At 71.2% G+C, this 57,671-nt stretch carries 46 protein-coding genes and 1 tRNA gene (1 of these 47 running past the window's edge); 19 read left to right on the forward strand and 28 right to left on the reverse strand.

Going from position 1 to position 57,671, the window contains the following annotated elements; genetic code table 11:
* Positions 1-738: 738 nt before the first annotated feature.
* The 3 genes from AB0P17_RS08550 to AB0P17_RS08560 are packed head-to-tail and all read right to left on the reverse strand — an operon-like array spanning position 739 to position 3,585.
* Positions 739-1,518: a hypothetical protein gene (locus AB0P17_RS08550; RefSeq protein ID WP_365809118.1), complete on the reverse strand. Its 780-nt coding sequence runs from the start codon at positions 1,516-1,518 to the stop codon at positions 739-741.
* On the reverse strand, positions 1,515-2,138 hold the full coding sequence (locus AB0P17_RS08555) for a hypothetical protein (RefSeq protein ID WP_365808837.1): 624 nt from the start codon (positions 2,136-2,138) through the stop codon (positions 1,515-1,517). The genes AB0P17_RS08550 and AB0P17_RS08555 overlap by 4 nt, the downstream gene beginning before the upstream one ends.
* 31 nt (positions 2,139-2,169) lie before the next feature.
* A complete protein-coding gene (locus AB0P17_RS08560) occupies positions 2,170-3,585 on the reverse strand; it encodes a helix-turn-helix transcriptional regulator (RefSeq protein ID WP_365808839.1) in 1,416 nt (471 codons plus the stop codon).
* 202 nt (positions 3,586-3,787) lie between these two features.
* On the opposite strand from AB0P17_RS08560, the gene AB0P17_RS08565 reads away from it, so the two are divergent.
* The 6 genes from AB0P17_RS08565 to AB0P17_RS08590 all read left to right on the forward strand — a co-directional run bounded on the left by AB0P17_RS08565 (position 3,788) and on the right by AB0P17_RS08590 (position 9,216).
* The gene (locus tag AB0P17_RS08565) at positions 3,788-4,957 is read left to right on the forward strand and encodes a glycosyltransferase (protein ID WP_365808841.1); all 1,170 of its coding nucleotides are present in this window, start codon (positions 3,788-3,790) and stop codon (positions 4,955-4,957) included.
* Positions 4,954-5,661, forward strand: a complete 708-nt coding sequence (locus AB0P17_RS08570) for a hypothetical protein (RefSeq protein ID WP_365808843.1) — start codon at positions 4,954-4,956, stop codon at positions 5,659-5,661. The genes AB0P17_RS08565 and AB0P17_RS08570 overlap by 4 nt, the downstream gene beginning before the upstream one ends.
* Positions 5,658-6,935: a hypothetical protein gene (locus AB0P17_RS08575; RefSeq protein ID WP_365808844.1), complete on the forward strand. Its 1,278-nt coding sequence runs from the start codon at positions 5,658-5,660 to the stop codon at positions 6,933-6,935. The genes AB0P17_RS08570 and AB0P17_RS08575 overlap by 4 nt, the downstream gene beginning before the upstream one ends.
* Positions 6,929-7,807, forward strand: a complete 879-nt coding sequence (locus AB0P17_RS08580) for a hypothetical protein (protein ID WP_365808846.1) — start codon at positions 6,929-6,931, stop codon at positions 7,805-7,807. The genes AB0P17_RS08575 and AB0P17_RS08580 overlap by 7 nt, the downstream gene beginning before the upstream one ends.
* Positions 7,808-7,848: 41 nt before the next feature.
* Positions 7,849-8,397: an ATP-binding protein gene (locus AB0P17_RS08585; RefSeq protein ID WP_365808848.1), complete on the forward strand. Its 549-nt coding sequence runs from the start codon at positions 7,849-7,851 to the stop codon at positions 8,395-8,397.
* A 309-nt stretch (positions 8,398-8,706) separates the two neighbouring features.
* On the forward strand, positions 8,707-9,216 hold the full coding sequence (locus AB0P17_RS08590; protein WP_365808850.1) for a hypothetical protein: 510 nt from the start codon (positions 8,707-8,709) through the stop codon (positions 9,214-9,216).
* A 198-nt stretch (positions 9,217-9,414) separates the two neighbouring features.
* Here the strand turns inward: AB0P17_RS08590 and AB0P17_RS08595 are convergent, their stop codons facing one another.
* The gene (locus AB0P17_RS08595) at positions 9,415-9,735 is read right to left on the reverse strand and encodes a transcriptional regulator (protein WP_365808851.1); all 321 of its coding nucleotides are present in this window, start codon (positions 9,733-9,735) and stop codon (positions 9,415-9,417) included.
* A gap of 116 nt (positions 9,736-9,851) precedes the next feature.
* Here AB0P17_RS08595 and AB0P17_RS08600 point away from each other — a divergent pair, with 116 nt between their 5' ends.
* On the forward strand, positions 9,852-10,823 hold the full coding sequence (locus tag AB0P17_RS08600; protein WP_365808853.1) for a hypothetical protein: 972 nt from the start codon (positions 9,852-9,854) through the stop codon (positions 10,821-10,823).
* Positions 10,820-12,562 (forward strand): hypothetical protein, encoded by a 1,743-nt coding sequence (locus AB0P17_RS08605; RefSeq protein WP_365808855.1) that lies wholly within the window; start codon positions 10,820-10,822, stop codon positions 12,560-12,562. Before AB0P17_RS08600 ends, AB0P17_RS08605 begins: the two co-directional genes overlap by 4 nt.
* Before the next feature lie 263 nt (positions 12,563-12,825).
* On the opposite strand, the gene AB0P17_RS08610 is transcribed toward AB0P17_RS08605, so the two are convergent.
* From AB0P17_RS08610 to sucC, 4 genes are all read right to left on the reverse strand, one after another.
* Positions 12,826-12,913, reverse strand: a tRNA-Leu gene (locus tag AB0P17_RS08610).
* 183 nt (positions 12,914-13,096) lie between these two features.
* Positions 13,097-14,641 (reverse strand): aldehyde dehydrogenase family protein, encoded by a 1,545-nt coding sequence (locus AB0P17_RS08615; protein ID WP_365808857.1) that lies wholly within the window; start codon positions 14,639-14,641, stop codon positions 13,097-13,099.
* A gap of 111 nt (positions 14,642-14,752) precedes the next feature.
* Positions 14,753-15,655 carry a succinate--CoA ligase subunit alpha gene (gene sucD / locus AB0P17_RS08620; protein WP_365808858.1) on the reverse strand — a complete coding sequence of 301 codons (903 nt, stop codon included), beginning with the start codon at positions 15,653-15,655 and terminating at the stop codon, positions 14,753-14,755.
* A gap of 13 nt (positions 15,656-15,668) precedes the next feature.
* Entirely contained in the window at positions 15,669-16,802 is a 1,134-nt protein-coding gene (gene sucC / locus AB0P17_RS08625; RefSeq protein WP_365808860.1) for an ADP-forming succinate--CoA ligase subunit beta, read from the reverse strand.
* Positions 16,803-16,973: 171 nt separating this feature from the next.
* Between sucC and AB0P17_RS08630 the strand changes: the two genes are divergently transcribed.
* From AB0P17_RS08630 to AB0P17_RS08650, 5 genes are all read left to right on the forward strand, one after another.
* The gene (locus AB0P17_RS08630; RefSeq protein WP_365808862.1) at positions 16,974-18,656 is read left to right on the forward strand and encodes a thiamine pyrophosphate-binding protein; all 1,683 of its coding nucleotides are present in this window, start codon (positions 16,974-16,976) and stop codon (positions 18,654-18,656) included.
* 12 nt (positions 18,657-18,668) lie between these two features.
* Complete coding sequence (gene frc / locus AB0P17_RS08635; protein WP_365808864.1) at positions 18,669-19,934, forward strand: formyl-CoA transferase; 1,266 nt, start codon at positions 18,669-18,671, stop codon at positions 19,932-19,934.
* A 2-nt stretch (positions 19,935-19,936) separates the two neighbouring features.
* Complete coding sequence (locus AB0P17_RS08640) at positions 19,937-22,075, forward strand: acetate--CoA ligase family protein (protein ID WP_365808866.1); 2,139 nt, start codon at positions 19,937-19,939, stop codon at positions 22,073-22,075.
* Between the two features lie 190 nt (positions 22,076-22,265).
* Complete coding sequence (locus AB0P17_RS08645; protein WP_365808868.1) at positions 22,266-23,660, forward strand: OFA family MFS transporter; 1,395 nt, start codon at positions 22,266-22,268, stop codon at positions 23,658-23,660.
* A gap of 1 nt (position 23,661) precedes the next feature.
* Positions 23,662-25,071, forward strand: coding sequence for an OFA family MFS transporter (locus AB0P17_RS08650; RefSeq protein ID WP_365808870.1), 1,410 nt, complete (start codon positions 23,662-23,664; stop codon positions 25,069-25,071).
* Between the two features lie 155 nt (positions 25,072-25,226).
* On the opposite strand, the gene AB0P17_RS08655 is transcribed toward AB0P17_RS08650, so the two are convergent.
* The 19 genes from AB0P17_RS08655 to AB0P17_RS08745 all read right to left on the reverse strand — a co-directional run bounded on the left by AB0P17_RS08655 (position 25,227) and on the right by AB0P17_RS08745 (position 49,335).
* On the reverse strand, positions 25,227-26,285 hold the full coding sequence (locus AB0P17_RS08655) for a sugar phosphate isomerase/epimerase (RefSeq protein ID WP_365808872.1): 1,059 nt from the start codon (positions 26,283-26,285) through the stop codon (positions 25,227-25,229).
* Positions 26,286-26,300: 15 nt separating this feature from the next.
* Positions 26,301-27,755 (reverse strand): nucleotide pyrophosphatase/phosphodiesterase family protein, encoded by a 1,455-nt coding sequence (locus AB0P17_RS08660; protein WP_365808874.1) that lies wholly within the window; start codon positions 27,753-27,755, stop codon positions 26,301-26,303.
* Positions 27,752-28,921 carry a metabolite traffic protein EboE gene (gene eboE, locus AB0P17_RS08665; RefSeq protein ID WP_365808876.1) on the reverse strand — a complete coding sequence of 390 codons (1,170 nt, stop codon included), beginning with the start codon at positions 28,919-28,921 and terminating at the stop codon, positions 27,752-27,754. The genes AB0P17_RS08660 and eboE overlap by 4 nt, the downstream gene beginning before the upstream one ends.
* 4 nt (positions 28,922-28,925) lie before the next feature.
* Positions 28,926-29,774, reverse strand: coding sequence for a TatD family hydrolase (locus AB0P17_RS08670; protein WP_365808878.1), 849 nt, complete (start codon positions 29,772-29,774; stop codon positions 28,926-28,928).
* A complete protein-coding gene (locus tag AB0P17_RS08675; protein WP_365808880.1) occupies positions 29,774-30,376 on the reverse strand; it encodes an EboA domain-containing protein in 603 nt (200 codons plus the stop codon). Before AB0P17_RS08675 ends, AB0P17_RS08670 begins: the two co-directional genes overlap by 1 nt.
* Entirely contained in the window at positions 30,373-31,218 is an 846-nt protein-coding gene (locus AB0P17_RS08680; protein WP_365808882.1) for a sugar phosphate isomerase/epimerase family protein, read from the reverse strand. The genes AB0P17_RS08675 and AB0P17_RS08680 overlap by 4 nt, the downstream gene beginning before the upstream one ends.
* The gene (locus AB0P17_RS08685; protein ID WP_365808883.1) at positions 31,215-32,240 is read right to left on the reverse strand and encodes an SCO3242 family prenyltransferase; all 1,026 of its coding nucleotides are present in this window, start codon (positions 32,238-32,240) and stop codon (positions 31,215-31,217) included. The genes AB0P17_RS08680 and AB0P17_RS08685 overlap by 4 nt, the downstream gene beginning before the upstream one ends.
* The gene (locus tag AB0P17_RS08690) at positions 32,237-33,400 is read right to left on the reverse strand and encodes an inositol-3-phosphate synthase (RefSeq protein ID WP_365808885.1); all 1,164 of its coding nucleotides are present in this window, start codon (positions 33,398-33,400) and stop codon (positions 32,237-32,239) included. Before AB0P17_RS08690 ends, AB0P17_RS08685 begins: the two co-directional genes overlap by 4 nt.
* A gap of 288 nt (positions 33,401-33,688) precedes the next feature.
* Positions 33,689-37,399, reverse strand: coding sequence for a ThuA domain-containing protein (locus AB0P17_RS08695; protein WP_365808886.1), 3,711 nt, complete (start codon positions 37,397-37,399; stop codon positions 33,689-33,691).
* 411 nt (positions 37,400-37,810) lie between these two features.
* Positions 37,811-38,815, reverse strand: a complete 1,005-nt coding sequence (locus AB0P17_RS08700; RefSeq protein ID WP_365808888.1) for a sugar phosphate isomerase/epimerase family protein — start codon at positions 38,813-38,815, stop codon at positions 37,811-37,813.
* Between the two features lie 31 nt (positions 38,816-38,846).
* A complete protein-coding gene (locus AB0P17_RS08705) occupies positions 38,847-40,112 on the reverse strand; it encodes a Gfo/Idh/MocA family oxidoreductase (RefSeq protein ID WP_365808890.1) in 1,266 nt (421 codons plus the stop codon).
* A 194-nt stretch (positions 40,113-40,306) separates the two neighbouring features.
* The gene (locus tag AB0P17_RS08710; RefSeq protein ID WP_365808892.1) at positions 40,307-41,347 is read right to left on the reverse strand and encodes a substrate-binding domain-containing protein; all 1,041 of its coding nucleotides are present in this window, start codon (positions 41,345-41,347) and stop codon (positions 40,307-40,309) included.
* A 60-nt stretch (positions 41,348-41,407) separates the two neighbouring features.
* Positions 41,408-42,349, reverse strand: a complete 942-nt coding sequence (locus tag AB0P17_RS08715; RefSeq protein WP_365809120.1) for an ABC transporter permease — start codon at positions 42,347-42,349, stop codon at positions 41,408-41,410.
* Positions 42,350-42,525: 176 nt separating this feature from the next.
* Positions 42,526-44,070 (reverse strand): sugar ABC transporter ATP-binding protein, encoded by a 1,545-nt coding sequence (locus AB0P17_RS08720; RefSeq protein ID WP_365808894.1) that lies wholly within the window; start codon positions 44,068-44,070, stop codon positions 42,526-42,528.
* A 409-nt stretch (positions 44,071-44,479) separates the two neighbouring features.
* Positions 44,480-45,664 carry an ROK family transcriptional regulator gene (locus tag AB0P17_RS08725; protein WP_365809122.1) on the reverse strand — a complete coding sequence of 395 codons (1,185 nt, stop codon included), beginning with the start codon at positions 45,662-45,664 and terminating at the stop codon, positions 44,480-44,482.
* Positions 45,665-45,975: 311 nt separating this feature from the next.
* On the reverse strand, positions 45,976-46,656 hold the full coding sequence (locus AB0P17_RS08730) for a GntR family transcriptional regulator (RefSeq protein WP_365808896.1): 681 nt from the start codon (positions 46,654-46,656) through the stop codon (positions 45,976-45,978).
* Positions 46,657-46,790: 134 nt separating this feature from the next.
* Positions 46,791-47,738, reverse strand: a complete 948-nt coding sequence (locus tag AB0P17_RS08735; RefSeq protein ID WP_365808898.1) for a beta-ketoacyl-ACP synthase III — start codon at positions 47,736-47,738, stop codon at positions 46,791-46,793.
* 114 nt (positions 47,739-47,852) lie between these two features.
* On the reverse strand, positions 47,853-47,999 hold the full coding sequence (locus tag AB0P17_RS08740) for a hypothetical protein (RefSeq protein WP_365808899.1): 147 nt from the start codon (positions 47,997-47,999) through the stop codon (positions 47,853-47,855).
* The gene (locus AB0P17_RS08745; protein ID WP_365808901.1) at positions 47,962-49,335 is read right to left on the reverse strand and encodes an OFA family MFS transporter; all 1,374 of its coding nucleotides are present in this window, start codon (positions 49,333-49,335) and stop codon (positions 47,962-47,964) included. The genes AB0P17_RS08740 and AB0P17_RS08745 overlap by 38 nt, the downstream gene beginning before the upstream one ends.
* Positions 49,336-49,519: 184 nt before the next feature.
* Between AB0P17_RS08745 and AB0P17_RS08750 the strand changes: the two genes are divergently transcribed.
* From AB0P17_RS08750 to fdhD, 5 genes are all read left to right on the forward strand, one after another.
* Positions 49,520-50,491 (forward strand): 2-dehydropantoate 2-reductase, encoded by a 972-nt coding sequence (locus tag AB0P17_RS08750; RefSeq protein ID WP_365808902.1) that lies wholly within the window; start codon positions 49,520-49,522, stop codon positions 50,489-50,491.
* 119 nt (positions 50,492-50,610) lie between these two features.
* The gene (locus AB0P17_RS08755) at positions 50,611-52,542 is read left to right on the forward strand and encodes a molybdopterin-dependent oxidoreductase (RefSeq protein WP_365808904.1); all 1,932 of its coding nucleotides are present in this window, start codon (positions 50,611-50,613) and stop codon (positions 52,540-52,542) included.
* 4 nt (positions 52,543-52,546) lie between these two features.
* Positions 52,547-54,526 carry an NADH-ubiquinone oxidoreductase-F iron-sulfur binding region domain-containing protein gene (locus AB0P17_RS08760; RefSeq protein WP_365808905.1) on the forward strand — a complete coding sequence of 660 codons (1,980 nt, stop codon included), beginning with the start codon at positions 52,547-52,549 and terminating at the stop codon, positions 54,524-54,526.
* Entirely contained in the window at positions 54,523-55,380 is an 858-nt protein-coding gene (locus AB0P17_RS08765; protein WP_365808907.1) for a 2Fe-2S iron-sulfur cluster-binding protein, read from the forward strand. The genes AB0P17_RS08760 and AB0P17_RS08765 overlap by 4 nt, the downstream gene beginning before the upstream one ends.
* A 42-nt stretch (positions 55,381-55,422) precedes the next feature.
* Positions 55,423-56,262, forward strand: coding sequence for a formate dehydrogenase accessory sulfurtransferase FdhD (fdhD, locus tag AB0P17_RS08770; RefSeq protein WP_365808909.1), 840 nt, complete (start codon positions 55,423-55,425; stop codon positions 56,260-56,262).
* Positions 56,263-56,478: 216 nt separating this feature from the next.
* Here fdhD and AB0P17_RS08775 read toward each other — a convergent pair whose 3' ends face one another.
* Positions 56,479-57,528, reverse strand: a complete 1,050-nt coding sequence (locus AB0P17_RS08775) for a bile acid:sodium symporter family protein (RefSeq protein WP_365808911.1) — start codon at positions 57,526-57,528, stop codon at positions 56,479-56,481.
* Positions 57,529-57,664: 136 nt separating this feature from the next.
* Between AB0P17_RS08775 and AB0P17_RS08780 the strand changes: the two genes are divergently transcribed.
* On the forward strand, positions 57,665-57,671 hold the 5' portion of the coding sequence (locus AB0P17_RS08780; protein ID WP_365808912.1) for a LysR substrate-binding domain-containing protein. The gene runs 890 nt beyond the window's last position; only the first 7 of its 897 coding nucleotides appear in the window; it begins with the start codon at positions 57,665-57,667; its stop codon lies beyond the right edge, outside the window.

Below are 57,671 nucleotides of genomic sequence, written 5' to 3' on the forward strand. Positions count from 1 at the left end.
TTCAGGAGTCCACACAACCCCCGATGATCACGCGGTGGCCGTACCCGTTCCCAGCCGGGCCCGACTCAAGATCGCGAAGTCAGACTGGAGTACTAAGACTTACTGCCTGGACAGCCCAGTGCACCACGCGGCACTGACACCTCGCCACGGCCTTCCTCGGAAGGGTGGCATCGCCCATGGGAGGGGCGAGGTTCGTCGGCGCGGCTACCAGGCAACGTCTGAAGTCCGAAGCTCTCGGTGAGCTCCAGGTCGATGCCCTCCGGTCAGGAGCCTCCGGCTCCGGTCCGCGCTGCTCAGGCACACTGGAGGTATTCCACAACTCACGCGGCGCGTCCTGGAGCTGGGACACCTCGGGTGGGTCCGTCGATACGCCATCAGCTCGAAGACGCTGTCGGGCACAGGACACACCGCAACCAGATCCTCGGCCCTTTCCCCCCCCGGACCCCGCCCCCCTGCCTGAGGTATGGCTCCACTGGGACCACAGAACCGTTCAGCAGTGCGGCCCGGAGGCATTGCTGCGCTCCAGCATGGGCTTTCTCACTCGTGCGCCCGGCAACTGCTTCTGCACCCGCCTTTCGCGGGAACGCCAGCTCCTTCGCTCGGCGTACGGCGGTTCGAGCAAGCTCCGATACACGAGAAGATCACCGGTCGGGGACCCACCACCCCTGCCTGCCTGACAGCAGTCGGTCAACGTACGTCGGACGACGGAGACCTCCGCGAGCTCCTGCTTCGGCAGTGTCAACTGCTGTTCACCCTGAAGCGGCGAAACAGATCCGGCAGGAACTGCTGCAGCAGGGTCCGGGCGTCATCGACCAGTTTGAGTTCATCGTGGCCGAAGCGGAACACCTCGTACTCCCGCAGCTTGAGATCCCTGTCGGCGCCGACCATTGCCGCGTACTTGGCGGTATCAGGGGTACGGCCGCAGTCGCGGGTGAAGTGCTGTGATCCGTCGACCTCCAGCACGACCCGCTGTCCGTGGGGCAGCAGCAGGAGGAAGTCCATGCGGGAGCGCAGCAGCGCTTCCGGGCCGCGCTGGTGAACCGTTTTGTGGTCCCAGTGAAGCCATACCTCGGGCAGCAGGGCCGGCACGTCGACCGAGGGAGCGAAGATCTCGTGGTAGGTGAGGAAGAGGTTCCTCTGGCCGGCCGAGTTCTCCGGCAGGCTCCTCAGGAGCCGCTGATACAGATCCTTCCTGGCCTCGACCTCGCTGTCGAACATGCGGGTGTCCTGCCACCAGGCGTGCAGATCGCGCCAGCGCAGGCCGCCGGTAGGGATCTCCCGGTCGTAGACGAGGATGTCGTCCCGATTGCCTGCGACGATCTCGATGTCGTTGTCGACCGAGGACCGGAAGCGGATGTCCGGCTTGGTGCGGGTGGCGAAGATGATGTTCTTCGGCCGCCGGCCGGCGGGCAGCCGTGTCGGTACCACGGTGAACACGGAGTAGCCGCCGTCATCGCCGGTCTGCCGCAACTCGAGGCCGCCAGGCCGGAGATGGCTGTTGATCGTGCCAGCCGTCAGGCGCTGGAGGTGCTCGTCGAGGAGGACGTCCCCGAGACGATGCCTTCCAGGAAGCGGGCGAACCGGGCGTCCGGGGCCTCGAAAGCCCCGAGCTGGTCGAAGAGTTCCTCCGCCGACCAGTCTCCCGGGTTGCGGAAGACGTGCCGCTCGACGAGGTCACCAAGTGTCACCTGGCGCATCCCGTTCAGCAGATCACCAAGCGACGGCTCCGGTCCCCCGGTGATCCACAAGCGGTCGAGGAGCCGCATGAAGCGGTCACCGTGCTGAGTCAGCTCCGGCAGGTCAAGGGCACGCGCCAGCTCACGGCGGGCTTTCCTGGGGATCTCCGGCGGTGCGTCCCGAGCCCACAGCAGATCCTCGATCCGATGCCGTACCGACGCGCTCACACACAGGTCTCCGCGCTCCAGGACGCGCCGGGTGAGCTGCGGCAGTTCAGCATCGGGCACCTGACCGAAACTCAGCTCGATCCGCTGCCGCTTGCTCCCCGCCTCCTCGGGAACCGGCGGCATGCCCAACTCCTCGAAGGCCGGGCCCAGCTCGCGGTGCGTCAGGCCGCCAAGCCCCGCGACGACCTCGCCGACCAGTGTGCGCAGCGCCGAACCACCCCTGCTGTCCACCATGGGCAGATGGTCGCAGAAACCGGGAAATCCGTCAGGTGAGTGCCCCGACCCGGTGGGCGAAGGACCGCACCCCGGGCAGAGTCCGGTCGTGACGCATCAGCCCGGCCGTCATCGTCTTGACCGCGCCGCGGCGCACTTCCTGCGGCGCGGCTTCCTCAGCGGCAAGAAGGGCCCGGTAGCAGTTTCCGGGCTTGTTCCACTGGTCGAAGGACCGGGCGACGTCGATCCAGTAACGGGCCCTACGCTCCGCCGTCGGCAACCGCGCGGTGTTCACCTGGCGGGCGTGGTCGATCGCCGTTCCGGCGTCACCGAGAAGGTGGCTGATGCTGATCTGGTGCAGCAGGACCTGGCTGGGGCCGAAGAACGCCGTCCCGGCCGGTGACTGGTCCGCACCCAGCCGCTTCGCGGTGGCCTCCGCTTCGCTGATCAGGGCGCGCGCGGTGTGCCGGTCGCCCTGCTTGGCGGCGGTGTAGGCGGCGGTCGCATACAGGTTCCCCTGCACCGACAGGCGCTGCGGTTCGGGGGTGGTGCGGTCGGCGGCCAGGTGCTGGGCGGCGCTCACCGCGACATCGGTCGCGCGGGCGTAGTGGCCCTGGCGGCGCCAGGAACTGGAGACCATGCGGTGGGCCTCGGCGACGGTCAGTGCTCCGGCCTCTGCGAGGGCGGCGGTCAGGGCCCGGTCGGCGGTGACGGCGGCCAGTCCGTCCTCGCCGAGTTTGATGCACAGCCGGGTCGCGATGCTGTAGAGCTCGGCGACCGCCGTGGCGGATTCCCCCTGCCCGTCAGGGTGTTCACGCCCGAGCGCCTGGGCGAGGGCGATGCGGGAGGGCAGCGCGCGGGCCAGGGCGTCGTAGCGGCAGGTCCCGAAGTCCCGCCGGGAAGCGTCCACCGCCGCGGTGACCGTAGTGCGGGTGGGCTGGGTGCCGGTGAGGTCGCCGCCGCGGTGCAGGAGGAGGTCTTCCAGACCGGTCAGGGCCGGGCGGGAGGCCGCCGAGGAGGCGTCGGCGCCGCCGAGGACGGTGCCGGCGGTTGTGGCGGCCAGGCCGGCCAGAAGATTACGGCGTCGCACCGGGTCCTCACCCTCTCCCTCGTCACCGAAGACGTCTCGTCCGTCCCGTGCGGCAACCCTAGTCCCACCGGGGTGCGGGCGGGGGACCGTCCCGGTCCCTGGTGACATCGCGTGTCGGGCTGCGAGCCCGAGGAGTTGGGGCGGGATGTTCAGGACGTCGGCGATCCGCGTCAGAAGGCGCATGTCGCGCATGGGCTGCTTGCCGCGTTCCATCCGGGAGACGGAGGCGGCGGTGTAACCGGTCGCCTGGCCGAGCTGGGTCTGGGTGAGTTCGGCGGCGCGGCGGGCCAGGCGCACGACGGCTCCCGGGTTGCTGGACGCTATGGCGTCGCGCATCTCGGGGGTGGTCCAGATGGGGTGGGTGTCGTGAAGGGCCACGGCCCGCTGCCTTCCGCCGGTGCTGCGGCAAACTGTCCCGCCAACACCGTCCACAATACGGGTATTTGCACGCCGCTTACACCCCGCGCAAACCGTGTACGCGCTCCGTGGCCGCCCCTGACCTCGACCGGGGTGATGCCGGTTGTCTGTCTCACCAGGCGCCCCGAGACCCGGGCCGCCGTACATGGGAGGCAGGGACATCATGCGTGTGCTGTATCTGCTCAACATCTCCAACCCCGACCGGCTGTCCGCCGACTCCGGCCTTATCTTCGCCGACCTGCTGGCCCCGGCTCTTGCCGACGCCGGCGTGGAGGTGACGGTCGCCGCCCCGGCACCGGCCGGGGACACCCGGACCGGATTCCACCGGACGGAGGTGCCAGGCACGAAGTACCGGGCCCGGTTCTCCAACGATGTGGGTGAACTGGTGTCGATGATCCGCGCCTCGGAGCCGGATGTGGTGGTGGCCAACCAGATCGAGGAAGCCCCCGCAGTGCGCGCGGCCCTGCTGGAAGCCGGATCACCCGCGCTGCTGGCCGGGTACTGCCACTACCTGCCCTTCACCCCCACTGACAACGACGGCGGCCGGGTGCTGGTGGACCCGGCGCTGGACGACGCGGGGCTCGGGCGCAGTGTGCTGCTGGCGTTCGCCGCCGGGCTCTCCGCCTGCGACCGGGTGCTGGTTCACTCCACCGTCGCCGCCACCATGGTGACCACGGCCGCCGCACAGGCGGGGGTTGACCTGACGGGCCAATTGCGGGTGGTGCCCCCGCCGCGCGACGGGCGCCTGGTCCGCGACCCCGCCACCGTGCCCGCAGACGGTGATTCGGGTGGTGGGGCGCTCGGGGTGTACAACCACCGGCTGTACGCGCACTACGGCACCGCCCGCTTCGTGGACCTGGCCCGGGAGCTCACCGCCGCCGGGGTGGTGCGGGTACGGGTGATGGACCTCTTCGGTACACGGCGGGCCGAGCGCACCGGCCTGGACGACAGCCCGGAGCGGATGCGCGACCAGCTGGCAGCCCTGCCTCATGTGCAGGTGGTGTCCGACCGGGGAGACCGGGTGCGCTACCGGCAGCTGCTGGCCGGTGCCCGCTTCGGCATCGCACCGTTCCGCCCGGGCTGCCCGTGGTCCATGTCGGTGGTCGACTGCCAGGGCATGGGCCTGCCGGTCATCGCCCCGCGCACGGGCTGGTTCGCCGAACACATCGACCCCGGCCTGTGCTTCACCACCACCGACGAGGCCGTCGCCCTGGCCGAACGCCTGGCCACCGACGCCGCCTTCCACACCCTCCACGCCGGGCGCGCGTTCGCCTCCACCGCCTGCCTCACGGCCAAGACCGTGGCGGCTTCCTATTTGGAGGCGATCGCGTGAGCGGCTTCGACGCGGTGTTCCTCTCCTACGACGAACCCTTCGCCCACCGCCTCCACACCCGCTTCGAGCGCGCGCTCGGCGCACCGGTCAAGCGCCTGCACGGCGTGCACGGCATGCGCCGCGCCTACCGCCTGTGCGCCGAGGTCGTCGACACGGAGCAGTTCTTCCTCGCCGACGGCGACTTCGACGTCCACTCCGCCTTCAACCCGAACGCCGTTGAGCCGCTGGGTGAGGGGGTGTCGATGCGGGTGTGGCGGGCCGTCAATCCGGTCACCGGCCAGGCGTACGGGTACGGCGGTCTGAAGCTGCTGCGGCGTACCGCGCTGCGGCAGATGGGGAATGCGGTGGATGTGCTGGCCGCGCTGCCGGGGCGGACGGAGTTCGCGCGGGAGACGGCCGGGGTCACGCGGTTCAACCAGAGCCCGTTCCATGCCTGGAAGGCTGCTTTCCGTGAGTGCGCGATGCTCACGCGCGGCAGTGAGTACGGCATGAGCGCCGGGCGGAGCACGGAGCGGATCCGGGCCTGGACCGGTGGCCGGGAGGGCGAGTACGCGCCGTACGTGGCCTCGGGCGCGTGGCAGGGTGTCGCCTTCGCCCGCCAGGCTGCCGCCGACCGGAAGGCGTTCGAGAACCTCAACGACCCGGCCTGGCTTCGCGCTCGGTTCACCGCCGTGCACGGGACACCCGAAGGGATGAGGGCATGAACAGCACCCCGGACTCCCAAGGTGCCACCGGGTCCTTGGTGTTGATCGAGCCGTACGCCTACCGGCTCGGCGGGCACCATCAGCACGCGCTCCTCGCGCTGGCCCGGGCCCGACAGGGCACCGTGGTGATCGCCCCGAACGGCATCGCCCGGCAGACGGCCGCCGCCCTGCGGGAGGCCGGCGCGCAGCTGGTCACCGGCGGGGTGGGGGTGCGCGCATGGGTGATGCTGCGGGCCGCCGGTCTCCTGGCCCGCCTCTCCTTCACCGGCCGGCGCGCGCTTCGCTCCCACCGCTGGCCGGTCGCGGTGCGGCGGAGCCCGCACCAGATCAGCCTTCTCGCGCGCTGCCTGGTGGAGGCCGCCGCGCTGCGGACCGCGAGGCGCAGGTGTCCGGAGGCGGCCGAGGTGGTGATCCTGAGTGCGAGCGAGGCTCTGCACGGTGCCGCCGCGCTGCTGGGCGGTCTCGGGCATGTGCGGTTCGTCCACGAACTGGTCACGGCCGAGGACGGGCCGGTACGTCTGCTCGGACGTCTCGCCCGGAGGGGTGAGCGGCGGGTGACCGTCCTGTGCCCGACCGCCGCTGTCCGCGATGAGCTCATCGCCCGCTTTCCGCAACTCACCTGCGGGGTACGGGTGTTCGCCGTTAATGACGGGCTGCGCCTCACCGACGGGGAACGGGACGGAGGCCGGGAGGCGTTCTCGATTCCGGCGGCGGAGACGGTGGTGTGTCTGGTCGGCGGCTGGTGGCCGCACAAGGACATCACCGTCATCGACCGGGCACTCGCGCGGCTCACGGAGCCGCTGAATGTGATCGTCACCGGCCACCCGCTGGACCATGAGGTTCTTGCCCGCTGGAAGAACCTTCCGAACGTCCGGCTCCACACCGAGCCGGGCCCGTTGAGCGAGCCCGTCCTGCGGCTGGTCTACGCCGCCGCGGACGCGGCCCTGGTCGCCCGCCACGAGGGGGCGGGGAAGGAGTCCGGGCTGGTGATGGACACCGCCCGCTACGGCGTCCCGCTGATCGTCTCCGACCACGACCCGCACCTCACCGCGCAGCTGAAAGACCAGCCGTGGGCCCGGATCTTCCCCGCCGGCGACCCGGCCGCCCTCGCCCGGGTCCTTACGGATCTGGTGCACCGCCCGTTCGACCTGCCGGGGCCCGGGGCGCCGAAGGCGCTGGACATGTGGGACGCGGCCGAGCATGCCGCTTTCCTCACCCGCACCGCCAGAGCCCTCGACCTCAACACGTCCGGGATGGGGGGCCCGGGATGCTGACGCCGACGCTGATCGCTGTCATCGGGCCGGTGGAGCCGGCGTTGTTCGGCGCGTGGATCGGGCACTACCGGCGGCTGGGGGTGGAACGCTTCCTCCTCGCCTTCCACTTTCCCGAGCACGTCCCGAACGTGCTGCGGCACGAGCTGCAGGCGGTGTGCCGCCGGTCGGGCATCACCCCGTCCGGGACCAGCGGCGGACCGTGGCACGAGCACACCAATACCCGCATCCGCGACGCCCTGCGCCAGCAGGCCGGCCGGGGGTGGCATCTGTTCGCAGACGCGGACGAGTTCCAGCAGTACCCGGCGCCGCTGCTCGACGTGGTGGTCCAGGCCGAACGCACGCGCCGGCAGGTGGTCGGCGGGCTCCTCCTCGACCGTGTGGCGGCGAACGGCCACCTCACCGCCTTCGGCCAGGGCTCCGGCCTGGATCTGGATGCCACCTATCCGCTGGGCGGGCATCTCACCCACCGGCTCCTGCACGGCGACCCTCGCAAGATCGTCCTCGCCCGCGCCGAGATCCCCCTCGGCTCCGGCAACCACCGCGCCCCCGGCCACCAGCCGGATCCGGACCGGCTGTGCGCGGTGCACCACTTCAAGTGGCGGGCCGGGGTACTGGAGGATCTGCGGCGCCGGGTCCATCACTTCTCTGCCGGGCTGTGGCGGGAGCAGAGCCCGGCCGTGCGGGGGGAAGCGGGACGGTTCCTCACCCATGTGGACCGCCATCAGGGCCGGGTGGACGTGTCGGACCCGCGCCTCGCGTTCCGGCGGGTGAGTCTGGACCGGATGACCTACAGCTGGCCCGCCGAGGCACGCGCCGTCCACACCACCTGGCAGCCGCCCGCCCCCACCAGCCGGTGGCTGGGGGGACAATGAGCGGGTTCACCGACCGACCCTGGGCGAAGGACTGAACAACCGTGCCGCTGCCACCCCTTGCGGTTCTCCTCGCCGGCCTCACCGGATCCGGGAAGACCACCCTCGCCCGCGCCCTCTCCGGGCGCGGGTTCACCCGGCTGTCCGTGGACGAGGAAGTCCACCGCCTGCACGGCCGCTACGGCGTCGACTACCCCGAGGACACCTACTTCGCCCGCGAAGCCCCCGCCCTGACCGTCATCCGTGACCGGTTCACCGCGGAGCTGGGCGCCGGGCACGACGTGGTCCTCGACCACGGCCTGTGGCGGCGTACGGACCGCGACACCTGGAAGGAGGCCGCCCGCCGAGCGGGCGGCCTCCCTGTCCTCATCCACCTCCCCGCCACCCGGACCGAGTTGCTGCGCCGCCTCACCGAACGGAACCTTCGGGCCGACGCGAACGCCCTCGCCGTCACGCCCGAGGCGCTCGGCGACTTCCTCGCCCGCTTCGAACCACCGGGCGCTGACGAGAAGCCCGTCGAGTATCCCGGCGACATCAAGGCACTGCTCGTACTGCTGGAACAGGCCCGGAGCGCGGACCACCCGCAGACATAGACGCCACCGTGCCCCCGATGCCCGAGCCTCCGGTACGTGCGGGTGTCCCGGGTTCTCGTTCCTCTCCGGCGCCGTAGAATGCGGCACAGGCCGAATCGCCGTCCGGTTGCTGACAAGTGTCCCTTTGACATGACAGCGGACTGAGTGCGTCAGGTTACTCCGGGCGGGTGATCATCGCCCCGCGCATGCGGTGAATGCGGGCACGGGCCCCTAGGGTCTGCATTTGTGGCTCCAAATTCCCTGACTGATGCCCTGCAGTACTATTCCCCCGAAGAACTCCTCGCCCTCATGCAGGAGAAGAAGCGTGAGGTGAATGAGACCGGGCGGGCGCTCGACCACATGATCACCACGCTGGAAGGCGTCGTCGCCGGCAACGCGCTGTGGGAGAAAGTGACCCTCCCCGGCCCCCGCCCCTCCGCGGACCACCCGAGTGGCGAACACGCCGGACCCGCACCGGGTGGCCCTGCCCGCGACGAAGAGGCCGAGGATCTGGCTTCCCGGGCCGAGGACCGCCTCGGCGACCAGCCCCGGGGCGGCTCCCCGAACGCCCCCGGGGGCCGCGGCCAAGGCCGTTGGAGCGGCCCGACACGACGGGTACAGATCCTCACTCTCCTGTCGGGAGCCCCCTCCCGCTGGTGGCCGGCCCAGGAACTGAGCGAGGCCATCGGCGTCGCCAATCACCGTCAACTCCGCGGTGTCCTGTCCGAAATGGTCCGCGGAGGCGAGCTCGAGCGGCGCAAGGAATCCGCCGGAGTCCCCGCCTCCTACCGGTCGGCACCCACATCCGCGCCGCAGGAGGAGACGGTCATGAGCGGGTAACCCCTTGAGCAGGCACCTCCGGGATTGCCGCCCGGAGGTGCCGCAACAACCACGACATCTCACCAGAACCAATTTCGGATCGCGTCGCGTTGCTGGGGAGCCTAACAGCCCACTAGACACGCAATTCCAGCATGCCGTGATCCGTCACCCGATCGTGTACTCCATTCTGGAGTGTGGGGCGGTTGAAGGCAGTTGCTGTCATTCCCCGATGTGTTTTTTGCCGTGCTCGCGGCGCGGCCACAGATCCACCCCGAGTTCGGTTTCCAGGCGTGCCACCGAGCCGAAGTCGGGCAGCACCTGGCCTTTCAGGGTGCGTTCGACGGTGCGGCGGCTGACCCCGGTGATCCGTTCGACCGCGAACGGGTTCAGGCCCATCTCGCCGATCACCGCACGCAGGCGGCGGGCGAACGCCTGCGCGTACACCGCGCTGACCGGCGCGCCCTCACGCAACCGACCATCGGGCCATACTCCTTCGGCCAGGTAGCTGGCGGGGGCGTCGTCTCCATGGCTGCGCGGCACGCCCCCACCGTAGCGGGACGCCCCCGACACCCCCCTTTCTCGAATGTCTGTGCGAATCCTTACTTCACCTGGAAGAGTGGTCTTGTAAGACCACTGCTGTTCGGGGGGAGTCTGCTGTGCCGCGTGAGCTGGTCATGGGTGGTGCCGTCGTGACCGACGTGCCGACCGCCATCGCCCTCTACGCCCCGAAGAGGGTTGCGCCCGCCACCTGGACGCTGATCGCGCCGTTCGTCCGCGCCTGTGTCGCCGGCTCCGAGCCCGATTCCGTCTGGGCGGCGGTGGCGCGCATGTCCACGGTCGCCCGGTTCTGCGACTGGGCCCTGGAGGAGTACCTGCCCCTGGACCGCGAAGTCCTGTTCACCCCTGACACTGTCGAGCGGTACGCCCTGACCGGCATGGACGCCCTGCAGCCCTCCTCACGGCGCACCCATCGCTCCGGCCTCTCCACGATCGGCCGGGCGATCACCCGCCGGGCCCCCTGGCCGCCTCAGAAGACCTCCATGTCACGCAACCGCCTCGCCACCCCTTACACCACCGAACAGGTCGCCGGATACCTGGAAGCAGCCGGGCAGCAGTCGACCCTGCTGCGCACGAGGGTCGCGTTCGGGCTTCTCGCCGGGGGCCTGGGCGCCGGACTGATGCCCGGCGAACACCTCACCATCACCGGCCGCCAAGTCACCCGTACCGACGACGGCGTGACCGTTCTGAACGTCACCGGCGCGAGAGCACGCACGATTCCCGTCCTGGCCGCGTACACGCCTCTCGTGAGCACCCTCGCCGACCGGTACCCCGGTGAGCCCTTGATCGGCCCGTCCAACGACGCCAGCAAGAACCGCCTCAACCAACTCCTCGCGCGCGTCGAAGTCCCCGCCCGGCTTCCGCAACTGACCGCCGCCTCCCTGCGGACCACCTGGCTGCTCACCCTCCTCGCCGCCCGCGTGCCCCTGCCGGAACTCCTCGCCGCCGCCGGTCTGGCCAGCACCGGCACCCTCATCGGCCTCCTCCCGCACCTGCCCCGCCTGCCCGAACCCGACGCGCACCACACCCTCGCCCAGGCCCTCACCACCCCGCCCCGGGCGGACGGGTGAGCGACACAGCGGGCCGCACCCTCGTCCCGCTGCACCTCACCGGGCTCGCCCGGCGCATCACCCCGGCCCAGACCCTGCGCCGCGCCCAGCTGCTGGTCGACCGCAGCGGCCTTCTCCCCGCCGTCGAGGCCGCCCTCCACCACCAGGTCGGCGCACCCAGGGAGTTCACCGCCCGTGCGCTGCTCACCGGGCTCGCCGTGCACGCGCTGCGGCTGGAGGAGATGCACCTCACCCGGGTCCTCGACACCATCGCCGGCCTCCCACCCGCCGCCCTCCGCGATCTCGGCCTCACCGGCGAGGCCACCTACCGGATGCTCTGGCACGCCTACACCTTCCTCATCCGCGCCCTCGAAACCGGCACCCTCGCCACGCCCCACAACCACCCCCAACAGCCGCCACGGGCCGGGGAACCTTCCGCGCCCTGCCCAGGCAGCTGCCCCCACATGCCGGTCAGCATCGGCGAGTTCGCCGGGCGACTCCTGGACGCGTCCCTTCCCGAGAGCTTTCCGCTCACCGGGGTGATGGCGATCGACTCCACCGACTACGAGACCTGGGCCCGACGCCGCGCCTGGACCCCCAAACCCGACGTCGACCCCGACCAGGTACCGGTCAAGGACACACCGCCGCCGCGTCGCAAGCGCCCGCCCAACGAGCCCGGCTGGCCCCGCACCGGCGCCGACGGCCGCCTGATGCACACCGTCGACCCGCAGGCCCGCGAGGGCTACCGCTCCGGGACCAACGCCGCACCCGGCAACGTGTTCTGCGGCCACGACCTCCACCTCGGCGTCAACGCCCGCGCCCTGGGCGCACCCGAGGTACCGTTCGTCATCACCGCGATGCACCTCGCGCCCGCCGGCTCCCACAAGGGCGAGGCCGGTATCGCCCTGATCGACCAGCACCTCGCCCGCCGCCCGCACACCAGCGAGGTCATCGCCGACCGCGGCTACACCTACTGCACTCCCACCCGCTGGGCCTACCCCGTCCGCACGCGCGGCCTGGAGCCGGTCATCGACCTCCACCCCCAGCAGCGCGGAACCCACCCCGGCCCCCTCGCCGGGACCGTCATCATCGACGGCACCCTGTTCACCGACGCCCTCCCGCACCCGCTGCGCGACCTGCCCGGCTTCCCCATCGGCATGCGCACCGACGAGAAGACCAAACTCCGCGCCCGCTACGACCACCGCGCCGCCTACGCCTTCACCCCGCACAGCCGCCCCGACACCGACGGCTACCAGCGCTTCAAAGGCCCCGCCCTCGCCGGACACCTGCGCTGCCCCAACCACCCCCGCTCCCTGCGCCTTCCCCACACCCGCCCCACCACCGGCTGCCGCCCCGGCACCGACTGCGCATGCGGCAAGACCGTCACCCTGGGCCCGGACATCATGGCCTGGACGCGCCAGCGCACCGTCTGGGGCACCACCGCCTGGGCCACCGACTACGGACGCCGCGCCGCCGTCGAATCAGGCAACGCCGAGATCAAGACCCACCGCCTCCACATGGACCGTGGCTTCACCCGCGTCTTCGGCACCACCAAGAACAGCGTCCTCATTGCCTTCGCCCTCGCCGGCCTCAACCACATCCTCCTGCGCGCCTGGCACACCAAACGCGACCAGCCCGACCCGTGGGCAGGCCCGGCCGGTGAAGAGACGACCGAACGAGCCCTGCCCGGGCCACGTAAGCGCGCCCGCCGCAGAGAAACCAGCCTCGACGCCCTCCTCAGCGGCGCACCACCCGGCTGACTTTCCCCAAACCCTCATCACCAACACCCCCGATCCCATGCTGGATCCCCCCTGCCTCCGCACACCCAGAACCGAGTGCCAGCGGCTTGGGCAATCCGACGATCCCGCGAACGTCAGTAGGACGAACCGATAGAAAGCGGCCGTCGAGGCTCGTCAGCCCACCTCCACTGAACAAGATCCCGAACACAAAAAGAACTCCCAGCCCGGACAAGTCCGGGCTGGGAGTTCCGTGAAGCCAACCAAGGTATTCTGTGAAATACCCCTGGTGTCCGAGGGGGGACTTGAACCCCCACGCCCGATAAAGGGCACTAGCACCTCAAGCTAGCGCGTCTGCCATTCCGCCACCCGGACGAGTGGTCGAACCGCGGCGATCCGGTGATCTGGGCGATCTCCCCGCGGCGACAAGAACAACGATACCAGGGGTTCACAGTGCCTCTCACCCGTATATCCGGTGGTCAGCGGTGCGCGATCGGCCCGGTCGGGGGCCGATCGCGCACCGGCGTCACCACGTGTGCGCACGCGGTGACGCCGGGGTTACGGCATGAGGTGGTAGTCGGGGAAGTTGCCCGGCAGGCGTTCGCCCGGCGGGCCGTCCGTGACCGCGTGGACCAGCAGCTCGCCGCCGACGAAGGCGCCGCGCCAGGAGTGGCCGAAGCCGCCGAACAGCTCGTCGCGGTCGCCCCGGGAGCGGGGCTTTCCGTGGCCGGTCTTGAAGGCCCGGATCTGGGGTGCCAGCCGGGCGTACGTCGCTGGGTCGTCGGTGGACAGGGTCGCGACGAGGGCGCCGTTCGAGGCGTTCATCGCGGCCAGCAGCTCCGCCTCCGTGTCGACCAGGACGATCGTGTCGACCGGGCCGAAGGGTTCCGCGTGGTGGAGCGGGGAGGACGGGGGCGGATTGAGCAGGGTGACCGGGGCCAGATACGCGCTGGTGTCCTGGTCGGGGAGGAAGCGGGCGTCCGCGAGAGCGCCCCGGTGGAGCGGTACGGCGCCGCGGCCGATCGCCTCGGTGACCTGGTCGGCCAGTTCCTTCGCCTTGGCCGCGTTGATGAGCGGCCCGAAGTCCAGCTCCGGCGGCCGGTCGTCCGGGGACTCGACGGCGAGGGGGTGGCCCAGGCGGATCGAGCGTACGGCGGGGAGGTACGCGGCGAGGAAGTCCGCGAAGAGGGAGCGCTGGACGACGAAGCGCGGATACGCCGTGCAGCGCTGCTTCCCGTAGTCGAAGAGCTTGGGGATCACGGCGGTCAGGGCGGAGAAGTCGGTGCAGTTCCAGACACCCCAGGTGTTGAGCCCCTCCTGTTCGAGGACATGGCGCTTGCCGACGTCGGCGACCGCGGTGGCGATCCCGGCGCCGGTGTCCCGACCGCCGACGAAGGAGACGCAGCCGATCTCGGGCGCGCGCACCAGCGCCTCGGAGAGTTCGCCGCCGCTGCCGCTGACCAGCGTGACGGGGACGCCCTCGCGGGCGGCGAGCGCGCAGGCCAGGGTGAGACAGGCGACGCCGCCGTCGGTGGGGGTCTTGGCGATGACCGCGTTGCCGGCCAGCGCCTGCACCAGCAGTGCGTGGACGAGGACGGACATCGGGTAGTTCCAGCTCGCGATGTTGGAGACCGGCCCCGGCAACGGGGTACGGCCCGCCAGCATGGGCCCGGCTCCGTCCACGTACCAGCGCACGCCGTCGATCGCACGGTCGACGTCGGCCTGGGCGAGGCGCCAGGGCTTGCCGATCTCCCAGACGAGGAGAAGGGCGAGCAGTTCACGGTGTGCGGTGAGCGCGTCGAGCGTCGCGCTCACCCGGGCGGCACGCTCCGGCAGCGGGATGTGGCGCCAGGCGCGGTGCGCGTCGAGCGCGGCGCGCACCGCCTGCCGGGCGGTGTCGCCGTCCAGCCGCGGTGGGCCAGCGATCGGGCTCCCGTCGACGGGGCTGGTGGCGGGCAGGGCCCGCCCGTCGGACCGCCAGGAGGCGGCCCAGAGGTTGCGTACCCGGTCGTCCTGGAAGGCCTCGGGCGCGGCGGCGAGGCTGCGCTCCCAGGCGTCCGACCAGGCCGTGCCGGGTTTGAGGATCAGCGAGGTGGGTGCCATTGAGGGTCTCCGCTCCGATGAGGCGGGAGGTGCATGGCTCGGTTCGGGCTCGGATCAGGACCGTCGGCCGGCGGTCCGGAAGCCGGTGGTGCGGGTGGCACGCACCCGCTCTCAAGTATGGGTGACACCGCGTGACGGCGCGAGGTGGTCCAGGACCAGCCGCGCGGTCTCCGAGGGGGTCGAGCCGACCCGGATGCCGGCCGCCTCCAGCGCCTTGCGCTTGCCCTCCGCCGTACCGGAGGAGCCGGAGACGATCGCGCCCGCGTGCCCCATGATCTTGCCCTCGGGCGCGGTGAACCCGGCGATGTAGCCGATGACCGGCTTGGTCACCCGCTCGGCGGCGTAGGCGGCGGCGCGTTCCTCGGCGTCGCCGCCGATCTCTCCGATGAGGACGACGAGTTCGGTGTCGGGGTCGTCCTCGAAGGCGGCGAGGCAGTCGATATGGCTGGTGCCGACGACGGGGTCGCCGCCGATGCCGACCGCCGAGGAGAAACCGATCTCCCGCAGCTCGTACATGAGTTGGTAGGTGAGGGTGCCGGACTTCGACACGAGGCCGATCCGGCCGGGCTTGGTGGCGATGTCGGCCGGGATGATCCCGGCGTTGGACTGCCCGGGGCTGATCAGGCCGGGGCAGTTGGGGCCGATGATCCGGGTGGACCGCTGCCTGGCGTACGCGGTGAAGGTGACGGCGTCGTGGACGGGGATGCCCTCGGTGATGACGACGGCGAGCCCGATCCCGGCGTCCACCGCCTCGGTCACGGCCGCCCGGGCGAACTGCGGCGGCACGAAGACGACGGTGACGTCCGCGCCGGTCGCCTCGATGCCCTCGCGTACGGAGCCGAAGACGGGCACGGTGGCGCCGTCGAGGTCGATCCGGGCGCCCGCCTTGCGCGGGTTGACGCCGCCGACGACCGTGGTGCCCGCGGCGAGCATCCGCCGGGTGTGCCGCATGCCCTCGGCGCCGGTCATGCCCTGGACGAGTACCTTGCTCTCCTTGGTCAGGAAGATGGCCATGGTGTTCCTCTCCTCATCCGGCGTTCGCGAGCGCGGCGGCCTGCCGGGCCGCCCCGTCCATGGTGGTGGCCTGCTGTACGAGCGGGTGCGCGCGTTCCGCGAGGATCGCCCGGCCGCGGGCCGCGCTGTTGCCGTCGAGGCGGACCACGAGCGGCCGGGTCAACGTCACTGATTCCAGGGCCCGTACGATGCCGTCGGCGACCGCGTCGCAGGCGGTGATGCCGCCGAAGACATTGACGAAGACGGATTTCACGGCCGGGTCGGAGAGGATGACGGACAGCCCGTCCGCCATCACCTGGGCGGACGCCCCTCCCCCGATGTCGAGGAAGTTGGCGGGGCGGGCGCCGCAGCCGGCCACCACGTCGAGGGTGGACATGACGAGGCCGGCGCCGTTGCCGATGATGCCGACCTCGCCGTCGAGCTTGACGTAGTTGAGCCCCTTGGCCGCCGCCTCCGCCTCCAGCGGGTCGCCGCCGGGGTCGGTCTCCGCCTCACCCCAACGCGCCTGCCGGAAGAGGGCGTTGTCGTCGAGGGTGACCTTGCCGTCGAGGGCGAGAATGAGCCCTTCCGTGGTGCGTACCAACGGGTTCACCTCGACCAGCAGGGCATCCTCGCGGACCACCACCTGCCAGAGCGCCCGCAGTACGGGGACGACCCCGCCGGGCAGTCCGGCCGCCGAGGCGATCCGGGCGGCGACCTCCTCGGTGACGCCCTCCGCCGGGTCGACGGGGACCCGGGCCACCGCCTCGGGGCGGACCGCCGCGACCTCCTCGATCTCCATGCCGCCCTCGGCCGAGGCGATGGCGAGGAAGGTCCCGGCCGCCCGGTCGAGGACGTAGCTCACATAGAACTCGGCCTCGATGGCGACGGGTTGGGCGAGCATCACCGTGCGGACGGTGTGCCCCTTGATGTCCATGCCGAGTATCTGGCGTGCGGTCAGTTCGGCCGCCGCCGGGTCGGCGGCGAGCTTCACCCCGCCCGCCTTGCCGCGTCCTCCGGTCTTCACCTGCGCCTTGACGACCACGCGCCCGCCGAGCCGCCGCGCGGCCGCCCCGGCGTCCTTGGCCGTGGCCGCCACCTCGGCTTTCGGCACGGCGATGCCGTGTTCCGCGAAGAGTTCCCTTGCCTGGTGTTCGTACAGATCCATGGCTGCTCCCCTTGCTTCCCCTTGACGAAAAGTGGCGCACGCCCCCTGGACACCACCCGCCCGGATGCGGGATAACAAGCTTCATACAGTATTCGTCGACTGTATGCAATGTACCGGGGCGGGCGCTCGCCCCTACCCGGCGAAGGACTACGAAGGGACAGGGACCTCCTCATGCCCGACGACAGCCAGGAACTCATCTCCGGTGGTCATCTCGTCGCCAAGGCACTCAAAGCGGAGGGTGTCGAGGTCATCTACACCCTCTGCGGCGGCCACATCATCGACATCTACGACGGCTGCGTCGACGAGGGCATCGACGTCGTCGACGTACGCCACGAGCAGGTGGCCGCCCACGCCGCGGACGGCTACGCCCGTATCACCGGAAAGCCGGGGTGCGCGGTGGTCACCGCGGGGCCCGGTACGACCGACGCCGTGACCGGGGTCGCCAACGCCTTCCGCGCCGAGTCGCCCATGCTGCTGATCGGCGGTCAGGGGGCGCACACCCAGCACAAGATGGGGTCGCTCCAGGACCTCCCCCATGTCGACATGATGACCCCCATCACCAAGTTCGCCGCCACCGTGCCGGACACCGCCCGCGCGGCCGACATGGTCTCGATGGCGTTCCGCGAGTGCTACCACGGCGCCCCGGGGCCGTCCTTCCTCGAAATCCCGCGCGATGTGCTGGACGCCAAGGTGCCGGTGGAGAAGGCCCGGGTCCCCGCGGCCGGACAGTACCGGGCCTCGACCCGCTCGGCCGGCGACCCCGAGGCCGTCGAGAAGCTCGCCGACCTGCTCACGCACGCCGAGAAGCCGGCCATCCTGCTCGGCAGCCAGGTCTGGACGACCCGGGCCACCGACGCGGCGATCGAGCTGGTGCGGACGCTCAACATCCCCGCGTACATGAACGGGGCGGGACGCGGCACCCTGGCCCCCGGCGACCCGCACCACTTCCAGCTCTCACGGCGCTACGCCTTCTCCAACGCCGACCTCATCATCATCGTCGGGACGCCCTTCGACTTCCGCATGGGGTACGGCAAGCGGCTCTCGCCCGACGCGACCGTCGTCCAGATCGACCTCGACTACCGTACGGTCGGCAAGAACCGGGACATCGACCTCGGCATCGTCGGGGACGCCGGACTCGTGCTCTCCTCCGTCACCCAGGCCGCGAGCGGGCGCCTCAACGGAGGCTCCGTGAAGCGGAAGGCATGGCTGGACGAGCTGCGCGCCGCCGAGCAGACCGCCGTCGAGAAGCGGCTGCCGCAGCTGCGCTCGGACGCCTCGCCCATCCACCCGTACCGGCTGGTCAGCGAGATCAACGAGTTCCTCACCGAGGACTCCATCTACATCGGGGACGGCGGCGACATCGTCACCTTCTCCGGGCAGGTCGTCCAGCCCAAGTCGCCCGGCCACTGGATGGATCCGGGCCCGCTCGGCACCCTCGGCGTCGGGGTCCCCTTCGTGCTCGCCGCCAAGCAGGCCAGGCCCGACAAGGAGGTCGTGGCGCTCTTCGGCGACGGCGCCTTCTCGCTGACCGGCTGGGACTTCGAGACGCTGGTGCGCTACAACCTGCCGTTCGTCGGCATCGTCGGCAACAACTCCTCGATGAACCAGATCCGTTACGGCCAGAAGGCCAAGTACGGCGACGAGCGCGAGCGTGTCGGCAACACCCTCGGTGACGTCCACTACGACAAGTTCGCCCAGATGCTGGGCGGTTACGGCGAAGAGGTCCGCGACCCGGCGGACATCGCGCCCGCGCTGCGGCGCGCCCGCGAGTCGGGACTGCCGTCGCTGATCAACGTCTGGGTCGACCCCGACGCGTACGCCCCCGGAACCATGAACCAGACCATGTACAAGTGAAGGAGCCCTCCCATGACCCAGGCTCTTGAGACCCCGCCCACCGGTACCCCGCAGAAGGCGCTCTCGGGCGTACGCGTCCTGGACATGACGCACGTCCAGTCGGGGCCCTCGGCCACCCAGTTGCTCGGCTGGCTCGGCGCGGACGTGGTGAAGCTGGAGGCGCCGAGCGGCGACATCACCCGCAAGCAGCTGCGCGACCTGCCCGACGTCGACTCGCTGTACTTCACGATGCTCAACTGCAACAAGCGGTCCATCACCCTCAACACCAAGACCGAGCGCGGCAAGGAGATCCTCACGGAGCTCATCCGGCGCTCCGACGTGATGGTGGAGAACTTCGGCCCGGGAGCCGTGGACCGGATGGGGTTCACCTGGGAGCGCATCCAGGAGATCAACCCCCGCATCGTCTACGCCTCCATCAAGGGGTTCGGAGAGGGCCCGTACACCAACTTCAAGGCGTACGAGGTGGTCGCGCAGGCCATGGGCGGCTCGATGTCCACGACCGGCTTCGAGGACGGCCCGCCGCTCGCCACCGGCGCGCAGATCGGCGACTCCGGCACCGGCATCCACGCGGTCGCCGGGATACTCGCCGCGCTCTTCCAGCGCGAGCACACCGGGCGCGGGCAGCGCGTCAACGTGGCGATGCAGCACGCCGTGCTCAACCTCTGCCGGGTGAAACTCCGTGACCAGCAGCGGCTCGCCCACGGCCCGCTCGCCGAGTACCCGAACGACGACTTCGGCGACGAGGTGCCCCGCAGCGGCAACGCGAGCGGCGGCGGACAGCCCGGCTGGGCCGTCAAGTGCGCGCCGGGCGGCCCCAACGACTACGTGTACGTGATCGTGCAGCCGGTCGGATGGCGGCCGGTCACCGAGCTGATGGGCCGGCCCGAGCTGGCGGACGACCCCGAGTGGGCGACGCCCGAGGCGCGGCTGCCGAAGCTCGGCAAGATGTTCCAGCTCATAGAGGAGTGGACGGCGACCCTGCCCAAGTGGGAGGTGCTGGAGCGGCTCAACGCCCACAACATCCCGTGCGGCCCGATCCTCTCCACCAAGGAGATCATCGAGGACGCCTCGCTCGCGGCCAACGAGATGGTCGTCGAGGTCCCCCACCCCCAGCGCGGCTCGTTCACCACGGTCGGCAGCCCGCTGAAGCTCTCCGACTCCCCCGTGGACGTGTTCACCTCGCCGCTGCTCGGTGAGCACAACGCGGAGGTGTACGTGGGCGAACTGGGCCTGGGCGACGAGGAACTGCGGCTTCTCAAGACGGACGGAGTCATCTAGCGGTGGACAGCAACGAAGAGAGCAGGACGACCGTACGGGCGCTGCTGGACGCGGCGCTCGCCGAGGGCCGCACCGCGCTCACCGCGCCCGAGGGCAAGGCCGTCACGGACGCGTACGGCATCCCCACCCCGGCCGAGGCGCTCGCCGAGAGCGCCGACGAGGCGGTGGCGCTGGCCGACCGGATCGGCTTCCCGGTGGCGATGAAGATCGTCTCCCCGGAGATCCTGCACAAGACGGACGCGGGCGGCGTACGGATCGGGCTGGCCTCCGCCGCCGAGGTGCGGGGCGCGTTCACCGCGATCGTCACCAACGCCCGTGCGTACGACCCGGACGCGCGGATCCTGGGCGTGCAGATCCAGCAGATGGTGCCCGAGGGGACCGAGGTCCTGATCGGCACCGTCACCGACCCGACCTTCGGGAAGATCGTGGCGTTCGGACTCGGCGGGGTGCTGGTGGAGGTCCTCAAGGACGTCACCTTCCGGCTCGCCCCCGCCTCCACGGACGACGCGCTGTCGATGCTCGACGGGATCCGCGCGGCGGAGATCCTGCGCGGGGTGCGCGGCGCGGCGCCCGTCGACCGGGACGCCCTGGCCGGGCTGATCGTCAAGGTGTCACGGCTCGCCGCCGACTTCCCGGAGATCGCCGAGGTCGACCTCAACCCGGTGTTCGCGTCGGCGAACGGGGTGATGGCCGCCGACGTACGGATCCTGCTCGACGCCGAACGGCCACCCGCGCGGCGGAGTTACGGCCGTGAGGAGATCCTCGCCTCGATGCGGCGGCTGATGAAGCCCACCTCCGTGGCGGTGATCGGAGCCTCCAACGAGCAGGGCAAGATCGGTAATTCGGTCATGCGGAACCTGATCGACGGGGGTTTCCCCGGCGACATCCATCCGGTGAACCCCAAAGCCGATGACATTCTCGGCCGCAAGGCGTACAAGAGCGTGATGGACGTTCCGGGTGAGCCCGACGTGGCGGTCTTCGCGATTCCCGCGAAGTTCGTGCCCGCCGCGCTGGAGGAGGTCGGCCGCAAGGGCATCCCGAACGCCGTGCTGATCCCGTCCGGCTTCGCCGAGACCGGCGAACACGAGCTCCAGGAACGGATCGTGGCCATCGCCGAGGAGCACGGCGTCCGGCTGCTGGGGCCGAACATCTACGGCTACTACTCCACCTGGCAGGACCTCTGCGCCACCTTCTGCACCCCGTACGACGTCAAGGGCGGCGTGGCGCTGACCTCGCAGTCCGGTGGGATCGGGATGGCCATCCTCGGCTTCGCGCGGTCCACGAAGACGGGGGTCTCGGCGATCGTCGGACTCGGCAACAAGTCCGACCTGGACGAGGACGACCTGCTCACCTGGTTCGGCGAGGACCCGCACACCGAGTGCATCGCGATGCACCTGGAGGACCTCAAGGACGGCCGCGCCTTCGTGTCGGCGGCGCGGGCCACCGTACCGAAGAAGCCGGTCGTCGTCCTGAAGGCCGGACGCACGGCGGCCGGCGCGAAGGCGGCGGGCTCGCACACCGGCGCGCTCGCCGGGGACGACGCGGTGTACGACGACATCCTGCGCCAGGCCGGGGTCATCAGAGCACCGGGGCTGAGCGAGATGCTGGAGTACGCGCGGGCGCTGCCCGTGCTCCCCACTCCGCGCGGTGACAACGTCGTCATCATCACGGGCGCGGGCGGCTCGGGGGTGCTCCTCTCCGACGCCATCGTCGACAACGGGCTCTCCCTGATGGAGATCCCGCCGGATCTGGACGAGGCGTTCCGCGCGTTCATCCCGCCGTTCGGCGCGGCCGGCAACCCGGTGGACATCACCGGCGGCGAACCGCCGTCCACGTACGAGGCGACGATCCGGCTGGGTCTGGAGGACCCGCGGATCCACGCGCTGGTCCTCGGGTACTGGCACACGATCGTCACCCCGCCGATGGTCTTCGCCGAACTCACGGCGCGGGTCGTGGCGGAGTTCCGGGAGCGGGGCATCCACAAGCCGGTGGTGGCCTCCCTCGCGGGCGACGTGGAGGTCGAGGGGGCGTGCCAGTACCTCTTCGACCACGGGGTGGTGGCGTACCCGTACACGACGGAGCAGCCGGTCGCGGTGCTCGGCGCCAAATACCGGTGGGCGCGGGCGGCGGGGCTGCTGTGATGTACCGACGGCAGCCATCACCGGCCAGGGGTCCGGGGGTTGCCCCCCGGATATGCCGCCGCCCGGTGGGCGCGGGCGGCGGGGCTGTTGGGAGGCGGTTCATGACCTGACCTCACCCGGGCACGGCACGAAGGTTTTGGACAGGGGGCGCTGGCCAGTTCTTTCGATGCAAGGGGTGCGAGAAACCATCATGAAAACGACAACCACTCAACTCAGCAGCTCCGTCCCCTACCAAGAGGTGACGGACCGCAACGGACGCGTGTACCGGATCGGTGAGAGCGACCGGGACATCATGGGCCGGCCCCGATGGACCATGGTGCTCTTCCCGTGGATGGGCATGCTCGGCATCAGTTCGTCGGAGTACGCGTTCACCTCCGCGGAGGACACGCTGCACCAGGCCCATCTGTGGAGCAGCGGGCACATCTTCTGGCTGATGGGCGTCTGGGTCTTCTTCCAGGCGGCCGTCGCCTTCCCGGCCGGGCAGCTCAGGGAGAGCGGCAGGCTGCCCGCCCGCTACGCCATGATGCTGGGCGCGCTGGGGACGTTGCTGGGCTATCTGTCCCTGGCGTACGCCCCGCACGTGATCGTGGCGTACTTCGGCTTCGGCATGTTCAGCGGGATCGGCGCCGGTCTGGTCTACGCGACCTGCGTCAACATGGTCGGCAAGTGGTACCCCGAGCGCAAGGGAGGCAAGACCGGCCTCGTCAACGGCGGTTTCGCCTACGGCTCGGTGCCGTTCGTCTTCCTCTTCACCTCGTACATGGACCTGAGCAACTACCAGGGTGTGCTGGTCTTCGTCGGTGTGGTCTGCTGCCTCGTCGTCGCGGTCGCCGGCTGGTTCTTCAAGGACCCGCCGAAGTACTGGTGGCCGCGGGGCGCCGATCCGCTGAAGGTCTCCGACGACCCGAGGATCCGGCGCGCGCTGGCGAAGAACCCGCCGGCGGTGAAGCAGTACACACCGCGCGAGGCGGCCCGTACACCCGTGCTGTGGATGATGTGGTTCTGCCTGCTCTGCACGGCGGGCATCAACATCTTCGGCATAGCGTTCCAGGTGCCCTTCGGCAAGGACATGGGCTTCGCGGGCGGGATAGTGGCCACGGCGATGTCCCTCAAGGCGATCGTGAACGGCACGGGGCGCGGTGTCATCGGCTGGATCTCCGACCGGTACGGGCGCCGCAACACCCTGATCATCGTCTGTCTGGTGCTCGGCAGCGCGCAGTTCGGTGTGCTGGTCTCCGGGACGATGGGCAGCATGCCGTTCTTCCTGTTCTGCTCGATGGTCTCCGGCTTCGGCGGCGGGGCGATCTTCCCGCTGTTCGCGGCGATGACGGCGGACTACTTCGGGGAGAACAACAATGCCTCGAACTACGGCATGGTCTACAGCTCCAAGCTCATATCGGGCCTGGTCGGCTCCGGTGTGGGAGCCCTCGTGGTGGGTGCCTGGGGCTACGAGGGCGCGTTCGTGATCGCCGGCAGTATCGGCCTCGCCTCCGCCGTCCTCGCGGTGTTCCTGAAGGCACCCGGCAGGCCCGACGTGAAGAAGATCCAGCCCAACCCGAACCCGATCGGCCGGGAGATCGCCTGATATGACCACTGAACCACTCTCCGGTCCGTCCGCGTCGGCCGCCGCCGGCGCGGGCTACCGCGAGATCACCGACGCCCATGGCCGGGTCTACCGGGTCGGCGAGTCCGACCGGCAGATCCTGGGCCTCCCCCGCTGGACGATGGTGGCCCTGCCCTGGCTCGCCATGCTCGCCATCAGTGTCTTCGAGTACGCCTTCGGGGCGGCCGAGCAGACGCTGTCCAGGGCACATCACTGGACCTCGACGAACACCTTCTGGGTGCTCAGTGTCTGGATCTTCTTCCAGGCCGCGGTCTCCTTCCCCGCCGGGCGCCTGCGGGAGAAGGGGATCCTGAGCAGCAGGGCGGCCATGCTGATCGGTTCGTTCTGCTCGCTGCTGGGCTTCGTCAGTCTCGGTCACGCACCGGACTTCTGGTTCGCGCTGGCCGGTTTCGGGCTGCTGGGCGGGCTCGGCTCCGGACTGATCTACTCGACCTGCGTCAACATGGTCGGCAAGTGGTACCCCGAGCGCAGGGGCGGCAAGACGGGGCTGGTCAACGGCGCGTTCGCCTATGGCGCGGTGCCTTTCGTCTTCCTGTTCACGTACGGCTTCGACACCTCGAACTACCGGACCGTGCTGGACCTCGTCGGGGTGTACGTGCTCGTACTGACGCTGGTGGCGGGGGTGTTCTTCAAGGATCCGCCGAAGAACTGGTGGCCCGAGGAGATCGATCCGCTGCGCCGTTCCGGGGACGCCAAGTCCTCGCTGGCGCTGGCGAAGAACCCGCCCGCGGTGCGGCAGTACACACCGCGGGAGGCGTTACGCACCGGGATCGTGCCCCTGATGTGGCTGTGCATGCTGTGCTGCGCGGGCGTCTCGATCTTCGGGATCTCGTTCCAGGTGCCGTTCGCCAAGGAGATGGGGTTCGGTCCGCTGATCGCGGCGTCGTCCATGGGGGTGATGGCGGTGATCAACGGCACCGGGCGGGGTGTGGTCGGCTGGCTCTCCGACAAGCTGGGCCGTCGGCCGACCCTCACCTACGTGTGTCTGGTGCTGGCCGTGGCGCAGTTCGGTGTGCTGTGGGCGGGCGAGATCCGCAACCAGACGCTGTTCCTGGCCTTCGCCTTCCTGTCCGGCTTCGGCGGCGGGGCGTTCTATCCGCTGTTCGCGGCGCTGGTCCCGGACTACTTCGGGGAGAACTACAACGCGTCGAACTACGGCATGGTCTACAGCGCGAAGCTGGTCAGCGGGTTGTTCGGCGGCGGGATGGGGGCGGTCGTGGTCGCGTCGTGGGGATACGTCGGCGCGTACGTGGCGTCCGGTGTGGTCTCGCTGGTCGCCGCGGGTCTCTCGCTGGTCCTGCGGCAGCCGGGCGGCCCGCGGCCCGGACGGCGCCCGGTCCGGCTGGCGCGGCCGGGCGAGGCAACCGCCTGAACGGCTGAGTCCCCGGACGCGGCCGGACACGACGGAGCACGGCAGAACACGAGGGAACGCAACGGAACCCTGTGGATCAGCAGACGGCCCTCCCCGCGGCGCTGTGCCGGCCGCGCGGAGGGCCGCCGTCGTATCTCCCCTGCGACGTGCGGGAGTTACCGCTTCTCGCGCAGCGAGTGCAGATGCGCCGAGGACTTCTGGGCGAACAGCAGCGAGTCCACGGGCTGGTCGTGCTCCACCTGCCAGTGGTGGCCGCGCCGACCGCCGTGGGTCTTGTTGACGGCCGAGATGAAGCGCTGGTAGTCGATGTCGCCGTCGCCGACGTCCACCATGCGGTAGCCGTCGCGTGCCGCGATGTCCTCGATGCCGTCCTTCACGTGGAAGAGCGGGTAGCGGTGGGGCTGCTTGAGGACGTACCGCAGCGGGTCGAAGGGCGCGGGCCTGCCCTCGGGCGTCTTGCTGAAGCGGAACTGGCCGGAGTACGCCCAGTAGATGTCCATCTCCAGGTAGACGAGGCTCGGGTCGGTCTCGGCGAGCAGGATGTCGTAGAGCCGTACGTTGGGCTGGTCGGTGGCGAAGGAGAACTCCTCCGCGTGGTTGTGCTGGTAGAACTTCATGCCGCGCCGCTTGGCCGCCGCGCCGTAGGCGTTGAAGTCGGCGGCGGCCCGCTTCCAGGCGTCGACGGTCGATCCGTAACGGAAGGGGCCCGACGCGGTGCCTATGTGGTCCAGGCCGAGTTCCTGGGCGTCGTCCAGGACCTTGGTGAGGTTCTGGGCGAAGCTGTAGGCGTTGGGGTTGCTGTCGTCGGCGTAGTTGACATGGCTGCCGATGGGCTTGAGACCGTGGTCCCTGGCCAGTCTCTTCAGCTGCGGCAGGGTGATGGCGCCGGCGCTGCCCTGGGTGTATCCGGCGAACTCGATCTCGTCGTAGCCGAACCGCTCCAGCTCGTCGAAGACCTTGGCGAAACCGATCGTCGACACCTTGTCGCGCAGGGAGTAGAGCTGGATGCCGAGCCGGCCCGGCGGCAGGACGGGCGCTCCCGTGCCGTGGCCGCCGTGGCCGGGGCGGGGGCCCGAGCCGTGGGCGGCGGCCGGGGTGGCCACGGCCGAGGCGCCGACCACCGCGGCCGCGGTGGCCCCCGCGGCCACACCGAGCATGCCGCGCCGGCTGAGCTTGTGTGCGAGTTCGGGGTCTGCTGGGGTCTTGCGGCTCATGCGGAACTCCTTCTGTCAGTGCAGTCCGGCAAGGTGGAGGAGAAGGCTCTTCACGTCGGTGGCCGCGACACGGTCACCGAGGTCATGGGGTGTGGAGCAGAGGATGAGCGGGCCTTCCTCGTCGTTCGCGGGGAGCCGGCCGTGGCTGCCGCGGATGGGCGAGGGGTCGAGGGGCACGACCGCGAGCCGGTAGCGCATCCCCAGCTTCTTGCGGGCGATCGCCTTGGCCGCCTTGAGGCGTACGTACGGATCGAGGGGGTCCATGAACAGCTCGACGGGGTCGTAGCCGGGCTTCCGGTGGATCTCCACGAGCTGCGCGAAGTCGGGCGCCCGGTCGTCGTCCAGCCAGTAGTAGTACGTGAACCAGGCGTCGGGTTCCGCGACGGCCACCAGCTCCCCGGAGCGGGGGTGGTCGAGCCCGTGCGCCTTCTTGCCCTCGTCGTCGAGGAGCTGCTCGATGCCGTCGAGGTCCTTCAGCGCCTCGCGGGTCGCGTCCAGGTCCTCGGGGCGGCGTACGTAGACGTGCGCGAGCTGGTGGTCGGAGACGGCGAAGGCGCGGGAGGCCATGGTGTCCAGGTACTCCATGCCGTCCTGGGTGTGGACCTCCAGCAGCCCGGCCCGGCGCAGCGCGCGGTTGATGTCGACGGCCCGGGAGACCCGGGTGATGCCGTACTCGGAGAGCGCCACGACGGTACGGCCCTCCGCCTCCGCGTCCGCGAGCAACGGGGCCATGGCCAAGTCGAGTTCGGCGGCGGCCCGGTGGGAGCGGGGGTCGTCGGGGCCGAAGCGCTGGAGGTCGTAGTCGAGGTGCGGCAGATAGCAGAGGGCGAGATCGGGGCGGCGGGTGGCCACGATGTGCCGGGTCGCGTCGATGATCCACTGGGAGGAGACCAGGTCGGCGCCGGGCCCCCAGAAGTGGAAGAGCGGGAACGTGCCGAAAAGCTCGGTGAGTTCGTCGTGGAGCGACGGCGGCCGGGTGTAGCAGTCGGGCTCCTTGCGGCCGTCGGCGTAGTAGACGGGGCGCGGGGTGACGGTGTAGTCGGTGTCCGCGCCCATCGCGTACCACCAGCAGATGTTGGCGACGGTGTAGCCGGGATGGGCGCGGCGGGCCGCGTCCCAGAGCTTGTCGCCGGAGACGAGGCCGTTGTGCTGGCGCCAGAGCAGGACGTCGCCCAGCTCCCGGAAGTACCAGCCGTTGCCGACGATGCCGTGCTCGGCGGGGAGCGTCCCGGTGAGGAAGGTGGACTGGGCGCTGCAGGTGACGGCCGGCAGCACGGTGGTCAGCGGGGCGCGCGCGCCCGCCGCGGCCAGCTTGGACAGGTTCGGCATGTGGCGCAGCAGCTGCGGGGTGAGGCCGACGACGTCCAGGACCAGCAGCGGGGTCGGGCGCGCGGCCTCGCCCTCGGGCCGGGTGCCGGACGGGGCGTCGGCCGGGGGCCCGGCAGGGGTGTCGGCAGGGGTGTCGCTCATGGCAGCTCCTTGAGACCGAGGTCGACCAGCAGGTCCCTGGCCAGGGTGAGTTCGGCGGCGATGCCCTCGGCGAGCCGGCCGCGCGAGCGGGGCCGCAGCTCGGGCGGGAGCGCCTGCCAGGTGTAGGTCTCGACCTCCAGATGGCGGGTGCGCGGCGCCGCGCCGCCGACGAGGCGGGCCAGCGCGTCCCGGAGGACGGGGAGGGTGGAGGTGAGCGGCGGGGCGGGCGGGGCGTGCAGCGGTACGTGGAAGTGGGCGCGCCAGGGCGCCCCTTCGGGCAGTGAGCGGCCGGCCAGCGCCTCGTCGAGGTCGTCGGTGCCGCGCAGTCCGGCGGCGGTGCTGGTGCGGGTCTGGTGGAGGAAGCGGGGCTCGGCGAAGGCCCGCAGCGCCTCCCGTACCTCGGGGAGGTGGGGGTGTTCGGCGTGCAGGGCGGCGGAGAGCTGTGCCTTGGGCACGGGGATACGGGCCGCCTCCAGCGCGTCGAGCGCGGTGGCCGGGTCCTCGAAGGAGGTGGCGAGGTGGCAGGTGTCGACGCAGATGCCGATGCGGTCGCCGTCGAGCGCGGTGAGCGGGGCGATCGCGTCGGCGGTGGTCTCGACGATGCAGCCGGGCTCGGGTTCCAGGGCGATCCGGATGGACTTGCCGGTCAGCTCCTCCAGCGCGTCGAGGCGGCCGGCGAGGGTGGTGAGCGCGGCGTGGGCGGTGTGGCCCGCGGCGTCGTCCCAGTCGGTGCGCCAGCCGAGGGGCAGCGTGGAGACCGAGCCCTCGGTGACGTCGTCGGGCAGCAGCGCGGCGAGCAGCCTGGCCAGGTCGGCGGTGTACGACAGCCGTTCGGGATCGGCCCAGTCGGGTTTGTAGACGCGGTACTTGACCTCTTCGGCGCCGAAGCCCTCGTACGGGAAGCCGTTGAGGGTGACGACCTCCAGGCCGCGCCGGTCGAGTTCGGCGCGCAGCGCGCGCAGCACCGCCGGGTCGTTGATCAGGGCCTGGGCGGCGTCCCTGGCGAGCCAGAGGCCGATGCCGAGGCGGTCCCGGCCGAGGCGTTTGCGTACCGGCTCGCAGTGGTCGCGGAGTTGGGCCAGGACGCCTTCGAGGGTCTCGGCGGGGTGGACGTTGGTGCAGTAGGCGAGGTGGACGGTGGAGCCGTCGGGGTGGCGGAAGCGCATCGGCTCACTCCCCGCCGCGCAGCACGGAGTTGCCCTCGTGGAGGGCGTCCGGTGCGGCCACGTCGAGCTGGAGCCGGCCGCTCAGTCCGTAGAAGGCGACGGGGTTGCGCCACAGGACCTGGTCGACGTCGTCGGCGTCGAATCCGGCCGCGAGCATCGCGTCGGCGACCTTCCGGGTCTTGAGGGGGTCGCTGTTGCCCCAGTCCGCGGCCGAGTTGACGAGGACCTTCTCCGTGCCGTGCTCCTTGAGCACGGCGACCATCCGGTCCTCGTCCATCTTGGTGTCCGGGTAGATGGAGAAGCCCAGCCAGCTGCCGCTGTCGGCGGCCACCTTGACGGTGGTCTCGTTGAGGTGGTCGAGCAGGACCCGGTCGGGGGCCAGGGCGGATTCGCGTACGACGTCGATGGTGCGGCGCAGCCCGGCGAGCTTGTCGCGGTGCGGGGTGTGCACGAGCGCGGGCAGGCCGTGGTCGGCGGCGAGCTGGAGCTGGGCGGCGAGCGCGGTGTCCTCGGCCGGGGTCATGGAGTCGTAGCCGATCTCGCCGACGGCGACGACACCGTCCTTGACGAGATAGCGGGGCAGTTCGTCCAGGACCGGGGTGAGGCGCGGGTCGCCCGCCTCCTTGGGGTTGAGGGCGAGGGTGCAGTGGTGGGCGATGCCGTACTGGGCGGCGCGGAAGGGCTCCCAGCCGAGCAGGGCGTCGAAGTAGTCGTAGAAGCTGGCGGGCGAGGTACGGGGCTGGCCGAGCCAGAAGGACGGTTCGACCAGGGCGCGCACACCGGCGGCGTACATCGCCCGGTAGTCGTCCGTGGTGCGGGACGTCATGTGGATGTGGGGGTCGAAGATACGCATCAGGACTCCTCGCCGGTCAGTTGGAGCGCGCGGTGCAGGTCGGCGGGTACGGGGCGGCCGGCGGCGGTACGTTCGGCGGCGAAGTCGCGGAGCATACGGGCCAGTTCGGCGTCCCCGCGGGCGCGTACGGCCAGGTCGGCGACGGCGTCGAGGGGCACCTCCGTGAAGAGGCACTTGAGGACGGCGTGGCGCCAGCCGTGCGCGCCGAGGTGGGTGGCGGCGTACGGCCCGACGGCCGCCGCGACGAGCCGGGTGTCGTTGGTCCGCAGGGCGTCCTCGACCAGGGGCAGCGCGCCGGGCCCGGTGCCGAGCAGCGGCAGGGCGAGCAGTACGGCGCGGCGCTCGGCGGCGGTGCCCTGCCGGTAGAGCCGGGTGAGGGTGGCCAGGCTTGCCCCGGCCTCCTGGAGCAGCAGGGTGCGTACGGCGTCGGCGTGGTCCTGGCCGCAGTGGCGCCCGGCGGCGGCGAAGCGCAGCTCCCAGGGGGCGGCGGCGTCCGGGTCGGGATGCCCGGCGGAGGCGGCCGCCTCGGCCAGTGCCGCGTCGAGCCAGGGCAGGGCGTCCGGGGCGATCCGGTCGGCCAGTTCCGCACGGCTGGGGGTCATGCGCGTACCTCCAGGGCGCGGAGGAAGTCCAGGGACGTACGGGCGAGTTCGGGCCCGGCGTGGGAGTGCCGGGGCAGCTCCACGACGGTGAGGCCCTGGTAGTCGGTGGCGGCCAGCGCGTCGAGGACGGGCGGGAAGTCGATCTCGCCGTCCCCGAACGGAAGGTGCTCGTGGACACCGCGTCGCATGTCCTCGATCTGCACATGGCGCAGCCAGGGCCCGGCCTCGCGTACGCAGTCGGCGGGCGAGCGGGGTTCCAGGCACTGGCAGTGGCCGATGTCGAGGGTGAGGCCGAGCGGCCCGGGGTCGCCGAGCCGGCGTCTGAGCTCGTGGAAGCCGGCGAGGTCCTTGACGAGATGGCCGGGCTCCGGCTCGACGGCGAGCGGGACCCCGGCGGCTTCGGCGGCGTCGAGCACCGGCCCCATCGCCTCTTCCAGCCGCTTCCAGGCGGTTTCGGTGTCCGTGCCGTCCGGGGTGACGCCGCTGAAGCAGTGCACGGCGTGGGCGCCGAGGTCGGCGGCGACCTGGACGGCCGTGACGAGCAGCCCGGTCCTGGCGGCCCGGCCCGCGGGGTCCGGGTCGAGCAGGGTGGGGCCGTGCTTGCGGCGCGGGTCGAGGACGTAGCGGGCGCCGGTCTCGACGGTGACATCGAGGCCGAGTGCGGTGAGGCGGCGGGCGACGCGGCGGGTGCGGGCGGCCAGTTCGGGCGCCGTCGGGTCGAGGTGCATGTGGTCGAGGGTGAGTCCGACGCCCTCGTAGCCGAGGTCGGCGAGGAGGCCGAGGGCGTCGTCCAGCCGCAGGTCGGTGAGCCCGTTGGTGCCGTATCCGTAACGCGGGCTCATGTGGGGCTCACTTTCCGTGCGACGGTGCGGGCCAGCGGTACCAGCCCCATGACTCCGAGGGCCACCCCGGCCGCGCCGCCGCGTGCGGCGAGCGCGCCCTGGAGCGGGATCATGGCCCGGATCCCGCCGCCGACGGCGCGCTGGGTGAGGTCCGGGGACGGGTTGAGGGCGGCGTGCAGCAGGGGCCGGCCGGCGGTCCCCGCGTAGACGGCGGCGAGGGTGGCGGCGAGCGCGTGGCGGGCCCCCCGGCCGGGGGTGCCGGGGGCGGTATCGGGCGGGCGGCGGCCGAGCAGCGCCCCGACGGCCCCGGTCACCGCGAGCGCGGCGAGCGGCAGTGCGGTCGAGCCGCCCTGGGTCTCGCGGCGGGAGACGGTGGTGACGGCGGCGGTGTGGGCGCCGAGGACGGCGGCGGCCGGCAGCGCGGCCCGGACCCCGCTCCCCGCCGGACGCGCGGCGCCCTTCGCGGCAACGGCGGTCTTTCCGGCAGCGGCGGCCTTCCCCGCAGCGGCCGGCCTCGCGGATCCGGCCGCGTGCGCGGTCGCCGTGGCACCGAGCAGCAGGTCCAGGGAGCGGGCCGCGCCCATCGCCGCCGGGCCCGCCGGGGTGTGTTTGAGGCGCAGGTCGTACGACCAGACCGTGGCCGCCAGCGCCGTGCCCACCGCCAGCGACGGGCGTCCGGCGCGGGCGGCGAGCGCGAGGCCCGCGGCGGTCAGGCCCCCGGCCGCCGCGAGGGCGGCGGGCGGGGAGATCCGGCCCGACGGGATGGGGCGGTGCGGGCGGTCGACCGCGTCCTCGTCCCGGTCGGCCCAGTCGTTGAGCGCCATGCCCGCCTCGTACAGACAGAGCGAGGCGCCCACGGCGAGGGCGGTGGCGCGGCCGGGTCGCGCCCCGAGCGCCGCCGCGCCCGCGAGCCCGTCGCCGACCACGGTGAACAGGGCGGAGACGCGCAGCAGTTCGGCCCAGGCGCCCAGGGTCTCCCGGGCGGATCCGGCCGCCGGTCCCCCGCTGCCGCGAGCACTCATCCGGTCTCCCCCAGCCGTCCGGCGAAGGCGAGCAGCGCCTCGAACTGTTCGGCGAGGGCGGCGGGTCCGCCGTCCGGGTCCTTGAAGTAGAAGCCGAGTTCGGGCAGGGGTCCGCTCAGCCCGGCCTCGTGGGCGCGGGCCACCAGCCGGGCCAGGTCGAGGACGAGCGGCGCGGCCAGTGCCGAGTCGCACCCCTGCCAGATGGTCTGGAGGACCATCCGCGAGCCGAGGAAGCCGTCGAAGGCGATGTGGTCCCAGGCGGTCTTCCAGTCGCCGAGGGCCGGGACGTCGTCGATGTGGACCTCGCCCTCGGGCGCGGCGCCGAGGGTGTCGGCGAGGACGCGTTCCTTGCCCGCGTTCTTGGCCGCCGCGGCGGCCGGGTCGGCCAGCGCCGCTCCGTCCCCGCCGCCCAGCAGGTTCGTCCCGGACCAGGCCCGTACGGTCAGGGCCCGCTGGACGAACATGGGGGCGAGCACGGAACGGAGCAGCGTCTGGCCTGTCTTGCCGTCGCGGCCCGCGTGGGGAAGTCCGCGGTCCCGCGCGGCGGCGGTGAGGGCCTCGGTGCGCAGCCCGGTCGAGGGGGTGAAGTTGACGTACGGGCAGCCCGCCCGGACCGCGGCCGCCGCGTAGAGCGAACTCGGGGGCAGCCGGGGGTCGTCGGGGTCCGGTTCGGCCTCGGTGGAGGAGACGTTGACGACGACGGTGCGTGCGACGCCGGTGCGCCGGGTGAAGTCGGTGAGGTCGGCGGCGAAGCCGTCGATGATCTCGTCGTCGCTCCTGGTGTCGCCGGGCAGCGGGCCACCGGCCCGTATCTCCCGGTCGGCGGCGGCGAGTTCGGCGTGGATCGCGGCGGGCAGCCCGTGCGGCAGCACGCCCGCGGCGGTCAGTGCCTCCGCGCGCTTGGGCAGCGGGCAGCTCGCCGTGTCGTGGCCGCCGAAGACGAGCGAGGACAGGGCGGGCAGCCGGGCTCCGGCGAAGGGCGCGGTCTCGGCGACCATGCCCGTCGGGGGATGGAGCCCGGCGGTGACGGCCGCGCATCCCGCGACGGCCGTGGTGGCGACGGAGCCGCGGGCTCCGACGAACCAGACTCCGGTGCGTACGGCGGCCCCGGCCGGCTCGGCCGCTGTCGATGCTGTTGCTTCCGTACCGGTCGTGGTCACGGGCTGCCTCCCTGCCGGTGGTGCGGTCGATGGTGCGTGTGGTGCGTACGGTGCCGCGGCCCGAACGGGGCTCGCGGTCCGTGCAGTGCTCGCGGTGCGCGGCGCTGCGTGGGCGTGCGGGTACGTATGGTCCGTGCGGGTGCGCACGGTCCGTGCGGGTACGTACGGTCCGTACGGGTGCGTGCGGTCCGTACGGGTGCGTGCGGTCCGTGCGGGTGCGGTGCGTGGTGGACGGCGGGCGGGGGGTACGGCGCCTCCCCGCCCGCCGCCGGCCGGCGGTTCCGCCCGTCAGGAGGAGGGCAGTTCCTTGATCTGGATGTCGCGGAACGACACCTGGTCGTCGGCCCCGTGGTTCTGGAGGCCTATGTACCCGTTCTTCAGGCTGCGGGCCGGATCCGTGTTGGTGAAGTCGTTGATCTTCACTCCGTTGAGGAAGATCTGGAGCCGCTCACCCTGGACCTTGATCTCGTAGCTGTTCCACTGGCCCGGCGGGCGCAGCACCCGGTCCCTGGCCTTGACGTCGGCCGACTTGAAGCCGTAGACGGAGCCGGTGGTGCGGTCGGGGGTGTCGGTGGCGTCGATCTGCACCTCGTACCCGTTGTTCACCGCGGACCAGGGGTCCTCGGAGGCCGGGAAGCCCACGAAGACACCGGAGTTGTCGTCCCCGGCCATCTTCCAGTCCAGCTTCAGGGAGTACGCGCCGAACTCCTTGGCCTGGTACCAGAGCAGCCCCATGCCGCCCTCGGAGCGCAGTTCGCCGTCCACGATGTCGAACTTCCCGGGACCGGCCTGCTTCCAGCCTTCGAGGGTCTTGCCGTTGAAGAGGGAGCGGTAGCCGGTCTTCGGCTTGCAGTCGGCCTTGACCTGGCCGGCCGCGTACCGCAGTCCGCCGAGCAGGTGCTCCCGGAAGGGCGCCTCCGCGTACGACTCCTTCGTGTGGCCGCCCCCGGTGTAGAAGGACCGGCCGCCCTCGTAGGTCTGGCACCAGGCGATCGGGTGGTCGCCCTTCATCTTGCCGCCCTGGTAGGTGGTTTCGTCCAGGGTGGCGAGGACGCGGGCCTGACCGCGCGGGTTGGTGCGGTAGTTGTACCACTCGTCGGTGCGCTGCCACTCGTCGTCGAGGTGGGCGGTGGCCGGGTGGCCCTTGTCCTCGACCCGTACGGTGGCGGGCTGGATCGCCGGGTGCGAGTCGAAGTAGGCGCCGACGAGGCCGCCGTAGAACTTCCAGTCGTACTCGGTGTCCGCCGCGGCGTGCACGCCCATGTAGCCGCCGCCGGTGGCCACGTAGTTCTCGAACGCCTTCTGCTGGTCGGCGTCGAGTACGTCACCGGTGGTGGAGAGGAAGACCACCGCGTCGTACCGGGCGAGGTTGCTGGTGGTGAACTGGCCGGCCTCCTCGGTGGAGTCGACGGTGATCCCGGTCGTCTTCCCCAGTTCCTTCAGGGCGGCGACGCCCTCGGGGATCGAGTCGTGGCGGAATCCGGCGGTCCTGGAGAAGACCAGGACCCGCTTCTCGGTCTTGCCGGGGACCGCGTTGGACAGCTGGAAGTCGTCCAGGTCGTAGAGCGCGCCCGAGCCGCCCTTGAAGACCAGGAAGAGCTCGGTGGTCTTCTTCGGTACCGAGCGCAGCGGTACGTCGATGTCCTGGAAGGTCTCCCAGCCGCCGGTGACCGGGATCGGCGCGGAGCCGAGCAGGTTGCCCTTGGCGGAGCCCGTCCGTACCTCCAGGAAGCCGCCGGCGCCACCGGAGGAGATCCGGGCGGTGAGCGTCTTCGAACCGGTCAGGTTGTACGGCTTGAAGGAGATCCAGTCGCCGTTGTCGATGTCACCGACGGTCTTGCCGCCGTTGGCAGCGGCCTTCTCGACGACCGAGACGCCCGAGGAGTTGTTGAAGTGCTCGGCCTGCCGGTGGCGCGGCTGGAGCTGCGCCTGATCGTGGCTGGTGAGCGCGGCCTGGCCGCCGCCTCCGCCGTCGGTGTACTCGGCGTCGATCACACCGAAGATGTTGGCGTTGGGGTCGTGCTCGGTGTCGGCGGGTGCGGTGATGGTGCCTTCGCAGCCGTTGGCCGAGGTGATCGGGTGGCCATGGTTGTCATGGCCCAGGATGTAGCGGACGGTGACCTTGGAGCAGTCGATCGTCCCGTCCTCCGGGTCGGTGACCTTCACCTTGAAGGGGATCTCGTCCCCGAAGTTGAAGAGGTGGCCGTCCGCCGGGAGTTCGAGGGTCACCGTGGGCGCGGTGTTGCCGACGACCACGCGCACGGACGCCGTGCCGGTGCGCTCCGTCGGGTCCGTGACGGTGAGCCGCGCGGTGTACGTGCCGTTCTTCCGGTACGTGTGGACGGGGTTGGCGTCGGTGGAGGTGGCCCCGTCGCCGAAGTCCCAGGCGTAGCTGAGCTCGTCGCCGTCGGGGTCCTCGGTGCCGGCCGAGGAGAAGGTGACCTTCAGCGGGCTGGTCCCGGAGGTCTTGCTCGCCTTGGCCGCGGCGATCGGTGACTTGCCGCCGGTGGAGTTCTCGATGCGGTAGAGCGCGGAGTGCTCGTCACCGCCGAACCAGGAGAGGCCGTAGTCGAGGACGTAGAGCGCGCCGTCCGGGCCGAAGGCCGAGTCCATGACCTGGGTGCCGGTCCAGGGGAACGGGTTGATCTTCTCGACCGTGCCGTCCTCGCCCTGCTCGATCCGCTTGATCCACTGCCGGCCGAACTCGGTGGCGAAGAAGTCGCCGTCGTACTCCTCGGGGAACTTCACCGGGGAGTCGAGCTCGGCGTCGTAGCGGTAGACGGGGCCGGCCATCGGGGACTCGGAGCCGGTGCCGAACTCGGGCACGCTGCCGCCGTCGTAGTCGATCCAGGCGGGCTGGGCGGGCGGCAGATCGGTGAGCCCGGTGTTGTTCCGCGAGGTGTTCTTCGGCGCGGCGCAGTCGAAGGCGGCGCCGGACTCCTTGGTGGCGAAGTCGTAGTCGATGAACGGCTCGTTCTTGCCGACGCAGTACGGCCAGCCGTAGTTGCCGGCTCCGGTGACCCGCGCGAACTCGACCATGCCGGACGGGCCCCGGGTCGGGGAGGCGGCGCCCGCGTCGGGGCCGTAGTCGCCCACGTACACGATGCCGGTCTGCTGGTCGACGGAGATCCGGAAGGGGTTGCGGAACCCCATGGCGTAGATCTCGGGGCGCGTCTTGTCGGTGCCGGGGGCGAAGAGGTTGCCCTCGGGGACGGTGTACGAGCCGTCCTCGGCGACCTTGATCCGCAGCAGCTTGCCGCGCAGGTCGTTGGTGTTGCCCGCGCTGCGCTGGGCGTCGAACGCCGGGTTGCGGTCGGTCCGTTCGTCGATCGGGGTGTAGCCGTCGGAGGCGAACGGGTTGGTGTCGTCGCCGGTCGACAGGTACAGGTTGCCGTCGGCGTCGAAGTCGATGTCGCCGCCGACGTGGCAGCAGGTGCCGCGGGTGGCGGCGACGTCGAGGACCTTCTTCTCGCTCGCCTTGTCGAGCGTGCCGTCCTCGTTGAGGGTGAAGCGGGAGAGCCGGTTGATGCCGTCGAAGGGCGCGAAGTCGGCGGGCGTCCCGTTCTCGGGGGCGTCGCCGGCGGGGGTGTCGAGCTTGGGTGCGTAGTAGAGGTAGATCGCCCGGTTCTCGGCGAATCCGGGGTCCACCCCGACGCCCTGGAGGCCTTCCTCGTCGTGGCTGTAGACGTCGAGGGTGCCGGAGACCATGGTGTCGCCGCCGGCGTCGGTGATGCGCAGGGTGCCGTCGCGCGAGGTGTGCAGGACGCGGCGGTCCGGGAGCACGGCGAGCGACATGGGCTCGCCGACCTCGTCGGCGCCCTTGGCGAGGGTCACCTGCTGGAAGCTCTCCTCCGCGGCCGAGGGGGCCGAGGGGCCGGGCTCCGCGGCGGAGACGGGTACGGCGCTCAGGCTCGATCCGGCGAGCAGGGCGCCCGTCAGAAGGGCGAGGAGGTTTCTGGCTCGGGGGCGTTTGGCGGCTCGGGGGCGTTTTCTGTGCACGAAAGTCCTCCACAGTGGGCTGTTCGTACCTGCGGGGTGCCGGGAGGGCGCGCGGTCCCTCGCGCTCTCGCCTCCCCAGGGGGGTGCTCGTCCCGCACCCGGGTCCCCGTGGAGGTGGCCGTGTCACCGACGTGCGCCGTCACATCGGTGACCACCGTTGTGCTGTGTCGTGTTCGCCTTGCGTTGTTCTGTACAACTCAATCGTCATGGACGGTAGCCGTGTTCGTCCCGTACGGAAAGACCTTGCGCACGAGTGAAGTTGAACTTTTTCCAGTTTATGGACAAAGCGGCCCCCGGACAGGCGGGACCGCCCGGCGGCGCGAAACGCCGCCGGGCTCCGTATGTGGGGCCCCAGGTGCCCCGTACCGCCGGACCCCACGGGTCCGGAAGGCCCTGCTCCGACTGCTCCGCCTACTCCCCGCCCCCGAACGCGGCGTCGAACGACGCGCTCGGCGGGTCGAAGTCGAAGCGCTTGAGACCGGCGAGGGCCTCGGGCGCCCCGGCCAGCCGGTCCATGCCCGCGTCCTCCCACTCGACGGAGACAGGACCCTCGTAGCCGATCGACCGCAGCATCCGGAAGACGTCCTCCCAGGGCACGTCGCCGTGTCCCGCCGAGACGAAGTCCCAGCCGCGCCGCGGGTCGCCCCAGGGCAGATGGGAGCCGAGGCGCCCGTTGCGGCCGTCGAGACGCTTGCGCGCCTCCTTGCAGTCGACGTGGTAGATCCGGTCGCGGAAGTCGTAGAGGAAGTTGACCGGGTCGAGGTCCTGCCAGACGAAGTGGCTCGGGTCGAAGTTCAGCCCGAACGCGGGACGGTGGTCCACCGCCTTCAGCGCCTCGTGCGTGGTCCAGTAGTCGTACGCGATCTCGCTCGGGTGGACCTCGTGCGCGAAGCGGACCCCCTCGGCGTCGAAGACGTCCAGGATCGGGTTCCACCGCTCCGCGAAGTCCTCGTACCCCCGCTCGATCATGCCGGGCGGCACGGGCGGGAACATCGCGACGAGGTGCCAGATCGAGGAGCCGGTGAAGCCGACGACGGTGTCCACGCCGAAGGCGGCCGCCGCCCGGGCGGTGTCCTGGATCTCGGCGGCGGCGCGCCGCCTGACGCCCTCGGGCTCGCCGTCGCCCCAGATCCGGGACGGCAGGATGCCCTGGTGGCGCTCGTCGATCGGGTTGTCGCAGACGGCCTGGCCGACGAGGTGGTTGGAGATCGCCCAGCACTTCAGCCCGTACTTGTCGAGGAGCTGGTGGCGGCCGGCCAGATAACCGGGGTCGGCGAGGGCCTTGTCCACCTCGAAGTGATCGCCCCAGCAGGCGAGTTCGAGCCCGTCGTAACCGAAGTCACGGGCGAGCCGGCACACCTCCTCCAGGGGCAGATCGGCCCACTGGCCGGTGAAGAGCGTGAACGGACGTGGCATTCGGACCTCCTTCTAGGAATTACCGGAGTCTCTAGGAAAGCTTTTCCGCCGCTGCCGCCGCGGGCTCCTCGGCCGGCGACGCGTCGTGCCCCTGCGGTACGGGCGTGTACACCGCGTTCTTCGCCGCGCTGTCCTCCACCGCGGCGAGCACCCGCTGCACCTGGAGCCCGTCCTCGAAGGAGGGCACCGGATCGCGCCCGGCGGCCACCGCCTCGACCAGGTCGCGCACCTCGTGCACGAACGTGTGCTCGTACCCCAGTCCGTGGCCCGGCGGCCACCACCCCTCCAGATAGGGATGCTCCGGCTCCGTGACCAGGATCCGGCGGAAGCCGGACGAGGGCGCGGGCTCGGTGTGGTCGTGGAACGACAGCTCGTTCAGCCGCTCCAGATCGAAGGCGAGCGAGCCGAGTTCGCCGTTGATCTCCAGGTGGAGCGCGTTCTTGCGCCCCGAGGCCATCCGGCTCGCCTCGAAGGAGGCCAGCGCGCCCGAGGCCAGCCGCCCGGTGAACACCGCGGCGTCGTCCACGGTCACGGCGCCGGTCCCGGCACCTCCCGCCCCGGACAGGCCGGCGGTGGCGCCGCTGAGCACGGGCCGCTCCTTGACGAAGGTCTCGGTGAGCGCCGAGACCCCCACCAGGGGCTCCCCCGTCAGGAACTGCGCCAGATCGACGATGTGCGCGCCCAGGTCGCCCAGCGCCCCCGACCCGGCGTGCTCGCGCTTGAGCCGCCAGGTCAGCGGGGCCGCCGGATCGGCCAGCCAGTCCTGGAGGTACGTGATCCGCACATGGCGAAGGGTGCCGAGCCGGCCCTCCTCGATGAGCTGCCGGGCGTACGAGACGGCCGGCACCCGGCGGTAGTTGAAGCCGACCATGGCGAGCTGGCCGCGGGAACGCGCGGCCCGCGCCGCCCTGACCATCGCCTCGGCCTCGGCCACCGAGTTGGCGAGGGGCTTCTCGCACAGGACGTGCTTGCCCGCCTCCAGCGCGGCGATCGCGATCTCCGCGTGGCTGTCCCCGGGCGTGCAGATGTCGACCACCTGCACATCGTCGCGCGCGATCAGCTCCCGCCACTCCGTTTCGGCGGCGGCCCAGCCGTGTCTCTCGGCGGCGGCCCGGACACCGTCCCGGTCCCGGCCGCAGATCGCGGCGAGCACGGGCCGCATCGGGAGGTCGAAGACGTGTCCCGCGGTGCGCCACCCCTGCGAGTGGGCGGCTCCCATGAACGCGTATCCGACCATGCCGACGCCGAGTGTCGGCGGTGCACCGGCTGCTTGCTCCGCCGCTTCACTGGAGGTCATACGGAGTACTCCTCGTCTCTCGCTCGGTGGGGGGTGGCCTGGGGTCTGTCGTCCGGATCCGGCCGGGCTCGCGTGCCCTCAGTGACATCAGCCGCTGACGCGGCGGGCGCTCCCTGATCCGGCCCGATCCGGACGACAGCCCCTGACCCGCCCGTGCCCCATCCGGCACGGGCGGGTCCGCTCCAGGCCCTGGACTAGTTGAAGCCGGTGGGCAGGTACTGGTCGACGTTGTCCTTGTCGACCACGGCCGAGTAGAGGGTGACCGAGGCGGGGATCTCCAGCTCCGCCATCCCGCTGATGCCCTTGGCGTTGCCCAGGGCGCGGGCCAGGTCGATGGCGGAGGCGGCCATCGTCGGCGGGTAGAGAACGGTGGCCTTGAGCACACTGTTGTCGGCCTTGATCGCGTCCATCGCCGCCTTGGCCCCGGCGCCGCCGACCATCAGGAAGTCCTTGCGGCCCGCCTGCTGGATGGCGCGCAGCGCGCCCACGCCCTGGTCGTCGTCGTGGTTCCACAGCGCGTCGAAGGAGGACTGCGCCTGGAGCAGCTGCGCCATCTTCGCCTGGCCGGACTCGACGGTGAACTCGGCCGCCTGACGGGCGACCTTCTTGATGTTCGGGTAGTTCTTCAGCGCGTCGTCGAACCCCTGGGTGCGCTGCTGGGTCAGCTCCAGGCTGTCGACCCCGGCCAGCTCGATGACCTTGGCGTTCGGCTTGTCCTTGAGCCGCTGGCCGATGTAGTTGCCGGCGCTGACGCCCATGCCGTAGTTGTCGCCGCCGATGTAGGCGCGGTACGCCTGCGGGTTGGAGAAGATCCGGTCGAGGTTGATGACCGGGATCCCGGCGCGCATGGCCTTCAGGCCGACCTGGGTGAGCGCCTTGCCGTCGGCCGGCAGGATCACCAGGACGTCGACCTTCTTGTTGATGAGCGTCTCGACCTGGCCGATCTGCGCGGCGATGTCGTTGGAGCCCTCGGTGATGTCGAGCGTGATCTCCGAGTACTTCTTGGCGCGCGCCTTGGCCTGCTCGTTGATCGCGTTGAGCCAGCCGTGGTCGGCCTGGGGCCCCGCGAAACCGATGGTCAGGGGCTTGCCCGGCTTGTCGTCGGCGGCGGGCGCGGTGTCGGCCGCCGTCTCCTTGCTCGCGGCGGGCTCGTTGCTGGTACAGGCGGTGAGGAGGGCACCGGCGGAGATCGCGGCGGTACCGAACAGCAGTCCTCTGCGGCTGGTTTCTGGCATGGCGGTTCAACCCTTCGGATAGGGCAGTACGACAACAGGGAGCGGGTGCGAGGCGGGAGGTCAGGCCTCGCCGTTGCGCGCGGTGCGGCGCTGGACCAGTACGGCGGCGACGATGATGGCGCCCTTGGCGATCTGCTGGACGTCGCTCTGGAGGTTGTTCAGAGCGAAGATGTTGGTGATCGTGGTGAAGACGAGGACCCCGAGGACGGAGCCGACGATGGTGCCACGGCCCCCGCTGAGCAGCGTGCCGCCGATGATCGCCGCGGCGATGGCATCCAGCTCGTAGAGGTTTCCGTTGGTGTTCTGTCCCGAGCCCGCCAGGATGATCAGCAGGAAGGCCGCGATCCCGCAGCACAGCCCGGACAGGAGGTAGAGGTAGAGCCGCTGCCTGCGGACGTCGATCCCGGCGAGCCGGGCGGCCTCGGCGTTGCCGCCGACGGCGACGGTGCGCCGGCCGAAGGTCGTACGGTTCAGGATCAGCCAGCCGATGACGGTGACCAGGGCGAAGACCAGGACGAGCGGCGGGATCCCCAGGAGGTACGAGTCGGGGACGCCGAGGTCGAGGACCGAGTTCACGGTGACGATCTGGGTCTTGCCGTCGGTGATCTGGAGCGCGAGCCCCCGGGCGGAGGCGAGCATCGCGAGGGTCGCGATGAACGGCACCATCCCGCCGTACGCGATCAGCACGCCGTTCACCAGGCCGCAGCCGAGTCCGACGAGCACCGCGGTGAAGAGGATCCCGGCGAATCCGTACTCCTGGGTGGCCAGGGTCGTGGCCCACACCGAGGCGAGGGCGACGATCGCGCCGACCGACAGGTCGATGCCGCCGCTGGTGATCACGAAGGTCATGCCGACCGTGACCACACCGATAACCGACGCCTGGGTCAGCACCAGCTGGAGGTTGCTGGTGTCGAGGAACTGGTCCGGCTTGGTGATGCCGCCGACCACGATCAGCGCGGCGAGCACCCCGAGCAGGGAGAGGTTACGGACATCGAGACGCATCCCGAGGTCGCGCCAACCGCCGCCGCCCTGGGGCGACGTGGCGGCCTGCGCGGCCTTGGTGGTGTGCCCGGCGTCGGCCGGTGCGGCCGATGCGGCCGGCTTGGCGAGCGAAGTGGGAGGCCCGGACGCGGGGGCGTCTTCGGGCCCGCCCCGCCGTTCCTCGGAGGCGGGCTGTGTCATGGCGTCGGACTCCCTTCCATCACAAGATCGAGTACACGGTGCTCGTCCAGCTCCTGGGCCGGCGCCCGGTGGACGACCTGGCCCTCCCGGAGCACGAGCACCCGGTCCGCGAGGCCCAGGACCTCGGGGACCTCGCTGGAGACGAGCAGTACGGCCAGGCCTTCGTCGGCCAGCCGGCGGATCACGGCGTAGAGCTCGGCGCGGGCGCCCACGTCCACACCGCGGGTGGGTTCGTCGAGCAGCAGCACCCGGCAGCCGCGCAGCAGCCAGCGCGCGAGCACCGCCTTCTGCTGGTTGCCGCCGGAGAGGGTACGGATACGGGCGTCCGGATTGTCGGGACGCAGGGAGAGTTCCCTGGTGGCGGCCTGCGCGGCGGTGCGCTCGGCGGTGTGGTCGAGCCAGCCGCCCCGGGAGAAGCGGCCCAGCGACGACACCGACACGTTGCGGGTGACGGATTCGAGCAGCAGCAGGCCCTGGGCCTTGCGCTCCTCGGGTGCCAGACCGAGCCCCGCGCGGACGGCGGCGCGCACACTGCCGGGCCGCAGCGGCACCCCGTCGACCAGGACCCGGCCGGCGCTCGGCCGGCGGGCCCCGTAGATCGTCTCCAGGATCTCGGAGCGCCCGGAGCCGACGAGTCCGGCAAGCCCGACGATCTCGCCGGGCCGCAGTTCGAGGTCGACCGGGGCGAACTCCCCTTCCCTGGCGAGCCCTTCGACGCGCAGTACGGGTTCGGGGCGCGCGGCGCCGGTCTCCGTACCGGAGTCCCCGGGCCGCTCGGGGAAGACGTACTCGACGTTCCGCCCGGTCATCAGCGCGACGACCTCGCGGGTCGGGGTCTCCTTGGCCGGCAGCGCGACGGCGACGGTGCGCCCGTCCTTGATGACGGTGACCCGGTCGCCGATGCGCCGGATCTCCTCCAGCCGGTGGGAGATGTAGATGACGGCGACACCGTCGGCGGTGAGGGTGTCGACGATGCGGAAGAGGTTGTCGACCTCGTCGGGGTCGAGGGCCGCGGACGGCTCGTCCATCACGATGAGCCGTACGTCGTGGGAGAGGGCGCGGGCCATCGAGACGATCTGCTGCTGGGCGGCGGAGAGCGAGCCGACGGCGCGGGTGGCCTGGATCTCGGGGTGGCCGAGCCGGGCCAGCAGCGCGGTCGCCCTGGTCCGCGCCTCACGGCCCCTGACCACGAACCCGGCGGTGGTCGGCTCGTGCCCGAGGAAGATGTTCTCGGCGACCGACAGCCCTTCCACCAGGTCGAGTTCCTGGTAGATGGTGGCGATACCGAGGCGCATCGCGGCGATGGGCGACTTGAGGGTGACCGTCTCGCCCTGCCAGGTGATCACACCGCCGTCGGGCTGGTGGGCCCCGGCGAGCGTCTTGATGAGGGTGGACTTGCCGGCGCCGTTCTGGCCGAGCAGACAGTGCACCTCACCGGCCTCGACCTCCAGGTCCACACCGTCGAGGGCGCGGACACCTGGGAACGTCTTGGTGATGCCGGACATGGTGAGCAGCGGGGTCGGTGGTGGAGGTGGTGCCATGGCGAATCCCCTCGGCGGATAGCGGCCTGCCTGCGGGACACGGCGGCCCACGGGCAGGGTGCGGGGTACGGATACGGCGCGGCTCGTGCGAGTGTTGCGGCTCGTGCGAGGTGCGGTGTGCGGTGTGCGGTGTGCGGTGTGTTCACCGCTCCTGCGAGGCGCGAGGTGCGGTGCGCGGTGTGCGGTGTGTCGTACGTGGTGCGGCTCGTACCGGTGGGTACGGATCACGCGGTGGCGCGGTCTGTGCGGGTGATACGGGTGGTGCGGCTCGCACGGTGGCACGGTGGTGCGGGTGGCGCGGTACTTCCGGTGGGACCCAGGTCCCGGTAGGTACGGATGGTGCGGATGATGCGGTGGTGATGCGGGTGGTACGGGTGGTGCGGGGTGGATCAGTGGTGCTGCACCGGCGTCAGGCCGGTGAGAACAGGTGGTCGCTGATGAGCCGGGCCGCGCCGGTGACCCCGGCGGTCGGGCCCAACTCGCCCAGGACGATGGGGAGATTGCCAGTGGCCAGCGGCAGGGACTGCCGGTAGACCTGGGTCCGTACGCTGGCCAGCAGGGTGTGGCCGAGGCCGGTCACCCCGCCGCCGATCACCACGAGCCCGGGGTTGAAGAAGCTGACGAGGCCGGCGATGACCTGGCCGACGTGGTTGCCGCCGGTCCGGATGAGTTCGAGCGCGGCCGGGTCTCCGGCCGCCGCGGCGGCGGCGACGTCCACGGCGGTGAGCGGTCCCCCCGACTCGGCCAGCCGGGTGGCCAGTTCGGGTGAGCGGCCGGTGCGGGCCGCGTCCTCCGCGTCCCGGGCGAGCGCGGCGCCGCTGAAGTACGCCTCCAGGCAGCCCTTGTTGCCGCAGGCGCAGGGGCGCCCGTCCTTCTCGACCTGGATGTGGCCGATGTCGCCGGCGCTGCCGGTGGTGCCCCGGTAGACATCGCCGGCGACGACGATGCCGCAGCCGATGCCCGTACCGATCTTGACGCAGAGGAAGTCGCCGACGGAGCGCGCGACGCCCGCGTGCTGCTCGCCCATCGCCATCAGGTTCACGTCGTTGTCGACCATGACCGGGCAGCCCAGCTCCTGGCTGAGCGCCTCCCGCACGGGGAAGCCGTCCCAGCCGGGCATGATCGGCGGCGCGACCGGCACGCCCTCGGGGAAGCGCACCGGGCCCGGCACCCCTATCCCCGCGCCGTCGAACTCCTCGGCCAGCCCGGTGACCTTGAGCTTGGCGGCCATGACCAGGACCTGCTCGAAGACGGCGACGGGGCCCTCGCGGACGTCCATCGGGTGGTTGAGATGGCCCAGGACCTCCAGCTCGGCGTTGGTGACGGCCACGTCGATGGAGGTGGCGCCGATGTCGACACCGAGGAAGCGCATGCCGGGCGCCAGCCGGATGTTGTGGGAACGCCGGCCGCCGCGCGAGGCGGCGAGTCCGTCGGCCACCACGAGGCCGGTCTCCAGCAGCCGGTCGACCTCGACCGCGAGCTTGGAGCGGGAGAGGTCGACCTGGTCCCCGAGCTGGGCACGGGAGTTGGGTCCACCGTCACGGAGCAGCCGGAGCAGCCGCGCCTGGTGAGCGTTTGCGGGTCGTGCCGTCATGCGTCTCACGCGCCCCTCCCCGCCTTCTCGGCCGTATACGTCGGTGTATGTGGGTGTACGTCGGTGTGGGCGACCGGGCCCTTCGGTGAGCCCGTGCGTCGCGCTTTCGAGGGAACGTAGCAGCGCTTGCCCACGGTGGGAAGAAGTTGCGCAGGAATCGGTATCAACTTTCTCCACACCGAGGACAAAGCAGGGGACGGACCACCAGGCGGATCCGGAGAACGCGAACGGCCGTCACGCGGATTCCGCGTGACGGCCGGGGAAGGCGGTGCCGGGGTCGGCCGGGGCGCGCCCCAGGGACCTGCCGGAGGTCAGGAAGCGCGTTCGCGCTGGTGGTACGTGGTGCGCGTGTGCTCCGTGTGTGCCTTCATGATCTCGGTGGCGCGTCCTTCGTCCCGCGCCGAGATCGCCGCGATCAGCTCACGGTGCTCGATCCAGGACTGCGTGCCGCGCTGCCGGGCGACCGGTGTGTAGTACCAGCGGACCCGGCGGTCCACCTGCGCGGCCAGCTCGGCCAGGACGAGGTTGCCCGCCAGCTCCATCACCTTGGCGTGGAAGGCGGCGTTGGTGGCGACCGCCAGGTCCACGTCGTCGTCGGCCACCGCGCGCTCCCCCTGGGCGCACAGCTCCTCCAGCGCGGCGATCCCCGCCGTGCCGGAGTTGGCGGCGGCGAGCCGGGCGGCGTCCGCCTCCAGCAGCGTACGGACCGAGAGGAGCTGGTCGGCCTCCTCCTCGGTCGGTTCGTGGACGAACGCGCCCTGCGCCGGGCGCAGATCGACCCAGCCCTCGGTGTTGAGGCGCTGGAGCGCCTCGCGCACCGGCTGCCTCGACACCCCGAGATGTCCCGCGAGTTCGCTCTCGACGAGATGCTGGCCCGGCTGGAGCGCCCGGGTCGTGATCAGTTCGAGCAGGGCCTCGTAGACGCGCTCCCGCAGTGGTCCCGGTCTTTCGAGCCTGGGCACGGATCCTTGCGCCAACTTCGCGGACAGCATCGCGGTCCCCCTCCTGGCCGGCAGTGTCGATGACGGTGGGCGACAGCCGTTGGTGGACCACACGTGCCCGCACCGTGCACGTGAGGGCATCGCCACATTGGCTATCGTCTACAGTCTACCGAGATCCGCCGGGTTCATGGGCAGCGGATGACCTGACCCGCGTAGGAGAGGTTGCCGCCGAAGCCGAAGAGCAGCGCGGGAGCCCCGGAGGCGACCTCGCCGCGCGCCACGAGCTTGGAGAGCGCCATCGGGATCGAGGCGGCGGACGTGTTGCCCGATTCCACGACATCCCGGGCGATGACCGCGTTGACCGCGCCGATCTTCTGGGCGACCGGCTCGATGATCCGCAGGTTCGCCTGGTGCAGCACGACGGCGGCCAGGTCCTCGGGCGCGACACCGGCCCGCTCGCAGACCTTGCGGGCGATCGGCGGGAGCTGGGTGGTCGCCCAGCGGTAGACGGACTGGCCCTCCTGCGCGAAGACGGGCGGGGTGCCCTCGATCCGTACGGCGTGCCCCATCTCGGGCACCGACCCCCAGAGCACCGGGCCGATCCCCGGTTCCTCGTCGTCGCCGGTCGCCACGACGACGGCCGCGCCCGCGCCGTCGCCGACCAGAACGCAGGTCGTACGGTCCGTCCAGTCGGCGATCGCGGCCATCTTGTCCGCGCCGATGACCAGCACCCGCGAGGCGGAGCCCGCCCGTACGGCGTGGTCGGCGGTGGCGAGGGCGTGGGTGAAGCCCGCGCACACCACGTTCAGGTCCATGACGGCCGGTGCCCCCATGGAGAGCCGGGCGGCGACCCGCGCGGCGGTGTTCGGCGACCGGTCGATCGCCGTGGAGGTGGCGACCAGCACCATGTCGATGTCGGCCGGGTCGAGACCGGCCGCGGCGAGCGCCTTGGCGCCCGCGTACGCGGCCAGCTCGTCCACCGGCTCCTCAGGACCCGCCACGTGCCGGGTCCTGATGCCGACCCGGCTCGTGATCCATTCGTCACTGGTGTCGACCATCGCCGCCAGGTCGTCGTTGGTGAGCACTTTGGCGGGCTGATAGTGCCCCAGCGCGGCGATACGAGTTCCGGTCATGCCCCGGACCCCCTCTTCGTCGACGTACAGGAATGCTCCAGTCTCGTCAGCGACTCACCGGTAGGGGTGCAGGGGAATCGACAGGATTCCACCACGCTGCTTGGAGACTCCGCCTCATCCGGTGAAAAGCTGGGCGGCCTTCAGGACCAGTTCGTACACACCGTACGCGAGGGGGATCCCCACCCAAAGCCAGGCGAAGACGATCAGACCGGTACGGCCGGATTCAGGAGTGCTGGCGCTGTTCGCCGGCGAGCTGGTCATCGGCTGCCTCCCTCGGTGCGGGAACGTGGTGACGGGGGTGGACGGGCCTGACGAGTTCGTTGGCGACGAAGCCGACGACGAGCAGACCGATCATGATCGTGAAGGAGAGCCCGTAGAGCCCGGCGCCGCTCTTGCCCGCCTCCTCCTGGCTGTCGGCGACCCAGTTGACGATGAGCGGGCCGAGGACCCCGGCGGTGGACCAGGCGGTGAGCAGGCGGCCGTGGATCGCGCCCACCTGGTACGTGCCGAACAGGTCCTTGAGATAGGCGGGGATGGTGGCGAAGCCGCCTCCGTAGAAGGAGAGGATCACCAGCGCGCAGACGATGAAGAGCGGCTTGGAGGAGTCGCCGAACTGCGCGATGAGCAGGTACATGACGGCGCCGACGCCGAGGTAGACACGGTAGATGTTCTTCCGGCCGATCAGGTCCGAGGTGGAGGACCAGCCGATCCGGCCCGCCATGTTGGCCGCGGAGAGCAGCGCGACGAACCCGGCGGCGGCCGAGACAGAGACGGGCGTCGACGTCTCCGCGAAGAAGTCGGTGATCATCGGGGCGGCCTTCTCCAGGATCCCGATTCCCGCGGTCACGTTCATGCACAGGACGAGCCACAGGCACCAGAACTGCGGGGTGCGCACGGCGGATTTCGCGGAGACCTGCGCGGTGGAGATCAGGGAGCCGGCGGCCGCCTGAGGCGCCTTCCCGTCCGCGCCCTCCGGCGCCTTCTGCCGGTAGCCGGGCGGGGGTACGCGGACCAGCAGCACGCCGAGCGTCATGAACGCGGCGTACACCAGGCCGTGCGTGAGGAAGGCGTACGCGATGCCCTCCGAACCCGTGCCGTACGACTTCAGCATCTGCGCGGACCACGGCGAGGCGATGAGCGCGCCGCCGCCGAAGCCCATGATGGCGATGCCGGTGGCCATGCCGGGCCGGTCGGGGAACCACTTGATCAGGGTGGAGACCGGGGAGATGTAGCCGATACCGAGGCCGATCCCCCCGACGAACCCGTAGCCGAGGACGATCAGCCAGAACTGTTCGGTGGCGGCGCCGAGCGCGGCGATCAGGAAGCCGGACGAGAAGCAGCACAGGGCGACGGTCATCGCCCAGCGCGGCCCGTTGCGTTCGACGAGGGTGCCACCGAAGGCGGCCGAGAGACCGAGCATCACGATGCCCAGTTGGAACGGGAGGGCGCTCTGGGTGCCGGAGAGACCGAGCGCGGATTCGAGCGGGGGCTTGAACACGCTCCAGGCATAGGCCTGGCCGATCGAGAGGTGCACCGACAGCGCGGCGGGGGGCACCAGCCAGCGGCTCCAGCCGGCGGGCGCGAGTGGTGGGGTCATGTCCGGACTCTAGGAACCCGGATGCCCTGTTGGGAAGATCTTCCAGCGGGGGACTTTGCCGACCGCATACCGCACAGGAGCCTTGTCGGCCAGAACTCCATACTGTAGACAATATATCGCCGACCGTGCAGTCGGCAGGCACACGCCTTCCCTCGGTCCCCTCAACCGAACGGAGAGCCTCACCGTGAAAGTCGCAGTCGTCGGCGCCGGAGCGATCGGCGCCTATGTCGGAGCCGCCCTGCACCGGGCCGGCGCCGATGTCCATCTCATCGCCCGTGGACCGCATCTGGCGGCCATGAGGCAGTACGGAGTCCAAGTGCGCAGCCCGCGCGGGGATTTCACCGCACGGGTGCACGCCACCGACCGGCCGGACGGCATAGGTCCGGTCGACTACGTGTTCCTGGGTCTGAAGGCGAACTCCTACGCGGCGTGCGGGCCGCTGGTGGCGCCGCTGCTCCAGGAGCGCACGGCGGTCGTCGCCGCCCAGAACGGCATCCCCTGGTGGTACTTCCACGGCCACGGGGGTCCGTACGACGGCCGGCGGGTCGAGAGCGTCGACCCCGCCGGCTCGGTCAGCGCGGTCCTGCCGCCCGGGCGTGCGATCGGGTGCGTGGTGTACGCGGCGACGGAGCTGGCGGGACCCGGCGTGGTCCGGCATCTCGAAGGGACCCGGTTCTCGATCGGCGAGCCGGACCGCTCGGTCTCGGCGCGCTGTCTGGAATTCGGCGAGGCCATGCGGACGGGCGGTCTCAAGTGCCCGGTCGAGCCCGAGCTGCGCGAGGACATCTGGATCAAGCTGCTCGGCAACATCTCCTTCAACCCGATCAGCGCGCTGACCCGCGCCACCATGCGGGAGATGTGTCTGCACCGCTCCACCCGCGAGGTCATCGAGCTGATGATGGTGGAGTCCCTGCGGGTCGCGGCGGCGCTGGGCTGTCACCCCGCCATCTCCGTCGAGCGACGCCTCGCGGGCGCGGAGCGGGTCGGCGACCACCGGACCTCCACGCTCCAGGACCTGGAGAAGGGCAAACCGCTGGAGCTGGACGTCCTGCTCGCCGCCGTCGTGGAGCTCGCGGAGATCACCGGGACGGACGTCCCGACGCTCCGCACGGTGGGCGCGATCTCCGATCTGCTGGCCCGCGGCGCCGCCGCCTGATCCGGCGGGTGCGCGGCCGAATCCCTTCCACAGGGCTTCCGTTGCGCACCCGCCTACAGAATACTGTATGCAATGACCTTGCGTACGACCGCCGGCCCTCACTCCGAGGAGAGCGCAGCGTGAAGAAGCGAGACCGAACGCCGAAGACATACGCCCGCATCACGCACCCGATGGTGCGGGACACCAAGGACGGCCCCCTGCGCCGGGCGACCTGGGACGAGGCGCTGGACCGGGCGGCCGAGGGACTCGGCGCCGCGCGCGGCGCGTTCGGGATGTTCTCCTGCGCCCGCGCCACCAACGAGATGAACTACGTCGCGCAGAAGTTCGCACGGGTGGTGATGGGCACCAACAACGTGGACTCCTGCAACCGCACCTGCCACGCGCCGAGCGTCGCCGGGCTCTCCGCCGTCTTCGGCTCCGGCGGCGGCACCTCCTCGTACGGCGAGGTCGACCACACCGACCTGATCGTGATGTGGGGCTCCAACGCCCGCTTCGCGCACCCGATCTTCTTCCAGCACGTCCTGCGCGGCATCAGGAACGGCGCGCGGATGTACGCCGTCGACCCGCGCCGCACCTCCACCGCCGAGTGGGCCGAGAGCTGGCTCGGGCTGAACGTCGGCACGGACATCCCGATGGCCCACGCCGTCGGCCGCGAGATCATCCACGCGGGGCTGCCCAACGTGTCGTTCATCGAGCGCGCGACGTCCGGGTTCGAGGCGTACGCGGCCGAGGTCGAGCCCTGGACCCTCTCGGCGGCGGAACAGGTGACCGGGGTGCCCGCCGAGGCGATCAGGGACCTCGCCCACGCCTACGCCCGCGCCGAACGCGCGCAGCTCTGCTGGACCCTGGGCATCACGGAGCACCACAACGGCACCGACAACGTCCGCGCGCTGATCAACCTGGCGCTGCTCACCGGGCACGTCGGACGGTACGGCTCCGGAGTGCAGCCGCTGCGCGGCCAGAACAACGTGCAGGGCGGCGGCGACATGGGCGCCATCCCGAACCGGCTGCCGGGCTTCCAGGACATCCTGGAGCCGGACGTACGGCGGAAGTTCGAGACCGCGTGGGACACCGTCATCCAGCCGCGCTACGGGCTCAACCTGACCGACATGTTCGAGGCCATGGAGACCGGCGCCCTCAGGGCCGTCTACTGCATCGGCGAGAACCCCGCCCAGTCGGAGGCCGACAGCGAACAGGCCATGGAGCGGATGCGGCGGCTCGACTGCCTCGTGGTGCAGGACATCTTCCTCACGAAGACCGCCGAACTCGCCGACGTGGTGCTGCCCGCCACCGCCGCGTGGGCCGAGACCGACGGCACCACCACCAACAGCGAACGCCGGGTGCAGCGCGTCCGCAAGGCCGTGGAACCGCCCGGCGAGGCGCGCGAGGACATCGACATCATCTGCGACCTCGCGGGCCGCCTCGGCCACGCCTGGAAGTACGCGGACGCCGAGTCGGTCTGGAACGAACTGCGGTCGGTCTCCCCCGACCACTACGGCATGACCTACGAACGGCTGGCGGAGCACCAGGGCATCCAGTGGCCGTGCCCCGACACCGAGCGGCTCGAACCCACCTTCCTGCACGGCCGGTTGTGGGAGAACGACCCGGAACGGCGCGGCAGGCGGGCCCCCTTCGGCCTGGTCCGGCACGACCCGCCGGTCGACCTGACCGACGACCGCTACCCGATCAGGCTCACCACGGGACGCCGGCTCGACTCGTACAACACCGGTGTGCAGAGCGGGAGTTTCGCCTCCCCGCTGCGCCGGGGCGAGTACGTCGAGCTGTGCCCGGAGGACGCCGAGCGGTACGGGGTGAGCGCCGGTGAGGAGGTACGGATCAGCTCCCGGCGCGGCACCGTACAGGCACCGGTCTGGATCGACCCGGGGCTGCGCCCGGGGCTGGCCTTCATGACCATGCACTTCCCGGACGAGGTGGACACCAACCAGCTCACCATCGAGGCCAACTGCCCGATCGCGGGCACCGCCGAGTTCAAGGCGTCCGCGATCCGGATCGAGAAGCTGCCCCTCCCCTCCGTCCCGACAAGGAGCTGAACAGGTGGATCTGCGCTTCGGTGACAGCAAACCGACCGACGAGGAACGCGCGGCGGTCGACGCCCTCCTCGGCCCGCCCGGCTCCGCCTGGGAGGGCGCGGACGACCGTACGGACACGGATCTGCGCTGGGCCCGCGGCGGCCGGGAGGCGCGCGAGCGGCGCGATCTGCTGCTGCCGGGGCTGCACGCGGTCAACGACCGGGTCGGCTGGATCAGCGAGGGCGCCCTGGACTACCTCTGCCGGCGGCTGACCGTGCCCCCGGCCGAGGCGTACGGAGTCGCCACGTTCTACGCGATGTTCGCCGTCCGGCCACGCCCCGCGAAGGTGCTGCACGTCTGCACCGACCTGGCCTGCGCGAGCCGCGGCGCCACCGGCCTCCGCGCCGAGCTGGAACGACACCTCGGCCCGGCGGGCACCCCGGTGGGCGGCGGCGCGGCGGACGGCGGGGACACAGGCGCCGCGAGCACATCCGCCGGAGGGCTCGTCTGGCAGCCCAGCCCCTGTCTCGGCCTGTGCGAACGGGCCCCCGCCGCGCTGCTCGTCCAGGCGGGCGCCCCGGCCGGGACCGCCACCGCGCAGAACCCGCCGGCCCGCCCGTACGCCACCGCCGTCGTCGCGCCCGCCACCGCCGACGCCCTGGTGCGCGCCGCGGCCGAACCCCTCGCGGCCCCCGCCGAACCCGGCGCCGCGAGCGCCGTACCGCAGGCCGGGCAGCCCGGACTCACCCTGCTGCGCCGCGTCGGCGTCGTCGACCCGTACAGCCTCGACGACTACCGCGCCCACGGCGGCTACACCGCGCTGCGCCGGGCCTTCGGCCTCGGGCCCGCCGGTGTGATCCGCGAGGTGACCGACTCCGGTCTGGTCGGCCGGGGCGGCGCCGCGTTCCCCACCGGGCGCAAGTGGCAGGCCACCGCCGCCCAGCCCGCCCACCCGCACTACCTGGTCTGCAACGCCGACGAGTCCGAACCCGGCACCTTCAAGGACCGGGTGGTCATGGAGGGCGACCCGTACTCCCTCATCGAGGCGATGACCATCGCCGGATACGCGGTCGGCGCGCACCGCGGCTTCCTCTACCTGCGCGGCGAGTACCCGCGCGCCCTGCGCCTGCTCCAGCACGCCATCGACCGGGCGCGCGCCCGCGGACTGCTCGGCGACGACATCCTCGGCCAGGGCTACGCGTTCGACATCGAGATCCGCCGCGGCGCCGGGGCGTACATCTGCGGCGAGGAGACCGCCCTGTTCAACTCCATCGAGGGCTACCGCGGCGAACCGCGCTCCAAGCCGCCCTTCCCCGTGGAACAGGGCCTGTTCGGCAAGCCGACCGCCGAGAACAACGTCGAGACGCTGATCAACGTGCTGCCCATCCTCACCGGCGGCGCCCAGGCGTACGCGGCGACCGGCACCGCCGGATCCACCGGTCCCAAACTCTTCTGCGTCTCCGGGAACGTCGGCCGCCCCGGCATCTACGAACTCCCCTTCGGTGCCACCCTCGGCGAACTCCTCGACCTGGCCGAGGCGCCGGACACCGTACGCGCCATCCTGCTCGGCGGCGCCGCCGGCGGCTTCGTACGCCCCGACGAACGCGACATCCCGCTCACCTTCGAGGGCACCCGCGCCGCCGGCACCACACTCGGCTCCGGGGTCGTCCTCGTCCTCGACGACACCGTCGAACTCCCCCGCATGCTGCTGCGCATCGCCGAGTTCTTCCGCGACGAGTCGTGCGGACAGTGCGTGCCCTGCCGGGTCGGCACCGTCCGCCAGGAGGAGGCCCTGCACCGGATCGCCGAGCGCCCGGGCGCCGCGGCGGCCGGCGACATCGCGCTGCTGCGCGAGGTCGGCCGGGCCATGAAGGACGCCTCCATCTGCGGACTCGGGCAGACCGCCTGGAACGCCGTCGAATCCGCTATCGACCGACTGGGTGTCTACGACACCGCCCACGAGACCGCCCACGATCCCGCCCACGAGACGGAGAGCGCCCTGTGACCGCGATACCGCTCCAGCCGCCGCGCCGGCTGGTCGAGTTCACCCTCGACGGCCAGGAGACCCGAGTGCCCGAGGGCGCCACGATCCTGGACGCCTGCCGCGCCGCGGGCAAGGACATCCCGACCCTCTGCGAAGGCGACACCCTCACCCCGAAGAACGCGTGCCGCGTCTGCGTGGTCGAGGTCGAGGGCGCCCGGACGCTCGCCCCCGCCTGCTCCCGCCGCGCCGAACCGGGCATGACCGTCGTCACGGACAGCGAGCGCGCCCGGCACAGCAGAAAGATCGTCCTCGAACTCCTCGCCTCGGCGACGGACCTCTCGACCACGCCCAGGGCCGCCGAGTGGATCAAGGAGTACGAGGCGAAGCCGGCCCGCTTCGGCCCGGACGCGGCCCGGCTCGACGAGGAACCCAAGATCGACAACGATCTCTACGTCCGCGACTACGACAAGTGCATCCAGTGCTACAAGTGCGTCGACGCGTGCGGCGAACAATGGCAGAACACCTTCGCGATCTCCGTCGCCGGCCGCGGCTTCGACGCCCGGATCTCCACCGAGCACGACGCGCCGCTCACCGACTCCGCCTGCGTCTACTGCGGCAACTGCATCGAGGTCTGCCCCACCGGAGCCCTGAGCTTCAAATCCGAGTTCGACATGCGCGCCGCGGGTACCTGGAACGAGACGGCGCAGACCGAGACCACCACGATCTGCGCCTACTGCGGCGTCGGCTGCAACCTGACGCTCCACGTACAGGACAATGAGATCGTGAAGGTCACGTCACCGCACGACAACCCCGTGACACACGGCAACCTCTGCATCAAAGGCCGCTTCGGCTTCCAGCACGTACAGCAGCGCTGAACGGGCCGACATCTCGACGAGCAACGAGTAGGACTGATCACCATGGGACGGGTCACCGAGCGCCGCCGCACCATCCGGATCCGGGACGGGATCGTCACCACCCGGCCCGACACGCTGGTCGCCGAGGAACCGCTGGAGATCCGCCTCAACGGCAAACCCCTCGCCATCACCATGCGCACCCCCGGCGACGACTTCGCGCTCGCGGCCGGCTTCCTCGTCAGCGAAGGCGTACTCGCCGCCGCCTCCGACGTCCGGTCCATCGTCTACTGCGCGGGCGCGCAGGCCGACGGCACCAACACCTACAACGTCGTCGACGTCCAGCTCGCCCCCGGCGTCCCCGTCCCCGACATCACCCTCGAACGCAACGTCTACACCACCTCCTCGTGCGGACTGTGCGGCAAGGCCAGCCTCGACGCCGTCCGCACGACCGCCCGCTTCCCCATCCACGACACTCCCCCGGTCCGGGTCGAACCCGCCCTGCTCGCCGGCCTCCCCGACCGGCTGCGGGCGGCGCAGGCGGTCTTCGACCGGACCGGGGGGCTCCACGCCGCGGCCCTCTTCTCGGAGGACGGCGAACTGCTCGACATCCGTGAAGACGTCGGCCGCCACAACGCCGTCGACAAACTCGTCGGCCGCGCCCTGCGCCAGGATCTCCTGCCGCTCTCCCGGGCCATCCTCCTGGTCTCCGGACGCGCCTCCTTCGAACTGGCGCAGAAAGCCGTCATGGCGGGCATCCCCGTACTGGCGGCGGTCTCCGCACCGTCATCGCTCGCCGTGGACCTGGCCGCCGAAACCGGGCTCACCCTCGTCGGCTTCCTCCGCGGCCCCTCCATGAACGTGTACGCGGGAGACGAACGGATCGCACTGCACACCGGCGTATGACCGCACCGGGGTGCGACCCTCCCCCGCCGCACGGGAAGGGACCCGGCCGGCGGGGAGCGCCCCCTGCGTCGGCCGGGTTCCCCTCTTTTTTGAGGGCTCGGTTCGCCTCCGGGGCGCTTCAAGTCGCCGTCGACGGTTGACCGTGCTCGGCTCACTCGCCGGCGTGGCGGGGAGGCGGGCCGATGAACCGGCACGGTGACACCGCGGCCCGGGCTGTCAGCGCGTTCCCGCCGGGACGGCCTCGTCCGGGGCCGTGGACCCGCCGGGGAGCGGCTCCCCGGACCGTGACTCCGGATCGCCCGCGCGGCGCTTGGCCAGGACCGCGCAGACCATGAGCTGCATCTGGTGGAAGAGCATCAGCGGCAGCACCGCCAGGCTCGCCTGCGCCCCGAAGAGTACGGTCGCCATCGGCAGCCCCGCCGCCAGGCTCTTCTTCGAGCCGGCGAACTGTATGGCGACGCGGTCCTCCCGTACGAAGCCGAGCCGCTTCGCGCCGTACCAGCTCGCCGCCAGCATCGCCGCGAGCAGCACCGCCTCCACGGCCAGCAGCGCCCCGAGCCGCGCCGGGGTCACCTGGTGCCAGATGCCCGTCACCATGCCCTCGCTGAACGCGGTGTAGACGACCAGCAGCACCGAGCCCCGGTCCACCAGGCCCAGCACCTTCTTGTGCCGGGCGAGGAAGCCGGCCACCCAGCGGCGCAGCAACTGGCCCGCCAGGAACGGCAGCAGGAGCTGGGCGACGATCTTGAACAGGGAGCCGGCGGAGAAGCCGGCCGTGCCGCCGCCGATCAGCAGCGCGGCCAGGAGCGGGGTGATGACGATGCCGACGAGGCTGGAGAAGGAGCCCGCGCAGATCGCGGCGGGCACGTTGCCCCGGGCGATGGACGTGAAGGCGATGGACGACTGGACCGTCGACGGCACCAGGCAGAGGAAGAGCAGCCCGCTGTAGAGCTGCGGGGTGAGGACGAACGGCACCAGGCCCCGGGCCGCCAGTCCCAGCAGCGGGAAGAGGACGAACGTACAGGCGAGGACGGTCACGTGGAGCCGCCAGTGCCGTAGCCCGTCGGTCACCTCGCGGGTGGAGAGCCGCGCGCCGTAGAGGAAGAACAGCAGGCCCACCGCGCCGGTCGAGGCGCCGCCCGCGAACCGCGCGGCGGTGCCGGAGACCGGGAGGAGCGCGGCGAGGCCGACGGTCGCGAGAAGGGCCAGGACGTACGGGTCGACCGGCAGCCGGGACAGGATGCTCGGGACGGTGCGGCGGTTCATGTGCTCCACTACGGGCGGTCTCGCGGGGTCGGTACAGATCGTGCCTCCCCATCCTGCGCCCCCTTGCCTTGATCGGGAATCCCGCATACCACTCTGACTGTCATCATGTTTCGCGATGAGCCCGTACGCTGGACTCATGTACG

The organism is Streptomyces sp. NPDC088124 (assembly GCF_040685895.1).
GTDB lineage: Bacteria > Actinomycetota > Actinomycetes > Streptomycetales > Streptomycetaceae > Streptomyces.

Bases quoted from the DNA above. Each gene is read 5' to 3' on its own strand.
- AB0P17_RS08555 (WP_365808837.1), bottom strand. From the start codon at position 2,138: ATGGTGGACAGCAGGGGTGGTTCGGCGCTGCGCACACTGGTCGGCGAG.
- AB0P17_RS08565 (WP_365808841.1), top strand. From the start codon at position 3,788: ATGCGTGTGCTGTATCTGCTCAACATCTCCAACCCCGACCGGCTGTCC.
- AB0P17_RS08575 (WP_365808844.1), top strand. From the start codon at position 5,658: ATGAACAGCACCCCGGACTCCCAAGGTGCCACCGGGTCCTTGGTGTTG.
- AB0P17_RS08580 (WP_365808846.1), top strand. From the start codon at position 6,929: ATGCTGACGCCGACGCTGATCGCTGTCATCGGGCCGGTGGAGCCGGCG.
- AB0P17_RS08615 (WP_365808857.1), bottom strand. From the start codon at position 14,641: ATGGCACCCACCTCGCTGATCCTCAAACCCGGCACGGCCTGGTCGGAC.
- sucD (WP_365808858.1), bottom strand. From the start codon at position 15,655: ATGGCCATCTTCCTGACCAAGGAGAGCAAGGTACTCGTCCAGGGCATG.
- sucC (WP_365808860.1), bottom strand. From the start codon at position 16,802: ATGGATCTGTACGAACACCAGGCAAGGGAACTCTTCGCGGAACACGGC.
- AB0P17_RS08630 (WP_365808862.1), top strand. From the start codon at position 16,974: ATGCCCGACGACAGCCAGGAACTCATCTCCGGTGGTCATCTCGTCGCC.
- frc (WP_365808864.1), top strand. From the start codon at position 18,669: ATGACCCAGGCTCTTGAGACCCCGCCCACCGGTACCCCGCAGAAGGCG.
- AB0P17_RS08645 (WP_365808868.1), top strand. From the start codon at position 22,266: ATGAAAACGACAACCACTCAACTCAGCAGCTCCGTCCCCTACCAAGAG.
- AB0P17_RS08650 (WP_365808870.1), top strand. From the start codon at position 23,662: ATGACCACTGAACCACTCTCCGGTCCGTCCGCGTCGGCCGCCGCCGGC.
- AB0P17_RS08655 (WP_365808872.1), bottom strand. From the start codon at position 26,285: ATGAGCCGCAAGACCCCAGCAGACCCCGAACTCGCACACAAGCTCAGC.
- AB0P17_RS08660 (WP_365808874.1), bottom strand. From the start codon at position 27,755: ATGAGCGACACCCCTGCCGACACCCCTGCCGGGCCCCCGGCCGACGCC.
- eboE (WP_365808876.1), bottom strand. From the start codon at position 28,921: ATGCGCTTCCGCCACCCCGACGGCTCCACCGTCCACCTCGCCTACTGC.
- AB0P17_RS08670 (WP_365808878.1), bottom strand. From the start codon at position 29,774: ATGCGTATCTTCGACCCCCACATCCACATGACGTCCCGCACCACGGAC.
- AB0P17_RS08675 (WP_365808880.1), bottom strand. From the start codon at position 30,376: ATGACCCCCAGCCGTGCGGAACTGGCCGACCGGATCGCCCCGGACGCC.
- AB0P17_RS08680 (WP_365808882.1), bottom strand. From the start codon at position 31,218: ATGAGCCCGCGTTACGGATACGGCACCAACGGGCTCACCGACCTGCGG.
- AB0P17_RS08685 (WP_365808883.1), bottom strand. From the start codon at position 32,240: ATGAGTGCTCGCGGCAGCGGGGGACCGGCGGCCGGATCCGCCCGGGAG.
- AB0P17_RS08700 (WP_365808888.1), bottom strand. From the start codon at position 38,815: ATGCCACGTCCGTTCACGCTCTTCACCGGCCAGTGGGCCGATCTGCCC.
- AB0P17_RS08705 (WP_365808890.1), bottom strand. From the start codon at position 40,112: ATGACCTCCAGTGAAGCGGCGGAGCAAGCAGCCGGTGCACCGCCGACA.
- AB0P17_RS08710 (WP_365808892.1), bottom strand. From the start codon at position 41,347: ATGCCAGAAACCAGCCGCAGAGGACTGCTGTTCGGTACCGCCGCGATC.
- AB0P17_RS08715 (WP_365809120.1), bottom strand. From the start codon at position 42,349: ATGCGTCTCGATGTCCGTAACCTCTCCCTGCTCGGGGTGCTCGCCGCG.
- AB0P17_RS08720 (WP_365808894.1), bottom strand. From the start codon at position 44,070: ATGGCACCACCTCCACCACCGACCCCGCTGCTCACCATGTCCGGCATC.
- AB0P17_RS08725 (WP_365809122.1), bottom strand. From the start codon at position 45,664: ATGACGGCACGACCCGCAAACGCTCACCAGGCGCGGCTGCTCCGGCTG.
- AB0P17_RS08730 (WP_365808896.1), bottom strand. From the start codon at position 46,656: ATGCTGTCCGCGAAGTTGGCGCAAGGATCCGTGCCCAGGCTCGAAAGA.
- AB0P17_RS08735 (WP_365808898.1), bottom strand. From the start codon at position 47,738: ATGACCGGAACTCGTATCGCCGCGCTGGGGCACTATCAGCCCGCCAAA.
- AB0P17_RS08740 (WP_365808899.1), bottom strand. From the start codon at position 47,999: ATGACCAGCTCGCCGGCGAACAGCGCCAGCACTCCTGAATCCGGCCGT.
- AB0P17_RS08745 (WP_365808901.1), bottom strand. From the start codon at position 49,335: ATGACCCCACCACTCGCGCCCGCCGGCTGGAGCCGCTGGCTGGTGCCC.
- fdhD (WP_365808909.1), top strand. From the start codon at position 55,423: ATGGGACGGGTCACCGAGCGCCGCCGCACCATCCGGATCCGGGACGGG.
- AB0P17_RS08775 (WP_365808911.1), bottom strand. From the start codon at position 57,528: ATGAACCGCCGCACCGTCCCGAGCATCCTGTCCCGGCTGCCGGTCGAC.